Annotated in this window: 46 protein-coding genes, 1 other RNA gene, 1 pseudogene and 2 riboswitches (1 of these 50 running past the window's edge); of the genes and pseudogenes, 17 read left to right on the top strand and 31 right to left on the bottom strand. The window is 66.8% G+C overall.

What is annotated here, in order from left to right; genetic code table 11:
* From J7J50_RS12235 to hrcA, 5 genes are all read right to left on the bottom strand, one after another.
* Positions 1-1031: the 5' portion of a C2 family cysteine protease gene (locus tag J7J50_RS12235; RefSeq protein WP_215057894.1), read on the bottom strand. It extends 52 nt beyond the left edge of the window; only the first 1031 of its 1083 coding nucleotides appear in the window; the start codon lies at positions 1029-1031; its stop codon lies off the left edge, out of view.
* Between the two features lie 365 nt (positions 1032-1396).
* Complete coding sequence (dnaJ, locus tag J7J50_RS12230) at positions 1397-2530, bottom strand: molecular chaperone DnaJ (protein WP_215057893.1); 1134 nt, start codon at positions 2528-2530, stop codon at positions 1397-1399.
* 163 nt (positions 2531-2693) lie between these two features.
* Positions 2694-4610: a molecular chaperone DnaK gene (gene dnaK, locus J7J50_RS12225; RefSeq protein WP_215057892.1), complete on the bottom strand. Its 1917-nt coding sequence runs from the start codon at positions 4608-4610 to the stop codon at positions 2694-2696.
* A 197-nt stretch (positions 4611-4807) separates the two neighbouring features.
* On the bottom strand, positions 4808-5323 hold the full coding sequence (grpE, locus tag J7J50_RS12220; RefSeq protein ID WP_215057891.1) for a nucleotide exchange factor GrpE: 516 nt from the start codon (positions 5321-5323) through the stop codon (positions 4808-4810).
* A gap of 176 nt (positions 5324-5499) precedes the next feature.
* Entirely contained in the window at positions 5500-6552 is a 1053-nt protein-coding gene (gene hrcA, locus J7J50_RS12215; RefSeq protein ID WP_215057890.1) for a heat-inducible transcriptional repressor HrcA, read from the bottom strand.
* A 380-nt stretch (positions 6553-6932) separates the two neighbouring features.
* Here hrcA and recN point away from each other — a divergent pair, with 380 nt between their 5' ends.
* The gene (gene recN, locus J7J50_RS12210) at positions 6933-8615 is read left to right on the top strand and encodes a DNA repair protein RecN (RefSeq protein ID WP_215057889.1); all 1683 of its coding nucleotides are present in this window, start codon (positions 6933-6935) and stop codon (positions 8613-8615) included.
* Positions 8616-9168: 553 nt separating this feature from the next.
* On the opposite strand, the gene fur is transcribed toward recN, so the two are convergent.
* Positions 9169-9570: a ferric iron uptake transcriptional regulator gene (gene fur / locus J7J50_RS12205; protein WP_057942786.1), complete on the bottom strand. Its 402-nt coding sequence runs from the start codon at positions 9568-9570 to the stop codon at positions 9169-9171.
* A gap of 211 nt (positions 9571-9781) precedes the next feature.
* Between fur and bamE the strand changes: the two genes are divergently transcribed.
* Complete coding sequence (bamE, locus tag J7J50_RS12200; RefSeq protein WP_057942785.1) at positions 9782-10189, top strand: outer membrane protein assembly factor BamE; 408 nt, start codon at positions 9782-9784, stop codon at positions 10187-10189.
* Between the two features lie 45 nt (positions 10190-10234).
* Here bamE and J7J50_RS12195 read toward each other — a convergent pair whose 3' ends face one another.
* Both J7J50_RS12195 and J7J50_RS12190 read right to left on the bottom strand, forming a co-directional pair.
* Positions 10235-10501: an RnfH family protein gene (locus J7J50_RS12195; protein WP_215057888.1), complete on the bottom strand. Its 267-nt coding sequence runs from the start codon at positions 10499-10501 to the stop codon at positions 10235-10237.
* Entirely contained in the window at positions 10498-10962 is a 465-nt protein-coding gene (locus J7J50_RS12190; RefSeq protein ID WP_057942783.1) for a type II toxin-antitoxin system RatA family toxin, read from the bottom strand. The genes J7J50_RS12195 and J7J50_RS12190 overlap by 4 nt, the downstream gene beginning before the upstream one ends.
* Before the next feature lie 229 nt (positions 10963-11191).
* Between J7J50_RS12190 and smpB the strand changes: the two genes are divergently transcribed.
* Complete coding sequence (gene smpB, locus J7J50_RS12185; protein ID WP_215057887.1) at positions 11192-11704, top strand: SsrA-binding protein SmpB; 513 nt, start codon at positions 11192-11194, stop codon at positions 11702-11704.
* Between the two features lie 624 nt (positions 11705-12328).
* On the opposite strand, the gene J7J50_RS12180 is transcribed toward smpB, so the two are convergent.
* From J7J50_RS12180 to J7J50_RS12170, 3 genes are all read right to left on the bottom strand, one after another.
* A complete protein-coding gene (locus tag J7J50_RS12180) occupies positions 12329-14512 on the bottom strand; it encodes a CHASE domain-containing protein (RefSeq protein ID WP_215057886.1) in 2184 nt (727 codons plus the stop codon).
* 117 nt (positions 14513-14629) lie between these two features.
* Positions 14630-14989: a hypothetical protein gene (locus tag J7J50_RS12175; RefSeq protein WP_215057885.1), complete on the bottom strand. Its 360-nt coding sequence runs from the start codon at positions 14987-14989 to the stop codon at positions 14630-14632.
* Positions 14989-15399: a hypothetical protein gene (locus J7J50_RS12170; protein WP_215057884.1), complete on the bottom strand. Its 411-nt coding sequence runs from the start codon at positions 15397-15399 to the stop codon at positions 14989-14991. The genes J7J50_RS12175 and J7J50_RS12170 overlap by 1 nt, the downstream gene beginning before the upstream one ends.
* Positions 15400-15590: 191 nt before the next feature.
* Between J7J50_RS12170 and J7J50_RS12165 the strand changes: the two genes are divergently transcribed.
* The 3 genes from J7J50_RS12165 to J7J50_RS12155 all read left to right on the top strand — a co-directional run bounded on the left by J7J50_RS12165 (position 15591) and on the right by J7J50_RS12155 (position 19557).
* Positions 15591-15962: a helix-turn-helix domain-containing protein gene (locus J7J50_RS12165; RefSeq protein WP_031373591.1), complete on the top strand. Its 372-nt coding sequence runs from the start codon at positions 15591-15593 to the stop codon at positions 15960-15962.
* Between the two features lie 285 nt (positions 15963-16247).
* Positions 16248-16601, top strand: a transfer-messenger RNA (tmRNA) gene (gene ssrA, locus J7J50_RS12160).
* Positions 16602-16914: 313 nt separating this feature from the next.
* Positions 16915-16998: riboswitch (cyclic di-GMP riboswitch) on the top strand.
* A gap of 42 nt (positions 16999-17040) precedes the next feature.
* Positions 17041-19557 carry a hypothetical protein gene (locus J7J50_RS12155; RefSeq protein WP_215057883.1) on the top strand — a complete coding sequence of 839 codons (2517 nt, stop codon included), beginning with the start codon at positions 17041-17043 and terminating at the stop codon, positions 19555-19557.
* A 168-nt stretch (positions 19558-19725) separates the two neighbouring features.
* Here the strand turns inward: J7J50_RS12155 and J7J50_RS12150 are convergent, their stop codons facing one another.
* From J7J50_RS12150 to J7J50_RS12115, 8 genes are all read right to left on the bottom strand, one after another.
* The gene (locus J7J50_RS12150; RefSeq protein WP_057942763.1) at positions 19726-19953 is read right to left on the bottom strand and encodes a hypothetical protein; all 228 of its coding nucleotides are present in this window, start codon (positions 19951-19953) and stop codon (positions 19726-19728) included.
* Between the two features lie 31 nt (positions 19954-19984).
* Positions 19985-20644 (bottom strand): epoxyqueuosine reductase QueH, encoded by a 660-nt coding sequence (locus J7J50_RS12145; RefSeq protein ID WP_215057882.1) that lies wholly within the window; start codon positions 20642-20644, stop codon positions 19985-19987.
* Positions 20641-21531 (bottom strand): 3-hydroxyisobutyrate dehydrogenase, encoded by an 891-nt coding sequence (gene mmsB / locus J7J50_RS12140; RefSeq protein WP_215057881.1) that lies wholly within the window; start codon positions 21529-21531, stop codon positions 20641-20643. Before mmsB ends, J7J50_RS12145 begins: the two co-directional genes overlap by 4 nt.
* Positions 21528-22718 carry an enoyl-CoA hydratase/isomerase family protein gene (locus J7J50_RS12135; protein WP_215057880.1) on the bottom strand — a complete coding sequence of 397 codons (1191 nt, stop codon included), beginning with the start codon at positions 22716-22718 and terminating at the stop codon, positions 21528-21530. The genes mmsB and J7J50_RS12135 overlap by 4 nt, the downstream gene beginning before the upstream one ends.
* The gene (locus J7J50_RS12130; protein WP_215057879.1) at positions 22715-23509 is read right to left on the bottom strand and encodes an enoyl-CoA hydratase; all 795 of its coding nucleotides are present in this window, start codon (positions 23507-23509) and stop codon (positions 22715-22717) included. The genes J7J50_RS12135 and J7J50_RS12130 overlap by 4 nt, the downstream gene beginning before the upstream one ends.
* Positions 23506-24684, bottom strand: coding sequence for an acyl-CoA dehydrogenase family protein (locus tag J7J50_RS12125; RefSeq protein ID WP_215057955.1), 1179 nt, complete (start codon positions 24682-24684; stop codon positions 23506-23508). The genes J7J50_RS12130 and J7J50_RS12125 overlap by 4 nt, the downstream gene beginning before the upstream one ends.
* 11 nt (positions 24685-24695) lie before the next feature.
* A complete protein-coding gene (locus J7J50_RS12120; protein ID WP_215057954.1) occupies positions 24696-26210 on the bottom strand; it encodes a CoA-acylating methylmalonate-semialdehyde dehydrogenase in 1515 nt (504 codons plus the stop codon).
* A 139-nt stretch (positions 26211-26349) separates the two neighbouring features.
* Positions 26350-26570, bottom strand: a riboswitch (cobalamin riboswitch).
* 440 nt (positions 26571-27010) lie between these two features.
* Complete coding sequence (locus J7J50_RS12115) at positions 27011-28030, bottom strand: hypothetical protein (protein WP_215057878.1); 1020 nt, start codon at positions 28028-28030, stop codon at positions 27011-27013.
* Between the two features lie 95 nt (positions 28031-28125).
* On the opposite strand from J7J50_RS12115, the gene J7J50_RS12110 reads away from it, so the two are divergent.
* Positions 28126-28446: a hypothetical protein gene (locus J7J50_RS12110; RefSeq protein ID WP_215057877.1), complete on the top strand. Its 321-nt coding sequence runs from the start codon at positions 28126-28128 to the stop codon at positions 28444-28446.
* A 219-nt stretch (positions 28447-28665) separates the two neighbouring features.
* Here J7J50_RS12110 and J7J50_RS12105 read toward each other — a convergent pair whose 3' ends face one another.
* Positions 28666-29100 (bottom strand): hypothetical protein, encoded by a 435-nt coding sequence (locus J7J50_RS12105; RefSeq protein WP_215057876.1) that lies wholly within the window; start codon positions 29098-29100, stop codon positions 28666-28668.
* Between the two features lie 267 nt (positions 29101-29367).
* Here J7J50_RS12105 and J7J50_RS12100 point away from each other — a divergent pair, with 267 nt between their 5' ends.
* Positions 29368-30006 carry an antitoxin Xre/MbcA/ParS toxin-binding domain-containing protein gene (locus J7J50_RS12100; protein ID WP_215057875.1) on the top strand — a complete coding sequence of 213 codons (639 nt, stop codon included), beginning with the start codon at positions 29368-29370 and terminating at the stop codon, positions 30004-30006.
* 76 nt (positions 30007-30082) lie between these two features.
* Positions 30083-30559 carry an RES family NAD+ phosphorylase gene (locus J7J50_RS12095; protein WP_215057874.1) on the top strand — a complete coding sequence of 159 codons (477 nt, stop codon included), beginning with the start codon at positions 30083-30085 and terminating at the stop codon, positions 30557-30559.
* 861 nt (positions 30560-31420) lie between these two features.
* Here the strand turns inward: J7J50_RS12095 and J7J50_RS12090 are convergent.
* The 4 genes from J7J50_RS12090 to J7J50_RS12075 form a co-directional block, all read right to left on the bottom strand.
* The gene (locus tag J7J50_RS12090; protein WP_215057873.1) at positions 31421-32137 is read right to left on the bottom strand and encodes a DUF4166 domain-containing protein; all 717 of its coding nucleotides are present in this window, start codon (positions 32135-32137) and stop codon (positions 31421-31423) included.
* Entirely contained in the window at positions 32115-33629 is a 1515-nt protein-coding gene (locus J7J50_RS12085; RefSeq protein ID WP_215057872.1) for a TIGR01777 family oxidoreductase, read from the bottom strand. Before J7J50_RS12085 ends, J7J50_RS12090 begins: the two co-directional genes overlap by 23 nt.
* Positions 33630-33641: 12 nt before the next feature.
* Positions 33642-34091, bottom strand: coding sequence for a DUF393 domain-containing protein (locus J7J50_RS12080; protein ID WP_215057871.1), 450 nt, complete (start codon positions 34089-34091; stop codon positions 33642-33644).
* A gap of 65 nt (positions 34092-34156) precedes the next feature.
* Positions 34157-34828 (bottom strand): MarR family transcriptional regulator, encoded by a 672-nt coding sequence (locus J7J50_RS12075; protein ID WP_215057870.1) that lies wholly within the window; start codon positions 34826-34828, stop codon positions 34157-34159.
* 252 nt (positions 34829-35080) lie between these two features.
* Between J7J50_RS12075 and lexA the strand changes: the two genes are divergently transcribed.
* The 4 genes and pseudogenes from lexA (at position 35081) to J7J50_RS12055 (ending at position 41385) form a co-directional block, all read left to right on the top strand.
* Complete coding sequence (lexA, locus tag J7J50_RS12070; protein ID WP_215057869.1) at positions 35081-35788, top strand: transcriptional repressor LexA; 708 nt, start codon at positions 35081-35083, stop codon at positions 35786-35788.
* Positions 35789-35796: 8 nt separating this feature from the next.
* Positions 35797-36477, top strand: a pseudogene (locus tag J7J50_RS12065) (hypothetical protein); the annotation flags it as partial.
* A gap of 304 nt (positions 36478-36781) precedes the next feature.
* Complete coding sequence (locus J7J50_RS12060) at positions 36782-38233, top strand: DNA polymerase Y family protein (protein ID WP_215057868.1); 1452 nt, start codon at positions 36782-36784, stop codon at positions 38231-38233.
* Positions 38230-41385 (top strand): error-prone DNA polymerase, encoded by a 3156-nt coding sequence (locus tag J7J50_RS12055; RefSeq protein ID WP_215057867.1) that lies wholly within the window; start codon positions 38230-38232, stop codon positions 41383-41385. The genes J7J50_RS12060 and J7J50_RS12055 overlap by 4 nt, the downstream gene beginning before the upstream one ends.
* 103 nt (positions 41386-41488) lie before the next feature.
* Here the strand turns inward: J7J50_RS12055 and J7J50_RS12050 are convergent, their stop codons facing one another.
* Together J7J50_RS12050 and J7J50_RS12045 are read right to left on the bottom strand one after the other, a co-directional pair.
* Entirely contained in the window at positions 41489-42037 is a 549-nt protein-coding gene (locus J7J50_RS12050) for a response regulator (RefSeq protein ID WP_215057866.1), read from the bottom strand.
* The gene (locus J7J50_RS12045) at positions 42034-43266 is read right to left on the bottom strand and encodes an ATP-binding protein (RefSeq protein ID WP_215057865.1); all 1233 of its coding nucleotides are present in this window, start codon (positions 43264-43266) and stop codon (positions 42034-42036) included. Before J7J50_RS12045 ends, J7J50_RS12050 begins: the two co-directional genes overlap by 4 nt.
* Before the next feature lie 278 nt (positions 43267-43544).
* Between J7J50_RS12045 and J7J50_RS12040 the strand changes: the two genes are divergently transcribed.
* The gene (locus J7J50_RS12040; protein ID WP_215057864.1) at positions 43545-43952 is read left to right on the top strand and encodes a hypothetical protein; all 408 of its coding nucleotides are present in this window, start codon (positions 43545-43547) and stop codon (positions 43950-43952) included.
* Between the two features lie 141 nt (positions 43953-44093).
* Here J7J50_RS12040 and J7J50_RS12035 read toward each other — a convergent pair whose 3' ends face one another.
* Complete coding sequence (locus J7J50_RS12035; RefSeq protein WP_215057863.1) at positions 44094-46856, bottom strand: TonB-dependent receptor; 2763 nt, start codon at positions 46854-46856, stop codon at positions 44094-44096.
* A 490-nt stretch (positions 46857-47346) separates the two neighbouring features.
* Between J7J50_RS12035 and J7J50_RS12030 the strand changes: the two genes are divergently transcribed.
* On the top strand, positions 47347-49116 hold the full coding sequence (locus J7J50_RS12030) for a DUF1800 domain-containing protein (protein WP_215057862.1): 1770 nt from the start codon (positions 47347-47349) through the stop codon (positions 49114-49116).
* Positions 49117-49130: 14 nt separating this feature from the next.
* Positions 49131-50564, top strand: a complete 1434-nt coding sequence (locus tag J7J50_RS12025; RefSeq protein ID WP_215057953.1) for a DUF1501 domain-containing protein — start codon at positions 49131-49133, stop codon at positions 50562-50564.
* Between the two features lie 237 nt (positions 50565-50801).
* Here the strand turns inward: J7J50_RS12025 and J7J50_RS12020 are convergent, their stop codons facing one another.
* The 4 genes from J7J50_RS12020 to J7J50_RS12005 all read right to left on the bottom strand — a co-directional run bounded on the left by J7J50_RS12020 (position 50802) and on the right by J7J50_RS12005 (position 55552).
* Positions 50802-51584, bottom strand: coding sequence for a hypothetical protein (locus J7J50_RS12020; RefSeq protein ID WP_215057861.1), 783 nt, complete (start codon positions 51582-51584; stop codon positions 50802-50804).
* A 363-nt stretch (positions 51585-51947) separates the two neighbouring features.
* Complete coding sequence (locus J7J50_RS12015; RefSeq protein ID WP_215057860.1) at positions 51948-53375, bottom strand: PAN domain-containing protein; 1428 nt, start codon at positions 53373-53375, stop codon at positions 51948-51950.
* 295 nt (positions 53376-53670) lie between these two features.
* Entirely contained in the window at positions 53671-54543 is an 873-nt protein-coding gene (locus J7J50_RS12010) for a LysR substrate-binding domain-containing protein (protein WP_215057859.1), read from the bottom strand.
* A 94-nt stretch (positions 54544-54637) separates the two neighbouring features.
* Entirely contained in the window at positions 54638-55552 is a 915-nt protein-coding gene (locus J7J50_RS12005; protein ID WP_215057858.1) for a LysR family transcriptional regulator, read from the bottom strand.
* Positions 55553-55715: 163 nt separating this feature from the next.
* On the opposite strand from J7J50_RS12005, the gene J7J50_RS12000 reads away from it, so the two are divergent.
* Positions 55716-56468 (top strand): SDR family oxidoreductase, encoded by a 753-nt coding sequence (locus J7J50_RS12000; protein ID WP_215057857.1) that lies wholly within the window; start codon positions 55716-55718, stop codon positions 56466-56468.
* Positions 56469-56733 lie beyond the last annotated feature (265 nt).

Genomic DNA, 56733 nt, shown 5'->3' with positions numbered 1-56733 from the left:
GGCGCTGACGGCGCCTCGCTCTGCGCCTGCGCTTCGTAGTTCGCCCGATTTTCGGCACGAATCGTTTGTCCGCCGGGCGAATCGTACAACGACTGCATGGCCTGCTTGAGTTTCACCGGGTCGCCAAGCGACGACAGCAGTGCATCGACGTGACGGTTGCCAGTCGACGGCAGTCCTTCCGAAGGCCCGGATGCGGGCGGAGCAGCATGACCCGATTCGTGCGAAGGCATCGACTTTTCTCGCGTGAGCTGAGCGGCGGGGCCGATGTTGACGTAAAGCCCGGGCATATCCTCTCGCGTTACCGATTCAAGCGTAATCGTCATGCTCGCGCGATTGGTATCGCGCCCCTCGAGCGCTCGGTTGTGGGCGTATGGATTGCGCAGATCGAGCAGTATGTCGTCGCCCCTGCGCCGAACACCTTCAACCATATACATATGAGGTTCCATAAGGCCGTCCTGAGCGGAACCAGGAGGCTCAGGAAAAGTTCCTACGGTAACCGGCCGCCCCTCAGCCAATGCGTTATTCATCCGCTCGTATGCGCCTTTCGGCCCCAGCGCGGCCATAGCGGCCGGATCGAGATTTTCGCCAGGATCGCCAGTCAGCGCAAACAACGCATCACTGGGATGCCCCATATCGATAGCGGCGTAATTGCTGTCGCGACTGCCTTGCTCTTGCAGTTCCGCATAGGCCGTTTCCATGACCGCCGGCCAAATCGGGCCATCCCGGCCACGCCGATTGTCGACCGTGCTCCCGCCCTTGCGGCTGAGATTGTCGGCAATATCGTCCTGGTCAACGGTGAGAACAACCGGCTCGGGGCCGGAGGCGCCGGATTTGTAAAGCGTGACTTGAAACGTCTGGCTCTCGGAATCGTAACGAATCGCATCCTGAAAACGTTGTGGCTGCGCTCGCGCCAATCCACCCAAGGGTGCCAAGAAATAGCAGTCGTTGATGTCGTCCTGGCGAATGTCGCTCGCTTTAGGGCGGCCACTTCGTCCATAAAGATCTTCCTGAGTGAATCTTGGATCAGACATCGAAAATTCTCCCGAATCCTTTCGCAGAAGCATCGCCTTCAGCCCCAACGTAGTTCCCGATCATGAGCTTTTGCAAATCGCGCGGAATAGAAACTCGATGGTCGTCACCTTCTAACTCACGACAATCTTGAGTAAGACGCTATTTGGATGCCTCACGCGCACAACAACTATTGACGACTCACTTGAAGCATCAAGATCGCACGCAATCGAAAATCGATGCATGCCACGCTGGCACGATACCCGGCCACGTTGCGATCGCCTTTGTATCGTGGACATATTCGCGGGCAAAGAAAAAGGGAGCCGAAGCCCCCTTTTTTCATTCAAGCCGGTCGTTCAGGCCGGCCGGCATAAGAAGCAATCGACGCTCAAGACGTCATCCGGTCCCAAAATCCCTTGACCCCATCGAGGAAGGTCGAGGAACGGGGGGAATGCTTACGCGCACCCTCGCCGACGAAGGTGGCTTCGAACTTCTCCAACAGTTCGCGCTGTTCGGGAGTGAGATTGACCGGGGTCTCGACCACGACGCGGCAGTACAGGTCGCCGGTCTTGCGGCTGCGCACCGACTTGACGCCCTTGTCGCGCAGACGGAACAGCTTGCCGCTCTGGGTTTCGAAGGGAATGCGCAGCTCGACTTCGCCGCCCAGGGTCGGCACGCGGATGATGTCGCCCAACGCGGCCTGCGAGATGCGGATCGGCACATCGCAATGCAGATCGTCGCCGTCGCGCTGGAAGATGTCGTGCTCGCGCACGCGCACTTCCACGTACAGGTCGCCCGGCGGCGAACCGGCCGGGCCGGCCTCGCCTTCGCCGGTCAGGCGGATGCGGTCGCCGTTGTCCACGCCGGCCGGAATCTTCACCGACAAGGTCTTGGTGCGCTCGATCCGGCCCTGGCCGTGACAGTCGCCGCAGGGATTGGCGATGGTCTGGCCGCGGCCGTTGCAATGCGGGCAGGCCTGCTGCATCGAGAAGATGCCGCGCTGGAACCGCACCTGGCCGCGACCGTTGCAGGTAGTGCAGGTCTCGACCTTGCCGTCGGACGAGCCGCTGCCCTTGCAGCTCTCGCACGCGTCCAGGGTCGGGATTTCGATCTGCTTCTCGACGCCGCCGACCGCTTCTTCCAGCGACAGCTCCATCACGTAGCCGATGTCGGCGCCGCGACGCGGGCCGCGCGCTCCGCCGCCGCCTCCGCCGAAAATATTGCCGAAGATGTCGCCGAAGATATCGCCCATGTCGGCGAAACCGGGACCGCCGCCGCCGTTGCCGCCCATGCCGTGTTCGAACGCGGCATGGCCGTGCTGGTCGTAGGCGCGGCGCTTGTTGGCGTCGGCCAGGATCTCGTAGGCCTCCTTGCATTCCTTGAACGCGGCCTCGGCGGCCGAGTCGCCCGGATTGCGGTCCGGATGATGTTTCATCGCGCAGCGGCGATAGGCCTTCTTGAGGTCGTCGTCGCTGGCGTTGCGCGCAACGCCCAGCACTTCGTAGTAGTCGCGTTTGCTCATGGGCGGGAATCGGAAATCGAGAATTGGTAATCGTTGGAGCAAAAGCCGGCGATCGGTCTGGACCGTCGCCGGCTGCGGTTAGAAGAACGGGGAACCGGGTCGGTAGCGGGCCGCATGCTCAAGCCACACCACGATTCCCGATTCCCCATTCCCAATTCCCGGCTTACTTCTTGTCGTCCTTCACTTCGGTGAATTCCGCATCGACCACGTCGTCGGCCTTGGCCGAGGCGCCGTTGTCGGCGGGGGCTTCTTCGCCCGGCTGGCCGACGTTGACCGCGGCGAGCAGGGTCTGCGCCGCTTCTTCCAGCGCCTTCGACTTGGCTTCGATCTGGCCCTTGTCGTCGCCCTTCATCGCCGTTTCCAGCTCGGAAATCGCGGCTTCGGCGCGGCCGATCTGGTCGCCCGGCAGCTTCTCGCCGTGTTCCTTGATGGTGCTGCGAGTCATGTGGATCAGACCGTCGGCGTGATTGCGCGCCTGCACCAGCTCATGGAACTTCTGGTCTTCCTCGCGGTTGGCTTCCGCGTCGGCGACCATCTTGGCGATCTCTTCCTCGGACAGACCCGAACCGGCCTTGATCTCGACCTTCTGCTCCTTGTTGGTCTTCTTGTCCTTGGCCGACACGTGCAGGATGCCGTTGGCGTCGATGTCGAAGGACACCTCGACCTGCGGCATGCCGCGCGGCGAGGGCTCGATGCCGGACAGGTCGAAACGCGCCAGCGACTTGTTGAAGCGGGCCTGCTCGCGCTCGCCCTGCAACACGTGCACGGTCACGGCCGACTGGTTGTCCTCGGCGGTGGAGAAGGTCTGCGAGGCCTTGGTCGGAACGGTGGTGTTCTTCTCGATGATCTTCGTGAACACGCCGCCCAGGGTTTCGATGCCCAGGCTCAGCGGGGTCACGTCGAGCAGCAGCACGTCCTTGACCTCGCCGGCCAGCACGCCGCCCTGGATCGCGGCGCCGACGGCGACGGCTTCGTCCGGGTTGACGTCCTTGCGCGGTTCCTTGCCGAAGAACTCGGCCACGGCCTGGCTGACTTTGGGCATGCGGGTCTGGCCGCCGACCAGGATCACCTCGGCCACGTCGCTGGCGCGCAGGCCGGCGTCGTTGAGCGCGATGCGGCACGGCTCGATCGTCTTCTTGACCAGATCCTCGACCAGCGACTCCAGCTTGGCGCGGGTCAGCTTGATGTTGAGGTGCTTCGGGCCGGAAGCGTCGGCGGTGACGTAGGGCAGATTGACTTCGGTCTGCTGCGAGGACGACAGCTCGATCTTGGCGCGCTCGGCCGCGTCCTTCAGGCGCTGCAGGGCCAGCGGGTCCTTGCGCAGGTCGATGCCCTGGTCCTTCTGGAACTCTTCGACCAAGTAGTCGATGACGCGCTTGTCGAAGTCTTCGCCGCCCAGGAAGGTGTCGCCGTTGGTGGACAGCACCTCGACCTGCATTTCGCCGTCGACGGAAGCGATCTCGATGATCGACACGTCGAAGGTGCCGCCGCCCAGATCGTAGACCGCGATCTTGCGATCGCCGCCCTTCTTGTCCATGCCGTAGGCCAGCGCGGCCGCGGTGGGTTCGTTGATGATGCGCTTGACGTCGAGGCCGGCGATCTTGCCCGCGTCCTTGGTCGCCTGGCGCTGGCTGTCGTTGAAGTAGGCCGGCACGGTGATGACCGCCTCGGTGACCGTCTCGCCCAGGTAGGCTTCGGCGGTCTTCTTCATCTTGGTCAGCACTTCGGCCGAAATCTGCTGCGGCGCCATCTTGTTGCCGTCGATGGTCTGCACCCAGGCGTCGCCGTTGTCGTGCGCGGCGATGCCGTAGGGCACCAGGCCGATGTCCTTCTGCACTTCGGCGTCGGTGAACTTGCGGCCGATCAGGCGCTTCACCGCGTAGAAGGTGTTCTTCGGATTGGTCACCGCCTGGCGCTTGGCCGACGCGCCGACCAGGACTTCGCCGTCCTTGGTGAAGGCGACGATGGACGGCGTGGTGCGGTCGCCCTCGGAGTTTTCGATGACCTTGGCCTTGCCGCCTTCCATGATCGCAACGCAGGAATTGGTGGTGCCCAGGTCGATGCCGATGATCTTGCCCATAGGTGTAGCTCCCTCTCTCAATGCTTGAATGTTGGGGGCGGCGCGTGGTGCTGCAGGCCGCCGATGTTCGCTATTTGGGGCCCGGTGCCGGGCAGTTCAAGCGCCCGTGCCCGTTCGCCTCAACGGGTGTTGCCTTGGGTGAAGCCCGCGATCCACGCCCTCACGGCCCCCGCCGCGGCGCGGATGCGTCTTGCGATTCAGCCGTCCTGGGCGACCACGACCAGGGCCGGGCGCAGCAGGCGGTCGTTGAGCAGCCAGCCCTTCTGGTAGACCTGGACCACGTGATTCGGGGCGACGCCCGGCGCCGGCACCATGCTCATGGCCTGGTGATGCTCCGGATTGAAGGGCTGGCCGGTGGGATCGACCGCGACCAGGCCGTTGTCGTCGGCCACCTTGAGCAGCTGGCGCAGGGTCAGCTCCATGCCTTCGCGCAGCGCGCCGGCCTCGTTGCCGGCCACGGCCAGGCCGGCTTCCAGGCTGTCGATCACCGGCAGCAAGGCGCCGAGCAGGCGCTCGTTGGCGAATTTGCGCGCCATCTCGACGTCGCGGGCCACGCGCTTGCGCTGGTTGTCGAGTTCAGCGCGTTCGCGCAGCGAGTCCTCGCGCAGCTTGTTCAGCTCGGCGCGCAGGGTCTCGACCTCGGACAGCTCGGCGACCGGCGCCGGGTCCTGGGCGTCGAGGTTCAAGTCGGGGTTGGGATCGTTTTGGCTCATGCTGGTTCCTGGCGGTTTTCCGCGACAGGGCCAGCTATGGGGCCGGCACGGGGGCATTCAAGTGCCGGGATCTGCGGCGATCGTACGGGATCGGCGCTCAGTTGCGACCTGCGGGGGCGGTTTCGGGACAATTCGGGCGCGGGCCGGGGCGCGGCCGCGGACGCGAAGACGGTGGCTTACTCGGCTTCGGTGGTGTGAAACGCATCGCCCAGCGCATCGGCGGCGGCCTGCACCACCGGGATCACCCGGTCGTAGGCCATGCGGGTCGGCCCGATCACCCCGAGCACGCCCAGCACCCGTCCGCCGGCGGTGTACGGCGCGGTCACCAGCGATACGCCTTCCAGCGGCGCCAGCCCGGTTTCCTCGCCGATGAAGATGCGCACGCCCGGCGCCTGCACGGTGCGTTCGAGCAATTGCAGGATCTCGCGTTTGCGCGCGAACGCTTCGAACAGCTCGCGCAGCCGGTCCAGGTCGGCCAGCTCCTGCACGCCCATCAGCCGGGTCTGCCCGGCCAGGACCATGTCGTCGCTGTCCGGGGCCAGCACCTGCTCGGCCAGTTCCACCGACTGCGCCAGCAGCGTCTGCATCTCGGACTGGGCGTTGCGCAGTTCCAGCAGCAAGGTGGCGCGGATCTCGGCCACCGGGCGGCCGGCGAAATGGGCGTTGAGGTAGTTGCCGACCCGCTCCAGCTCGCCGGCTTCGTACGGGCGGCGGGTCTGGATGATGCGGTTCTGCACGTCCTGGTCGGCGAAGACCAGGATCGCCAACACTCGCTGCGCGTCGAGCGGCACGAAATCGATGCGCCGGAACGCGAACTGCTCGCGCTTGGGCACGCTGACCACGCCGACGAAATGGGTCATCGCCGACAGCAGCTCGGAGGCGCTGCCGAGCAAGGCCTGGGTGCCGGTGCCCGACGGCAGCTCGCTGCGCAGCCGCGCGACCTCGCCGTCCGGCAGCGGCCGCACCTGCAGCAGCGAATCGACGAACAGCCGGTAGCCCTGCGAAGTCGGGATGCGTCCGGCGGAGGAATGCGGCGCGCTGAGCAGGCCGGCGTCTTCCAGGTCGGACAGGATGTTGCGGATCGTCGCCGCGCTGACGTCGAGCCCGGCGTGCCGGGCCAGCGTCTGCGACCCGACCGGCTCGCCGCTGTGGATATAGCGGCCGATCAGCGTGCGCAGCAATTGCCGCGCGCGCGGGTCGAGGCTGGGATCGGGCGGTCGGCGGCTCATGGGGATGGATATAGGCGCGTGGAGGTGGGGGCGCAAGGGTTAGTTGAGAGTGAGGAATGAGGACCCGGATCGAGGATGAAGCCCCGAGGTCTTTTGTGGGAGGGGCTTTCAGCCCCGACACCCGAAGCAACGGCACTTCCAGAAGCTGCGCGGCAAGTTGAAGCAGTCGGGGCTGAAAGCCCCTCCCACAAAAGACCTCAGGCACCGCGCAGGCCTTCGGGTTTCAATCGGCATCAAGATTCGAGCCTGCCCGGGTAAGAATTAACCCCCACACTGCGCCGGCACCGCGACCCGATCTCACCTTTTGATCCACCCACCCCCTACGCTCGCCCCCGCCGCCATTCCCAGCCACCACCCTGCCCAGGCACAATCGCCGCCGCATGCTCGCCCATCTCTCGCTCAAGCAATTCGCCGTCGTCAGCGCCGCCGAGCTCAGCTTCGGTCCTGGCCTTACCGTGATCTCCGGCGAAACCGGCGCCGGTAAATCCCTGCTGGTCGATGCCCTGGGGCTGCTCAGCGGCCTGCGCGCCGACAGCGGCGTGGTCCGCCACGGCGCCGACCGCGCCGAACTGGTCGCCGACTTCACCCTCGACGACGCCCCGCTCGCCGCCGCCTGGCTGCGCGAAAACGAACTCGACGAAACCGGCGACGGCGACGCGCCGGTCTGCCAGATCCGCCGGGTCATCCGCGCCGACGGCGGCTCGCGCGCCTGGGTCAACGGCCGTCCGGTGACCTTGAACCAACTGGCGGACCTGACCTCCCGGCTGGTCGAAATCCACGGCCAGCACGAACACCAGGCGCTGATGGCCAAGTCCAGCCAGCTCGATCTGCTCGACGCCTACGCCCGCAACGACGGCGTGCGCGAGCCGGTCGCCCGCGCCGCGCGCGAGTGGAGCGCGCTGCTGCGCGAACGCGACACCCTGTTCGCCCAGGGCGACGTCTCCGACCGCATCGGCTGGCTCGAACACCAGCACGCCGAACTCGAACGCGAGACGCTCGACCCCGAGGCGCTGAACAAGCTCACCGCCGACCATCGCCGCCACGCCCACGCCGCCGGCCTGATCGCCGCCTGCGAGACCGCGTTCGCGCGCATCGGCGGCGACGAAGGCCCGTCGCTGACCCGCACCCTGCAACAGGTGCGCGGCGAACTTCAGCGCGTGGCCGAGCACGAATCGCGCCTGCGCGACGTCGATGCCCTGCTCGACAACGCCGCGATCCAGATCGACGAAGCGCTGTCCCTGCTCGACCGCGTCCGCGACGATCTCGACCTGGACCCGGCCGCGTTCGAACAGATCGAAAGCAAGATCGGCCGCCTGCACGAACTGGCGCGCAAGCACCGCGTCGCTCCGGAGCAACTGGCCGCGACCCGCGACGGCATCGCGGAAGAACTCGAACAACTGCGCGGCGCCGGTGTGCGCCTGGAAAAACTCGACGTCGAGATCGACACCGCGCGCCAGATCTGGCGCAAGTCCGCCGACGCCCTGAGCCAGTCGCGCCGCGACGCGGCCAAGTCGCTGTCGGCCCGGACCACCGAGCTGATCGGCGAACTCGGCATGGGCGGCGGCCGCTTCGACGTCGCCATCGAAACCGTCGAAGACGACCGCCCCGACCCGCTGGGCGGCGAGCGCATCGAATTCATGGTCGCGGCCAACCCCGGCCAGCCGGCGCGGCCGCTGCGCAAGGTCGCCTCCGGCGGCGAACTGTCGCGCATCTCGCTGGCGATCGAAGTCGCCGCGTTCGGTTTGGACGCGGTGCCGACGATGGTGTTCGACGAAGTCGATTCCGGCATCGGCGGCGCGGTCGCCGAGATCGTCGGCCAGAAACTGCGCGCCCTGGGCGGCAGCCGCCAGGTGCTGTGCGTGACCCATCTCGCCCAGGTCGCGGCTCAGGGCCACGCCCACTATCGCGTCAGCAAGGCCGCCAGCGAGGGCGTGACCCAGAGCGCGGTGCAGTTGCTGATATCCAAGCAGCGCGAAGAGGAACTGGCGCGGATGCTGGGCGGTATCGAGCTTACGAAGGAAGTGCGCGCGGCGGCCAAGCGGTTGCTGGCGGATGTGGTTTGAGGTTTGGGGCTCGTGAGTTTGGAACTCGTGAGTTCGAGTCCCTGACCTGATTCCTGGGTGGTCTGAGTTTGAAATTCGGAGTCAGGCGGCTTGGGTCTGAGGCTGATCCTGAGACTTGGGTCTGAGGTCTGAGCCTGAGGCCCCAACGCCTGATACCCGAAACAACGCCCCCACCTACCGTCATTCCCGCGAACGCGGGCTCCGCTTTACTTCGGCGGAGCCGAACATCCAGTGCCTTTCGTGCGAGAACGCTTGAAGTCGCTGGATTCCCGCGTTCGCGGGAATGACGGTCTGGAAAGATGGCGCTGAAGTCGCTGGATTCCCGCCTTCGCGGGAATGACGGCCTGGAAAGATGGCGCTGAAGTCTCTGGATGTTCGGCTCCGCCGAAGTAAAGCGGAGCCCGCCTTCGCGGGAATGACGATCTGGAAGGAAATGGGTTCCCAGAGATCGCCACCCAGCCCGCAAAAAGCCGAAGGCCCGCCAATGGCGGGCCTTCCTGCATTCCAATACGACCGAACCAGCCTCGCCTGAGCGAATCCCAAATCCGGGCAATCAGCGCTTCTTACGCACGTACAACACCAGCGAATGCTCCTCGATCACGTACCCGTGCGAGGCCGCGATCTTGCGCTGCAGTTCCTCGATCTCGACGCTTTCGAACTCGATGATCTTGCCGCTGTCGATATCGACCATGTGATCGTGGTGATGGCCGCGATCGAGCTCGTACACCGACTGTCCGGCCTCGAAGTTGTGCTTGAGCACCAGGCCGGCGGATTCGAACTGGGTCAGCACGCGGTAGACCGTGGCCAGGCCGATGTCCTCGCCCTTCTCCAGCAACATGCGATAGATGTCTTCCGCGGTCATGTGGCGCGGCTTGGACTGCTCGAGCAGTTCCAGGATCCGCATGCGCGGATGGGTGACCTTGAGTCCGGCGTTGCGCAGGTCCTGCGATTCCATGGGGATGTCCCTTGAGCTGATTCGGTCCGGCGGCCTGCGCCGTCCCTGGGTAATGACCGGCTGGCCGTCGCCGCGAGGGCGCATCGGGCGGGCGGGCCGGAATGGCGGATGAACGCGAGGGGTGGCCGCGCGCCGGTTTCCGCCCTTGGTGGGGTCGGGCTTCAGTGTATCATCGGCCCCGTTGCCTTCGACTGCCGCAGACCCCTATACGATGCGTAAGCTCCTGCTCGTTCTCTCGATCTCCCTGCTCACCGCCGGCTGCGGCATCATCTACAAGCAGCCGATCTACCAGGGCAATCTGCTCGAGAAGACCGCCGTCGATCAGCTCCAGACCGGCATGAGCAAGCAGCAGGTGCAGGTGCTGATCGGCACGCCGTCGATCGAGGACCCGTTCCACCAGAACCGCTGGGACTACACCTCGACCCAGCGCGTGGACCGCCTCGGCCACACCAGCCGCAAGAACCTCACCCTGTGGTTCGAAAACGACGCTCTGACCAAGTGGGAAGGCGACTACTTCCCCGAGCAGGACGAGCAGATCGCCAAGGCCTCGGTCAAGCAGTTCGGCCGCAACCTGGCCAAGGAAAAAGACAAGGACAAGCGCCGCCGCCGCGGCGGTTGAGCCGGTCCCGACGCCTCAGCGGCCCGCAACGCGGGCGCTTGGTGCTTATTTCTTGATGGGACGATCCGCCGCGCGGCGCCGCCGCGCGTCCTTGGGATCGATCTGCAGCGCGCGCAGCAATTCGACCCGGTCGCCGTCGCGCAGGCGGGTATCGGCCGCGGCCCTGACCCCGAACACGGCATAACCGGCGATCTGCGCATCGTCCTGGAACCCGGCCGCGGCCACCGCCTCGGCGAGCGTGGCGCCCTCGCCCAGTTCCAGCCCTACCGACTCGAACCGGCGCGGCCAGGCGCGGACGACCTCGACCTTCACGCCGTCGCGCCGCCCGCCACGGGCGTGCCCGGTTCGGCGCCGCGATCGGCCACGCGGACGAAGTCATCGACCATGCGATCGGCCAGGCTCTGGAAGCCCAGCGCCATCGCCGGGCCCAGCAGCTTCACCGCCGGCTCGAATTCCAAGGTCAGGGTGACCTTGCACGCCGACTCGTCCAGCGCATGGAATTCCCAGCGCCCGCCAAGTTTGCGGAACGGCCCATCGACCAGCTTCAACTCGATGTGATGCGGCGGAGTGAGCGTGTTGTGGGTGGTGAACCAGGTGCGCAGCGCGCCCAGGCCCAGATCCAGGCGCGCGACCATGTGCTGATCGTCGGCTTCGAGAATCTGCGCGTGCTCGCACCAGTCGAAGCGGCGCGGATACGCGCCGACATCGTTGACCAGCGCGAACATGCGCGCGGCGGAGTGCTCTACCAGGGCGGAACGACGGATCGTGGGCATGTGGCTATCGCAATGAGGATCGCAGCGCGGATTTCAAGCTAACCGAAGCCGCCTGGGCTCGGCCGCCTCGAATCGCCCCGAAGAGGTAAAGAACCGGACCACGCCCCCCATCGCCTCCCGACCCGAATCGACCGCAGCGAAAGGCCGAGCCCCCCACCCCAACCCCGCGGACCTCCAACCAACCCAGCGACGGCTACGCAAACCGCCTTCGGATCGGAGACAATGGCGCATGGCTAACAATACGAACAACAAGGCCGGTAAGGATAAAGGAAAGGGCGGCGCCGGCGGGACCATCGCGCAAAACAAGCGCGCCCGCCACGAATACCACCTGGAGGAACGCTTCGAGGCCGGTCTGGTCCTGGAAGGCTGGGAGCTCAAGTCCATCCGCGCCGGACGCGCCAACATCACCGATGCCTATGCGGTCGTCCTGCATGGCGAGCTGTTCCTGATCGGCGCGCAGATCAACCCGCTGATCCAGGCCTCGACCCATGTCGTGGCCGTGGAGCGGCGCACCCGCAAGCTGCTGCTGCACAAGCACGAGATCGACAACCTCATCGGCCGCATCCAGCGCGACGGCTACACCGTGGTGCCCACCTCGTTGTACTGGAAGGGCAACAAGGTCAAGGCCGAGATCCATCTGGCGAAGGGCAAGCAGACCCACGACAAGCGCGACGCCAGCAAGGAGCGCGATTGGGCGCGCGAGAAGCAGCGGGTGATGCGGCGGCATAATCGCGACGCTTGAGGGGTCGGGAACGGTATTGCGCCGCGGGTTGCTTGCGGCGCGTCTCCTAAGATCGTCATTCCCGCGAATGCGGGCTCCGCTTTACTTCGGCGGAGCCGAACATCCAGAGACTCAGCGCCATTCTTCCAGGCCGTCATTCCCGCGGACGCGGGCTCCGCTTTACTTCGGCGGAGCCGAACATCCAGCGACTTCAAACGTTCTCGCGCGAAAGGCCCTGGATTCCCGCGTTCGCGGGAATGGCGGTAGGTAAGAATGCGCGAGTCTGGTTGTTGCGATAAGGGCTTCAGCGTCTTCCCCCAGACCGTCATTCCCGCGAAGGCGGGAATCCAGAGACTTCAGCGTCATCTCTCAAGTCCGTCATTCCCGCGGACGCGGGAATCCAGCGACTTCAAAGGTTCTCGCACGAAAGGCACTGGATTCCCGCGTTCGCGGGAATGACGGTAGGTAAGAATGTGTGGGTCTGGTTGTTGCGACCGAGACTTCAGCGCCTTCCCTCCAGGTCGTCATTCCCGCGAACGCGGGCTCCGCTTTACTTCGGCGGAGCCAAACATCCAGCGACTTCAAACGTTCTCGCACGAAAGGCCCTGGATTCCCGCGTTCGCGGGAATGACGGCCCTGATGGATTCAACCGCCTGGCCCACCACCGGGCAAGGTGAAATAAAACGTAGCGCCCTCGCCTTCCCGCCCTTCGGCGCGAATGCTCCCGCCGTGCCGCTCGACAATCCGCTTGACCGACGCCAGACCAATGCCGTGGCCCGCGAAATCCTCCACGCTGTGCAGACGCTGGAACGGCCGGAACAGCTTGTCCACATAAGCCTGCGGAAACCCGGTGCCGTTGTCGCGAACGAAGAATTCGCGCCCGCCCGAAGCCTCGACCGTGCCGAACTCGATCACCGCCGGCGACCGATCGCGAGTGAACTTCCATGCGTTGCCAAGCAGATTGCCGAGCAGATTGCGCAGCAACGGCGCATCGCCGATCACCTGCAGGCCCGGCTCGATCCGCACCTCGACCGCGCGCTGGCTGTCGCCCATGCGCAGCTCTTCGATCAACTCATTGGCGAAGCGGCTCAAGTCCACGCTCTCGTGCTTGAGCTCGCTGCGGGTCAGGCGCGACATCTTCAACAGCGCGTCGATCAGATCGCCCATGCGCGCGGCCGCCTTGCGCACCCGCGCCAGATAACCGCTACCGGCCTCGTCGAAACGATCCGCGTACTTCTCGCCGAGAATGCGACTGAAACCGTCGATCGCGCGCAACGGCGCGCGCAGATCGTGCGAAACGCTGTAAGCGAACGCCTCCAGCTCCTGATTGGCCTGACTGAGCTCGCGCGTGCGCAGCGCCACCCGCGCTTCCAGCGTGCGGTTGAGCGCATGCACGCGCGCTTCCGCGCGCAGGCGCTCGGTGACGTCCTCGACCTGGACCAGACCGGTGATGTCCTGGCCGACCTTGCCCGGCACCGGCGAATACGTCAGCTGCACCTGACGCGCGACGCCGTGCAGTCGACGCAGGCGCCGGGTCGCGCGATGCACGCCGGCGCCGTCGCCCTCTTCGCCGCCGCGCGCCGCCGGTTCGCCGTCCTCGTCTTCCAGCAGGCTGTCGAAACGCTGATCGAGCAATTGCGGCAGCGCCAGCCCGACAATCGAAGACAGCGCGGGATTGGCATCGACGATGCGCCCCTCGCTGTCCAGCAGCGCCTTGCCGATCGCCGAATACTGCATCGCGCTGCGGAAACGCGCCTCGCTGCGGCGGAAGTCCTCGGTCATGCGCAGCGCGATCTGGCGCGCACGCGACTCGGTATGCGCCAGCACCAGGGCGATGCCGTACAGCAACAGCGAGCTGAAAATGCCGAGCGCGAACATGTTGCGCAGGTTTTCCATGCGCGGCACCGCCTGCTCGATCGGCGGCGATTCGTATTCGATCCGCCAGGTGCGTCCGTACACCTCGAACGTCACCTTGTGCACGAACGCCGCCGGCTGCTCCGGCTTGGGCCCGGGCGGCGCGAACAACAAGGTGTCGCGACCGCCGCGTTCGTCGAAGATGCGAAAGCGCATGTCGCGGTGGGTGTCGCCGAGCGAGGTCTCGACAAACTGCTCCATCCGGAACGGCACATACACCCAGCCCTGCATCTCGGCGCGGCGCAGGCTGGGACTTTGCGGACGGCCGCCGCCCAGGTACACCGGCAGCACCAGGATCAGGCCGGTGCTCTTGGTGCCGTCGTACTTGTCCTGGATCAGTTCGATCTTGCCCGACAGCCGCGCCTGCCCCGACTCCAGCGCCGCTTCCATCGCCGCGTGCCGGGTGGGTTCGGCGAACATGTCGTAGCCGATGGCTTCGATATTGGCCGCGGTCTTGGGCTCCAGGAACAGGATCGGCCCGTAGATTTCGCGCTGGCCGAACGGCCGCACCGTCAGCAGGCCGTAGCCGGCATCGCGCCATTCGCTCTGCAACTGCGTCAGCAAGCGCTGCGGCACGTAACCGGTGAAGCCCAGGCCCAGCGTCGCCGGAAAGCGCCGCTGCAGGTTCATGCCCTCCACATAGGCTTTCCACTGCGCCGCGGTCGGCCGCTGCACCGAAGCGAACAGCGACACGCCGCCGCGCGCGACCAGTTCGTAATTGACCAGGCGCTGCTGGACCAGCTCGGTGACCTGCACGGTGCGGCCGACGAATTCGGCCTGCGCCGCGCGCTGCTCGCGCTCGCGCGCCACCCGCCAGGCGGTGAACACCAGCACCAGGGCGACGATGAACACGATGAAAGCCAGCAGATAGCCGCGGCGCGGCATCAGCCCGGACACATCGGCGTAATCCGGCAAAGGGCCGGAGTCGTTCGGCGAAGGCGCTGGGGCGGCCGGATCGGTCGTCGTCATCCGGCTTAGCATACTAGTCGTGTCGCGCAGACCGCATTCACGCCGCCCTGCGCCGCGCGCGACTCACTCGCGCGGCACGTTCTCCAGCATCAGGCGGTTGATGCACTCCAGATGCTCCATCGCCAGACGCCGGCACAGCCGCGGCCAATGCCGCTGGGCCTGTATCGACGCCCCGGACAATTGCTGCATCAGCAGGTGTTCCTCGATCTCGTCGGCCAGTTCGAGCAAGGCGCGGCCGTTGCGATCGGCCCGCTGCGCCAGGCGCTCGCGCGTGGGCGTGCGCCAGGCCAGGTACGAGCAGCCGGCGACGGCTCCGGCGATCGTCACGATCAGGAAGCCGAACAACAGCCACGACGACCACGGCACCGCCGCCACGCCCGGCAGCGCCGCGGCCACGGCCGTCGCCGCGTTCACGCCGGCCATCACGAAACTCCCGGCGTCAGCGCCAGCAGCTCGGCCGGCTTGACCTTGAAGCCGCAGGCCTGCGCCATCAACAGGGCGCGCCGGCGGGTGGAGACGAAGCCGTGGCTGCGCATGCGCCGCAGCATCGCGGTCGAGACCCCGGCCGCCCCGGCGGCGGCGCGCGCGGTGGCGAAACAGGCGATGTAGCGTTCGATCGGGTTGCCCGGCTTGACCGGCTTGCGCCCTCCGCCCGGACCGCCGCTAGCACCTCGTCGTCGCGATTCCACGCCACTTTCGACCTGCGATTCGTCCGCGATCGTGATGCGGTTTACGGTTTGCGGATCCTGCCGTGAAGCCGCCAGTCGCGGCTCCCGCATCCGCCGCCGCCCATCCGCCCGGGTACTGCCATCAAATCGATCGAGTCGTTCCATAACCCTGCTCCTTCGGCATCCATGCCCAGCAAAACTACCATCTGAAATTGCTCTTTTCAACGAGTAAAAAGAGTGATCTTTTTACGAGGGGATACGCAACAATGAGTTGCGCTATCCGAGCCCGGCCCACGGCCCAGGGGCAACGAGCGAGCGCCCATGTTTCAGCCCTGCAGGATGCTCCGGCGAGACCTATGACTAACGCGCCCCATCAAGAATTCGCCAACCGATTGCACCAGGCCTTGGACTTCTCCGGATTCGCCAAAGGCCGGGCCCGCACCGGTGCCCTTTCCGCCTACTACGACGTCAGCCGCGAAACCGCGCGCAAATGGCTGGTGGGCCTGGCCCTGCCCGAGCTGGAGCGCATGCTGCAGATCGCGGTGCAGCAGCACGTCAGCTTCGAATGGCTCGCCACCGGCCGCGGCACCATCGAAGGCAAATCGCTGTCGGTGCGCGAAAACGCGGCCAAATACAGCGATCCCGACGAGCTGCGGCTGATGGGCCTGATGCGCAAGCTCTCGCGCAAGAAGCGCCGGGCGTTGATCGAGTTGCTTGACGGCAACTGATTCGCTTGGGGGGTGTCGCACTGCCTGAGTAGCGCGGCGATCGCGCCGGGAAGGTTGTGCGCGGGATTTGTTCGATGCGCTCCGGATGCCGAAGCCCGGGCGCTGGTGCGCCGGCGCTTTCGCCCCTGCGGGCGTAGCGACTGAATTCGCTCGCCGCCGACCCGCGCCTTTGCCGGCGCGTCGCGCACGCATGGATCGAACGCCAGCCATACAGGTTCAGCCGCAAGGCTTGTGAACGCGGCCGCAGACCCTATACTGACCCGGTCAGCGAGTATTGCTGTCCCCGGGGGTGCACTGGCTTCGACGGGGGTCGCGAAATCGCCTGGTGCATGCCGAGGGGGTAGCTTTCCTCGTAAATCCAGCTGCAAACTTTTAGTTGCCAACGACGACAACTACGCTCTCGCCGCTTAAGGCGTAAGCCTCGAAACTGCTTGTGTCCGTGCTCGCAGCGTAGAGTCATTATCACGGAATCGTCGGGAGTGGCTGCCTGTCAGCACCTGATCAACACATAACAGGCTGGTCCTCGGATGCGCTTTGCGCGCCGTGCTGTTCGGGGGCGAGATCTAACGGAGCGCTAAGCATGTAGTGCCGGGGATGGAGTGCCTTCGGACGGCGGTTCGATTCCGCCCACCTCCACCATCACCTGATCCGCAAGGGTCCAAGACAGGCTGGAAACCTTTCGAAGGTCTCCGGCCTTTTTTGTGCGCCCGTGATCCGCCAGGAACCGCTGAAGTCCGCATAGGCGCGCCGCCCGATCGCACCGGCCGATATCCGCATCGGCACTAGCAGAGCCGACCTCAAAGCCGGCCCGAAACGTTTCGCCCTTGAAACATGGCAAAAACCAGCGGCAAGCGTATATTCGCCTCCAACGCAGACCGTGTTCACGAACGTTTGAACCACGACGGCCGCGTTACGACGTGCATCGGGGAAGAGGCACGCGCAATCACACAGGACTCGAAAAAGGCACACCCGGCGAAAGCCGGCGTCGCAAAGCCTCCGGGTACCGGTCCCACGCCGGCACGGCCGAGCTACCGAGCGCATCGACCGGGCGATCACGCCCCGCTCATGGAGTTCTGACATGTCCACCCAACGACGTTGGCGTCCGCTGCTCACCGCGGCGCTGCTGCTGGCATCTTCCGGGGCCTGGGCCTCGTCGGTGCAACCGACCACCTACCCCGGCAATTTCACTTCATGCGACGACCTGCCCGGCGTCGGCACCTGGCAGGGGCTGGGCTACAGCACCGGCAGCGCGCCCATCGACGGCCAAAGCTACAACCTCGGCCTGCCCGGCCAGAACATCACCTTCAACTACACCCCTTCGGGACAGAACCAGTACATCGGCTTCAACGCGACCGTGCCGATGGACTACATCGTGGTCAAGGGCGGTAACGCCTACAACGTGTTCCGCTACGACCCAGCCGTATCCAGCGACATCAATCTGTACTCGCCCGACAACGGCAGCGGCGAACCGGCCGGCGTCAGCCATGTCGCGTTCTGCTTCCTGCCCAAGCCCAGCGGCGAGAAAACCGCCGACGCGAGCTGGAAACGCTATACCGACTGGAGCATCGACAAGCGCGTCACGCCCGAGCAGATCACCATGTTCGACGGCGACAGCCATCAGGTCGAATACACCGTCACCGCCACGCCGCTGACCCGCGGGATTTACCGCGTGTCCGGCACCATCACCGTCAAGGATCCTTTCGGCTTCGGCTGGAAAGCCACCGCGGTGGTCGACACCATGCAGTTCGGCAACGCGCCGAATCAGTTCGCGCTTCAATGGACCGCGCAAGGCGGCGATACCGACACGCTGGACTGCACGAAGCCGGCGCCCAATCCGCAGAAGGTCATCCTTTCGTGCAGCTACGCCTTCGAGCTGAGCAGCCTGAGCCATCCGTTCCTGCTCAACGCGAGCGGCGGCGTCAACGCGGCCGGCATCACCACCCAACGCAACGGCAGTTGCGGTTGCAGCGACGACGGCAGCAGCGGGGGCAGCCCCGGCAGCGCGCAGAACTACACCTTCACCGCCACGGCGGCCTTCACCATTCCGGCTAACCCCGCGGAAAGCTACGGCGACAGCTTCTCCGTCGACGACTCCATGCTGCCCGGCGCGGTGGATCACAGCTTCGCCCTCGGCGACGCCGGCTATGTATGGACCTATGGACGGCCGCAGCCGTTCGCGTGCAACGCCGACGGCGGCTCGCACAACAACACAGCCACCGGCAGTTGGAGCACCGGCGCGAACACCAGTGCGACAGCGAGCGACTCCGCCAGCGTCAACGTGGCCTGCCGCACGGTCTCGATCTCCAAGACCGCGCAAACACGCTACGACCGCGACTACGGCTGGAGCGCGGACAAGCACATCGTGGTTTCGCCGGCGGATGCCAAGGTCACCGGAATGCAGGGATGCCTGGCCGACCCGATCGCCAGCGGCGATTACGCCGGCAATTACCTGTGCGACGATGTCGATGTCACGCTGAATACCGGCGGCAACTACGAGACCGTGTACCGGCTCGCCGCGACCCGCGGCATCGAATCGGAGAGCGGCTTCGCCGTGTCCGGCGACATCCAGGTCAACTGGCCCGCCGATGTCACGCCCGTGTTCAGTCCGAGCGCCCCCAGCGACGTTCTGCATTTCGCCGGCGGCACGACGCAGTCGGTATCGCCGACCTGCGACGCGCAAGGACCGACTTCGCTGCACTGCGCGTACCAAGCCGCGCTGAGCGGCAAGCTGGACGGGTATAACCAAGCCAGCATCCAGCGAGTGCGGCAGTGCTACGACGCCAACGGCGCCACCAGCGACTGCGGGCTGCAAGCCTACGACTCCAATCAGGCGGCCCTGGCGTATGGCGATCCGAATGTCGAAACCGATCGTTGCGTGTTGCTGACCGATCTGTTCAACGGCACCGCCGGATTGAATCTCGGCACCGGTTTCGGCTGGACCGTGCAACCGCTGTTGTGCGGCAGCTTCGTGCGCTATGCGACCGGCGACGTCGATCCCGATCCGGACATGGTGCGCAGCCTGGACGTGTTCGCTTCGTGGCTGCCACCGGGCCAGACCGGCGCGGGCAACAGCTGCGAGTTCATGGTGCCCAACGTCCTCACGCTCGCGACCGACAACGGCGCGAACAAGAGCGACGAGGCGGTGCTGAGCGTGCGCGTGCCGGAACTGTGCGCGAACGCCGGTTGCACCTACACCCTGGGCTATTGGAAGACGCACTCGCAATACGGCCCCGCGCCTTACGACGCGACCTGGGCGGTGATCGGCGAGAACACGCTGTTCTTCAGCTCCGGACAGACGTGGTACGCCGTGTTCTGGACTCCGCCGAAGGGCGGCAACGCTTACTACATCCTGGCGCACCAATACATGGCGGCGCGTCTGAATGTCGAGTCGGGCACGAGCGCTCCGACCCAGGTAAGCAGCGCGATCGCGCAGGCGACCGCGTGGTTCACCGGACGCAGCAGCGCGGCGCCGAAGGGACCGGCACGCGACACCGCGATCAACCTGGCCGGCATTCTCGGCTCCTACAACGAAGGCACCACCGGCCCGGGCCATTGCTCGGTTTCGCCTTCCACGCTTTCCAAGGCAGCGCAATAAGAACCACGCCACGCTGAGTCAGGCCGGGCCCCGGTTATCGCCGGGGTCGGGTCGAGGCAGGAATACACAGAACCGAAAACGCAGGAAAGGCCGGAATCGCTTCCGGCCTTTCTTGTGTTTGCGGGTTTCGCGCGCTTGCATCGCATCGCAAGCCGTCAATCCGCGCGATCAGACTTTGGCGACCATCCCCGCGATCGCATGCCCCGGATACTTGCGCCCGACCAACACCACCGCTTCACGCCGATTGCTGGCCCGCACCGCTTCCACGAAGCTGACTTCCTCCGCGTTCAAGGGCTCGCCCGAATGCTTGGCGCGGCGGCCGAGCACCCAGTAATCGTGGTGGTCCTGCTCGCGTCCGGCGCGCACGACTTCGACGTAGTACGTCGGCTTGCCCATTCCCGCCTCCTTGTCCGTCCCGGGCCCGGGTTCAATCGCCCGCGGGCGGGTCCTCGCCGTAGAACATCACGCCTAACTGGATGCGCTCGCGCCCCTGCGCCTTGCGATGGCGGTTGGTGTCGCGCAGCGAGTACACGCAGCCGCAGTATTCCTGCTGGTAGAAACGTTCGCGCTTGCCGATCTGAATCATGCGCTGGCTGCCGCCGTCCTTGCGCCTGTTGTAGTCCCAGTACGACAGGCCCGGGTACGGCGCGACCGCGCGCTGGCCGCTGTCGTTGATCTGCGCCATGTTCTTCCAGCGCGAAATCCCCAGCGAGGTGGTCATCACCGGGAAGCCGTGCTCGTGCGCGTACAGCGCGGTGCGTTCGAAGCGCATGTCGAAGCACATGGTGCAGCGGATGCCGCGTTCGGGTTCGTTCTCCATGCCCTTGGCTCGGGCGAACCAGCGGTCGGTGTCGTAGTCGGCATCGATGAAGGGCACGCCGTGTTTCTGCGCGAAGCGGATGTTCTCTTCCTTGCGCAGTTCGTATTCCTTGATCGGATGGATGTTCGGGTTGTAGAAGAACACCGAGTAGTCGATGCCGGCGACCACGAAGGCCTCCATCAACTCGCCCGAGCATGGCGCGCAGCACGAGTGCAGCAGCAGCTTGTCGCCGCCGGGCAGTTGCAGCGGTTTGCGCGGCGCGCTCATGCGTCCTTCGCGACCAGCTTGACCACGCTGGAGAAATCCAGGCCGCCGCGGCCGGCCTGGCTGTTCATCGCGTACAGATTGCGCGCCAGCTCGCCGAGCGGAATCGAGGCGCCGATGCCCATCGCCGCTTCCGCCGCCAGGCCCAGGTCTTTCAGCATCAGGTCGTTGCCGAAACCGCCGCTGTAGCCGCGCGAAGCCGGCGCGTTGTCGAGCACGTCCGGCCAGGGATTGCACACTTCGGTGGCCCAGCTGCGGCTTGTGCTGACCGCCATCATCTGCGACAGCACCTTCGGGTCGAGGCCGTGCGCGACGCCCAGCGCCAGCGCTTCGCCGGTCGCGGCCATGATCACGCCCAGCGCCATGTTGTTGCACAGCTTGGCGACCTGCCCCGCGCCGTTGGCGCCGACGTGGAAGATGTTCTTGCCCATCGCCTGCAGCACCTCGCGCGCGCGTTCCAGCGCAGCCGCTTCGCCGCCGACGATGAAGGTCAGCGTGCCGGCCGCGGCGCCGGCGGTGCCGCCGGATACCGGCGCATCGATCATGTCCACGCCGCGCGCGTTCGCCGCCTGCGCGACTTTCTGCGCCGATGCCGGGGCGATGGTGCTGCAGTCGATGATCAACGCGCCGGGCTCGATCAGCGCCAGCAATCCGCTGTCGCCCAGATACAGGCCTTCAACATGGCGACTGGCCGGCAGCATCGAGATCACGATCTGCGCGCCGGCCACCGCGTCGGCCGCGTTCGCCGCGGCGGCGGCGCCGGCCGCGACCGCGCTCGCGACCGCCGCGGAGGACAGATCGAACACGTGCACGGAGTATCCGGCCTTGAGCAGATTGGCCGCCATCGGCCCGCCCATGTTGCCCAGACCGATGAATGCGATGCGGCTCATGCGTAGGCCTCCGTGGAAACGCCGAGATCGGACAGCGGATGTTCGCCGTGCGGCCACGGCGCGATGAAGAACTGCGCGGCCCAATCCGCGCTGGCTTGCTCCAGCGTCGGCGGATTCCAGCGCGGGGCGCGGTCCTTGTCGATCAGCAAGGCGCGGATGCCTTCGGCGAAATCGCCGTGCGCGGCGCATCGCAGCGAGACCAGATATTCCAGGCGGAAGGTATCGGCCAGCGACAGCCCGGCCGCGCGCTGTTGCAGCTCGAAGCCCAGCCGCGCCGACCCGGGTGCGCCCGCGGCCAGCGTTTTGGCGGCACCGGCTAACCACGTATCGTCGCCATCCAGCGCCTGGATGCGCGCGACGATGCTGGCCAGATCCTCGCCCTCGCACAAACGCTCGATCAAGGCCGCGTGCTGTTGCAACGGTCCGGCCGGCGCGGGTTCGCTGTGCGCCTGCAGCAGTGCGGTCAGGCGCTGGCGATCGTGCCCCGCCTCGCCCGACCACACTTCATCGCTCAACTGCGCCAACACCGCCGCGCGCCGCGCTTGGGGTACGTGGTGATCGGCGAGGCCGGCGTAGATCGCGTCGCCGGCATTCAAGGGTGCGCCGGTCAATGCCAGGAACAGCCCGGCGCGCGCCGGCACGCGATTGAGCAACCAGCTGCCGCCGACATCCGGATACAGGCCGACGGTGATCTCCGGAAACGCCAGCCGCGAGCGCTCGCTGACCACGCGATGGCTGGCGCCGGCCATCAAGCCGATGCCGCCGCCCATCACTATCCCGTGCCCCCAGCACAGCAAGGGTTTGGGGTAGCGGTGAATGCGATAGTCGAGCCGGTATTCGGTGCGGAAGAACTCGCTGGCCTGACGGTTGTTGCGAATATCGCCGCCACCGCCGGCCTGGTATTCGCGCATGCCGCGATACAGCCCGTGCAGATCGCCGCCGGCGCAGAAGGCTTTTTCGCCCGCGCCTTGCAGCACGACCAGCGCGATCGCGTCGTCCTCGGCCCAAAGCCGCAGTTGCTCGTCGAGCAACTCGGCCATCTGCAGCGACAGACCGTTCAAGGTCGCCGCGGCGTTGAGGGTGGCGATGCCGATGCGGCGGCCATTGGCGGCCGCGTGTTGTTCGAACAAAACCGGCGACGGCGCGGCGGTTTCGCTGACCGGCGCGGGCTGGATCGAGGCGTTCATGCGTTCTTCCATTGCGCCGCGCGCTTTTCCAGGAACGCCGCGACGCCTTCGACCTGATCGGCGCTGTCGAACAGATCCACGAACGCTTCGCGCTCACTCACCAGCGCGGTCGCATGCGACTGCGAGCGCGTCGCCTGCACCAGCGCCTTGCACGCGGTGACGCTGGTCGGGCTCTGCTTCTCGGCCTGCTTGGCCCAGGCCAGCGCGCGCGTCTTGGCTTCGCCCTTGCCGACCACTTCCTCGACCAGACCGATGCGCAGCGCGGTCGCCGCATCGACGCGCTCGCCGAGCAGCATCATCCGCTTGGCCCAACCTTCGCCGACCAGACGCGGCAGGTTCTGGGTGCCGCCCGCGCAGGGCAACAGGCCGACCGTCGCTTCCGGCAATGCCAGTTGCGCTTGTTCCTCGACGATGCGCAGATCGCAGGCCAGCGCGCATTCGAGCCCGCCGCCCATCGCGTAGCCGTTGATCGCCGCGATCGACACGCCGCGGAATGCGCTCAGCGCTTCGAAGGCCTCGCCGAAGCGGCGCGCCGCGTCGCGCGCCAGGGCCTTGTCGCCGCCGGCGAACTGCTTGAGATCGGCGCCGGCCGAGAAGAATTTCTCGCCTTCGCCGGTGATCACCAGGGCGTAGATAGCGCGCTCGCGGTCCAGGTCGCGGACCAGATCGCGCAAGGCGGCGAGGCTGTCGCGGGTCCAGGTGTTGGCCGGCGGATTGCTCAGGGTGACCACGGCGGTATGGCCGTCGATCTCCAGCTTCAGGCCGGTGTAGACGGTGTCGGCAAGACTCATCGCAATTCCTCGTCGCTGTTGAGCAGATGGCGCGCGATGATCACGCGCATGATTTCGTTGGTGCCTTCCAGAATCTGATGCACGCGGCAGTCGCGCAGCAGACGCTCGATCGGGTATTCGCGGATGTAGCCGTAGCCGCCGTGGATCTGCAGCGCGTCGTTGCACACGGCGAAGCCGGCGTCGGTGGCGAAGCGCTTGGCCATCGCGCACCACACCGTGGCATCGCTGCTGCCGGCGTCGATCTTGCGCGCGGCGGTATGCACCATCTGCCGCGAGGCGATCAACTGCGTGGCCATGTCGGCGAGCTTGAACTGCAGCGCCTGGAATTCGGCGAGTTTCTTGCCGAACTGGCGGCGTTCGCCCATGTAGCGCCGGGCCGCGTCCAGGGCACCCTGGGCCGCGCCGAGCGAGCAGCTGGCGATGTTGATGCGGCCGCCGTCGAGCCCCTTCATCGCGATCTTGAAGCCGTCGCCTTCGCGTCCGAGCAGATTGCGCGCCGGCACGCGCACGTTCTCGAAGCTGATGCCACGCGTGGGCTGGCTGTTCCAGCCCAGCTTTTCTTCCTTGCGACCGTAGGCGATGCCGGCGCTGTCGGCGGCGACCGCGAACGCGCTGATGCCGCGCGCGCCGTCGCCGCCGGTGCGCGCCATCACCACCAGCATGTCGGTGGCGCCGGCGCCGGAAATGAAGGCCTTTGCGCCATTGAGCACGTAGTCGTCGCCGTCGCGCACGGCGCGGGTTTTCAGCGAGGCCGCATCCGATCCCGCGCCCGGTTCGGTCAGGCAATACGAGGCCAGACTGCGTCCGCTGGCCAGGGCCGGGCCCCATGCCTCGCGCATCGCGTCGCTGGCGTGCGCGGTCAGCATCCAGGTCGCCATGTTGTGGATGCTGATGAAGGCCGCGGTGGACGAATCGACCGCGGCCAGTTCCTCGAACACGATCGCCGCGTCCAGCCGGCTCAAGCCCGAGCCGCCGGCGGCTTCGTCCACGTACAGCCCGCAAAAGCCCAATTCGCCGGCCTGGGCGATGGCTTCGCGCGGAAAGATTCCTTGCGCGTCCCAATGCGCCGCATGCGGCGCGAGCCGGGCCAGAGCGAAGTCGCGCGCCGCATCGCGGTACGCGGCCTGTTCTTCGCTCAGGCCGGTCGGCACCAGCGGCGCGGCCTGCCAGTCCATGACCGCGGCCATCACTTGAGACTGATCGTGGTGTTGACGCCGTGCCCCAGGGTTTCGTCGTCGAACCAGCGCGCGGTGACGGTCTTGGTCTGGGTGTAGAAGGTCACCACCTGCTTGCCGTACGGGCCCAGGTCGCCGAGCTTGGAGGCGCGCGAGCCGGTGAACGAGAACAGCGGCACCGGCACCGGGATCGGCACGTTGATGCCGACCTGACCGACGTCGATCTCTTCCTGGAACCTGCGCGCGGCGGCGCCGGACTGGGTGAAGATCGCGGTGCCGTTGCCGTTGGGATTGGCGTTGATCAGCGCGATCGCCTCATCCAGCGTGTCCACGCCGAGGATCACCAGCACCGGCCCGAAAATTTCCTCCTGGTAGATGCGCATGCCCGGCTCGACGCCGGAGAAGATCGTCGGGCCGACGAAATTGCCTTGCTGATAGCCCGGCACTGCGGGATTGCGGCCGTCGAGTTCCAGCACCGCGCCCTGCTCCACGCCCGAGGCGATCAGGCTTTCGACGCGTTCGCGCGCGGCGCAGGAAATCACCGGGCCCACGTCGGTGCCCGGCTCGGTGCCGGCGTTGACCTTGAGCGTGCGCGCCTTGGCGACCAGATCCGGAATCCACTGCCGCGCTTCGCCGACCAGCACCGCGGTGGACGCGGCCATGCAGCGCTGCCCGGCCGCGCCGAAGGCGGCGCCGGCCATGGCGTTGAGGGTTTGTTCCTTGCTCGCGTCGGGCAGCACGATGGCGTGATTCTTCGCGCCCATCATGCATTGCACACGCTTGCCGGCGAGCGAGGCGCGGCGATACACATGGGTGCCGACCTTGGTCGAACCGACGAACGACACCGCGCGGATATCGGCGTGATCGCAGATCGCGTTGACCACGTCCTCGCCGCCGTGGACGACGTTGAGCACGCCCTTGGGCACGCCGGCCTGCAGCGCCAGTTCGACCAGGCGCATGGTCACCAGCGGGTCCTGCTCGGACGGTTTGAGCACGAAGGTGTTGCCGGTGGCGATGGCCATCGGGAACATCCACAGCGGAATCATCGCCGGAAAATTGAACGGAGTGATGCCCGCGCACACGCCCAGCGGTTGCAGCAAGGTGTAGGTGTCGACGCCGCCGGCGACGTTGTTGGCCAGCTCGCCCAGTTGCAGATTGCCGATCGCCGCGGCGTGCTCGACCACTTCCAGGCCGCGGAACACGTCGCCTTCCGCGTCGGGCAAGGTCTTGCCCTGTTCGGAAGTCAGGATCGCGGCGAGCTCGCTCATGTGCTCGCGGATCAGCTGCTGATATTTCAGGAAGATGCGCGCACGCGCGCCGATCGGGGTCTTGCGCCAGGTCTTGAACGCGCGCGCGGCCGAAGCCACCGCCGCGTCCACTTCCCCGGCCGTGGCCATCGGCACGCGCGCCAGCACCGCCTGCGTGGCCGGATTGACGACGTCGCGCCACTGCGTGCTGCGGGATTCGACGAATTCGCCGTCGATCAAAAGCTTGACCGTCGCGACCTCGGTCGCAACGCGATGCATATCGTTCATGGTGGTCTCCGTATCGCACACCCGCGAAAGCGAGGGCCGCGGAGACGCGCGACAAGACGAAACGATGGCGAACGCACGCCGCATCGAATCAGCCCGTCCGGTTGCCCGCCGCAACACTCGAGGAGGACATCTCCCGATGTCCGCCACGGGCCGGTCTCCGGGCTTGCGAGCGACGCCGAAGCATCACCCCGACACCTTCCCGCGCGAGCGCAGTGGTCAACGTCGGGTGTTCTCGCCTACCGTTGCGGGGGCAGCGTCGGAATTGGACGATCGCGTCCGCACCGACTTCCCGTTTCACCCTGCGCGCCGGTATGGACCGGCGTGCAAGGCACCTGTGGCGGGCGAAGTGTAGTGCTTGCGGCCCTGGGCGGACAAGCCGCATCGCGGCGGACGCATCGCTTGCGTTCGTTCAGATCGGACGCAAGCGCTCGATGCGGGCCGGCGTCAAGTCATCGACGCGGCTCGAACGGTGGTGGATTCACCACGCGGATCACAAAGCGATGCGATGGCATGCATCGTGAGCAAAACAGTCACATCGATTGACGATGCGAGCGTTGCCGCATCGAATGCCTGAATCGCGCGTATTCATCGCTTCGTTGCGGCGCCGGCTCAATGCCGCCATCGTTGCGATCACGCAGACGCCGGTGGTTCGGACGATGCGCCCGGCACCGACTGCGCTTGCATCGCACGCGTCGGCGATGCGCGCTTCAACGCCGCAACCCCATCGCAAACTGCAACGCGGCGAACAAACAAATCGCCGATATCGTCGGCGCTCGATCAAGCCGTCCGGATCAGCTCGCGCACGTCGCCAATTGCTGTTTCGCGTACCAGATCGCCCGGCGCGCCTGGTCGTAAGCCATGTCGGCCGAGCGCGGCAGCAGTTGTTCGGCGCGGATCGGATCGACGCCGCTCGCCATCGCGCGCTCGATGCGCTGAAGCTCGTCCACGCGCACGATGGCCGGCGCCAGCAACTCGCGCAGCCGTTTGCGCTCGCAACCGCCGTGGGCGGCTTCGACTTCGCCGATCGCCTGACGGATACGGCGGCTGGCCTCACCCAGCAGGCCCGGCGCGGGCTCGAACGCGATCGGCGCGGCCTTGTAGGCATCGCCGGTAGCTTCGCTGCCCAGGTCCGAGGGCCGCTCGTGCAGCGCCGGATTGAACCGCACCGGCGGCGGCGGCCGCGCGCGCGCCTGCTGGATGTCGCGCTTGAATGGCATCGCGTCGGCGATTTTCTGCAGCCGCTTGGTCGCCTTGCCCAGTAAGGCCTTGCCGAGGGTGCCTTCGGTGGCCCAATCCGATTCGAATCCGGTCGGCGGCACGTCGATCGGATTGCGGCGTTCGAAGATGTTCTTGGCGGCTACGAATTTGGGATCGTCCGGATCGCCCGGCGCGCGGCCGGGCGGCGCGCGCATCGGATCGGATTCCGGCAGGGCGACGCGGCCATCGGCGTTGTACAGACGGCTGGTCGTCGTGGGCGGTGGCGTGTTTGCCGCGGTTTGCTTGCGCGGCGGCGGCGACTGCGGCTGCACGGGCCCGGGCGTGTTCGCGGCGACGCTCGCCGGCGCAGGCGCGTGCGGGCGGTCGCGTGGCGTGGGTACGGGTACGAAGTCCGGCTCGCTCGGCGGATCAACCGGCGTTGCGCTCGCCGATGGCGGCACGCGCTCGATCAGGATTACATCCATGGCCGGTTGCGTCGGCGCCGGTACTGACGCGTCGAGCAACAGCCCGCCGGCGAACATCGTCACCGCGACGGCGATCAGCAAAGCGCTCGCATGCAGCAGGGCATCTTGCGGAGGAGCGGCTTTGTTCATTCATCCTTCGGGGGTGATGGCCTGAAACATGCGCCGGGCCGCAAGCATCGGAACGAGAACGATAGAGCGAGTTCCGCGCGCGCGATGCCCGTCGTGTGCGCTCGCCGGCCTTCGTTCAGGCGCGGCGGCGAACACGGCGGATCGCGGCGACACGCGATTGCGCGCTTCACGGCGCCCTCGCCCGCTTCTGTCGCGAATCGCGACGCCGTGGACGATCGGAAAACAGTCGACATCGCTTATCGATTCGCGCGTCGGCGACGCCGTCGAACGTCCGCGCGCGCCGCGCCGATGCGCTCGATCATCGACGCGACGAATGCACGCGACGATACGAGGACGGCGTCGGCGAGAGAATAAAAATTCCGTTGGCGGCGGCGCGGTCGGCGCCGTCGGTGTGGCTGTCGTTCACGATTCGATGACGGCCGCTCGGGCTGGCGTGCCTGGCTGCGCTGGCGTTTGCGGCCAGGCCATGCAGTCGTCGATGCGCCGGATTCGATCGCGCCATGCGCAAAGGCCGGCGAGCGCCGGCCTGTCTTCTCGCTGCTTGACTGCCCGGCGGCTTACAGATGGATGCTTGCGAACGTCCGCGGCGGCCCCACGGCCGGCAGCCTCAAGCCGGCCGCCGCGCGATCAAGCCCTCAACGCTTGCGGAACGACGGCACCAGCGCGCCTTCGGCCAGCTTGCCGTTCGCCTTCCATACCACCGTGGTCTGCGGGAACTCCTCGCTGCGCGCGTAGGCGGCGGCCTGGGTCGCCATCACCTTGGGCGCGCCCTTCACCGACGGGTTCCAGGCGAACACGTTCTGCACGCCGTACCAGACCACCGGCGTGGTGCTGTCGAGGCGGCGGTCCGGGCACAGGGCGACGTCGAACTCCTCCAGCACCTTCAAGGTGGCGGCCGGGACGGCCATGACTCCGGCGCGGGTGCGCTCGGCGGAATGGTCGGGACACATGTCGGCCGAGCGCGCGAGCGCGTCTTCGTAGACCTGGCGGTCTTTCTGCGCATGGGCAGGCGGGACCGCGGCCAGGATCAGGCCCAGGCACGATCCGAAGATCCGCGAATTGCGATTCATGTTGTCTCCTAACGATGGACGAGGTGCGGTGCCGGCCAGGGCGGTTGGATGCACGGCGCCGGAGACGCGCAGCATAGCAATCGCAAATGGGCTATTTGCTCTCGGCGGATCGGCCGCGCGGGCACGGCGACAGCATCGCCCAACTCCGTCGCAGGGCCCGCGAATGGATGCAGGCCCACTGGCCCGGCCTGGGACACCCAGCACATTTCGTATATTTTTGTGCTACGATCAGTCCAGATCAGGACACAACGGACAGGGCCACCCGCCATGAGCAAAGCCGCCAAGACGCCCCCGCCGGCCAAGGCCGGGACCAAGCCGACCGCGAAATCCGCCGGCCGCGGCAAGCCCGCGCTGCGCGAAAGCCGGCTCGATGCGCAGGAACACGCCTACCCCAAGCCGGCGCGGAACAAGCACGGCGTATCGGTCAAGGAGCCCTCGCCCTTGCAGGCCTACAACGCGCCGGCCACGCTCAACGGCTACGTCGCCTACCTGCGCAGCGCCAGCCCGTTGCAACGCGTGGAGGCCGAGCGCGAAGGCGTGCCCGCGCAGGTGGTCAAGCACATGGCGACCAGCATGGATCTGTCCGCGGTGAGGATGTTCAACATCCTGGGCATCGCCAAGGCCACCGCCGAAAGCAAGGCCGCGCAGCACGCGCGCATCACCGGCGCAAGCGGACAGGCCGCGCTGGGGGTGATGCATCTGCTCGGCATCGCCGAAGCCATGCTCAAGGACAGCACCGCGCCGGACGCGCGCGACTTCGATTGGGCCAAGTGGCTCGGCAGTTGGATCGAGCAGCCGCAAGCCGCCCTGGGCGGACAGAAGCCGGCCGACCTGCTGGACACGCCGACCGGCCTGAGCGTGGTCGCGCGTCTGCTGGGTTCGCTGGAAAGCGGTGCGTATCAGTAGTGCGCCGCCTTGAGCGCAACCGCATGAGCGGTGTTTCGCCGATCCGATCCATTGCCGCAGGGATGAGGCCGCAAACATGAAACTTTGGCGTATCGCCGGCGAAACCCGCGCTTATCGCGCCGACGATCTGAGCGGCGCGGGCGCGGCCAAATTCCCCGGCCGTTGGAACGACGACGGCCAGCGCGTGCTGTACACCGCCACCTCGCTGGCGTTGGCGGCGCTGGAGACCGCGGCGTATGTGGATTCGCACGGCCTGCCGTTGAACCGGCACGTGGTGTCGATCGAAGTGCCGGCGGCGGTGTGGAAGGCGCGCGTCCAGATGACGCCGCAGGACTTGCCGGGCGGTTGGGACGCGGTCCCGGCCGGCGTGGCCAGCGTGCGGATCGGCTCGCAATGGTTGAACAGCGGCGCGTCGGCGATCTTGCTGGTGCCGTCGGTGATCGTGCCGGAGGAGTACAACGCGTTGATCAATCCGGAGCATCGCGATGCGAAGAAGCTGCGGGCGACTACGGGGCGGAAGTTTCAGTACAACGTGGTGTTTCGGGCGCCTTGAGGGGCGGGTGGGATTTTGATTCGGGTTCGGAGGTTCGGGTTGGGATTCGAGTTCTGCATCGAAGCACACGGAACTCAGAAGCCGCACACCCACCTTCCGTCATCCCGCGAACGCGGGCTCCGCTCTACTTCGGCGGAGCCGAACATCCAGTGCCTTTCGTGCGAGAACGTTTTCGAGGCCGGGTTCGGACCGGGACTCGCGGGACTCGCGGGACTCGGAAACCGCGCACCTACCTACCGTCATTCCCGCGAACGCGGGAATCCAGGGCCTTTCGGGCGAGAACGTTTGAAGTCACTGGATTCTCGCGTTCGCGGGAATGACGGACTGGAAAGATAACGCTGAAGTCTCTGGATTCCCGCGTTCGCGGGAATGACGGCCTTGAGGGATGGCGCTGAAGTCACTGGATTCCCGCGTTCGCGGGAATGACGGTCTTGAGAGATGGCGCTTAAGTCACTGGATTCCCGCCTTCGCGGGAATGGCGGACTGGAAAGATAACGCTGAAGTCTCTGGATTCCCGCGTTCGCGGGAATGACGGCCTTGAGGGATGGCGCTGAAGTCACTGGATTCCCGCGTTCGCGGGAATGACGGTCTTGAGAGATGGCGCTTAAGTCTCTGGATTCCCGCCTTCGCGGGAATGACGTTCTGGAGAGATGGCGCTTAAGTCTCTGGATGTTCGGCTCCGCCGAAGTGGAGCGGAGCCCGCCTTCGCGGGAATGAGGTTCTGGGGAAATGACGCCAAAGGCACCTCCGGCCATCCCTGGCCCATCGCCCTCCCTGCACCGCATCCCTGCCCGCCGCGATCCTCCCTGATCCCGCATCCCTGCCCCACCCGCACCACGACGCACTCCATCGCGTCGACACTCAAACCTCCTGCGCCCGCATCCTTTCGAAACTGCCGTCCTGATGAAACAGCGGCCCGAACCACGGATGCACGACGTCGATGCCGACTTCGAAATGTTCCGCGTCCAGATCGCGATGCACCAGCACGAAACGGCCCGGCCATAACGGCTTGGGCAGCGGCAGGCGCAAGCCGCGCCAATGCAGGAAATAGCCGTCGTCCACGAACACCAGCCGGTTCGGCAACACCTCCAGGCGCACGCGCATGCCCAGGCCGCCGCCGAAATGCTCCAGCAGTTCGCCGTTGTCGCCCAGGATCATGCGCGAGCGGAAACTGAAGACTTCATCGACGAAGTGATAGGTCCGGGTCTTGATCCAGCCCAGTCCGCGCGTCATCGGCCGCACGTCGAAACGGAACGGCACTTCGTCGGCGTTGTGGTGCGGCAGGATGCGCGCATGCCGGATCAGCCGCGCGAACACGCCGCCCAGCCAGGTGCAGCGCACTTGATGCATGTTGCCGACGTACTCGGCCTGGGCCTGCCCGGGCAGGAGTTCGAAACGCGCCTGGATATGCGGATGCAGCAGCGACCAGCGCGCGCCGAGCGCCGCGCGCAACAGCGCGGCCAGATCGTGCGCGGCCGGCTCGCCACGCGGTTTGCCGCCGGAACCGGCACGTCCGCCGGCGATGCTGGCGCCTTCGCTGCTGTCGCGAGGCAGGTCAGTGGGATGCAACAGTTCCATGTTGGTCCTTTGGGTGTCCTTCACCCGAATAGAAAGAACGCGGATTGATGGCCAAACCGGCGTGCGCGGCGCTCAAGGCGCTGTCCAGGTCGGGATGGAGAAAGCGAAAGCGCTGATCGAGCAGGCGCTGCGGCGCGACCACGGGGCCGTCGAGCAGCATCGTCGCCATCTCGCCCAGCGCCAGGCGCAGCGGCGCGGCCGGCATGCGCATGAAGGCGGGACGATGCAGCGACCGCGCCAGCGCGCGGGTGAACTCGGCCTGGGTGCAACCGCCGGGCGCGACCAGGTTGTAGGGGCCGCGGATGCCGACGTGTTCGACCGCTTGCTCGACGAAACCCAGCACATCGTCCAGGTGTATCCAGGCGAACCATTGGCGGCCGTCGCCGAGCCGCGCCGCGCCGCCGAGCGATGCGGCCAACGACAGCATCGGCAGCAGACCGCCGCTGCGATGCAGGACCAGCCCCAGGCGCATCGTCGCCACGCGCACGCCAAGCGCGGACACCTTGGTCGCGGCGCGCTCCCACGCCACGCACAGTTCGCTGGGGAAATCGCCGCGCACCGGCGGCGGATCGCGCAGTTCCGGCGCGCTCAGCGCATGCGCGCCGTAGAGGCCGACCGCACTGGCCTGCAGCCACAGTTCCGGCTTGCGTTGCGAGCGCTCGCACCAGGCGCGCAAGCCGTCGGTGGTGTCGATGCGGCTGGTCAGCAGCGCGCGCTTGCGGGCCGGCGACCAGCGCGGACCGACCACCGGCGCGCCGGCGAGATTGATCACCACGTCGATGGCTTCGTCGTCGCGCAACTCGGCGGTGTCGGCGATGCAGCGCGCGCGGCCGCCGAAACGCAGCGCGGCGCGGCGCGGATCGCGGCTGAGCACGGTGACGCGATGCCCGCCGGCCAGCAATCCTTCGACCAGCGCGGTGCCGATGAAACCGGTGCCGCCGCTGAGCAGGAATCCGGTCTGCGGATGCCCGGCCAGCAAGGCGCGCGGCGCCGGCTGCGCGGCGTTGGCGCGCGCGGCCAATCCGTCGCGCAGCGCCGACACGGCGATGCCGATCGCCGCGGCGGTCAGCGCCCACGAAGCCCACCCGTGCGAATTCGCAAGCAAGGCGCTCGGCGCGGACCAGTCGGCGCGGGTCGCCAATGCGTACACGGCGAACATCGCGCCGCCGTTGACGGCCAGGATGGTGTGCAGCACGCGCTCGGTGCTGGGCAACAGACGGGTGGCGTCTTCGACCACGAAGTCCCACAAGGTGATGCCGACTTCGATCAGCACCAGCGCCCACACCGCCGCCAACCACGCGCCTTGCGGCTTGATCCAGGCGAATACCAGGAACAGCAATCCGTACACGAAGCCGCGCGCCGAATGCAGCTTCAACTCCAGCGCGGCGCTGCGCCGGTTGGCGAGCTTTTCCATCAGTTCGTGATGGGCGATGGTGTCGATCGCGCCCAGCGCGACCTGCAGCAGCAGTAAAGCGATGAACAAGCGTTCCATGGCGCGCCTGCCTTAGTAATGCGTGGGGCAATGGCCGTCGTCGCAATGCGGCGCGGCGTCCTGGCCGGCTTCGCGATACCCCAGCCAGCGCGATACGCGATGCCGGTTCGGCGCGATCCAGCGGTACGCGCGCGCCGCCAGGCGGCCGGCGCCGGGCACGCGCAACGGCCAGGTCAGCCAGCCCAGGCCGACCGCGCGATAGGCCTCGGCGATGCCGGGCACGCCGATGCGCCATTCGCCGTCGGCGGCGCGCACGTGCAGCGAATTGCGCAGCGCGTCGAGTTCGAAGCCCCATTGCGCGGCGTCGAAGCGCGGGTCGGCGATATCGACCAGACGCAGCCGGTCGTGGCGGTCGCCGGCCTTGAGCCGGTGCATCTCGGCGCGGCACAGCGGACAGGCGCGGTCGTACAGGGCGATGACTTGTGCGTTCGCGAGCCGGCCCGGGATGGATTCGCTGCTCATGATCTTCTCCTACAGTTATTTCGGTAATTACAGAAACTTGCGGGCAAAAAAATACTGGCGAGCGCTCAGGACGCGCGTTCGCCGGGCTGGGATCGGGTTTCGCGTTGGATTTCGGCCTCGGCCTGGGCGTCGTCGTCTTCGAACAGCACCCCGCCGCTCTCGCCGGGCTGCGGCTGCGGCAGCGGCTTGACCGGGCCGCGCACGAATTGCTGGATGCGCGCGCCCATCTTCAGCAGCTTGATCAGGGTCTTGGGATCGAGGCGGTTCATTTCGTCGATCCAACTGGTGCCGGTCTCCATGAACTCCAGCACTTCGCGCATGCGTTCCAGGGTGCGGCGGTCGCGCGGATCGTTCTGGTCCGGCGCCACCGCGGCGTTGTCGCTGTCGAGCACGGCCGTGCGCAGCATGCTCAGGGTCGGCTCGATCTCGCGCCGGCGCCGCTCCTGGACCACGGCGCGGAAGATGTCCCACACGTCCTTGTAGGTTTCGAAGTGGTCGCGGCGATCGCCCAGCACGTGACTGACCCGCGCCAGGTTCCAGCCCTGCAATTCCTTGAGGCTGGTGCTGACGTTGGAACGCGCCAGATTGAGGGTTTCGCAGATCTCGTCGGCGGTGATCGCACGCTCGCTCAGGAACAGCAGGGCGTGGATCTGGGCGACGGTGCGGTTGACGCCCCAACGGCTGCCCATCTCGCCCCAGTGCAGGATGAAACGTTCTTGGAGCGGGCTGAGCGCCATGGACTTCTCTTATTTCTGTTTAGACAGAAATTAAAGAACGAACCGGGGTGAGTCAATGGGTCGCAGCGACCGTTGGTCGGCTTGTGCGCGCGGCGCGGATCGCGGCGACGCGCGGCCTGGCCGACAAGTCGCTTTATTTCAATAATTTACGCGAACTTTGTGAGCGATTTATGCGCCGTAGGCCGTGTCTCAATCGGCGAGACCGTCCACGCCCAAGCTGCACACCGGCCATTTTATTACTAATATTAGTACATGAGCCTGACCGACCTCCGCCGCGCCCTGCTGATCTACCTGCACGAGCGCATCGCCGCCGAGGGCCTGCCGCCGTCGCAGCAGGAGATCGCCGCGCACCTGGGTTTTCGCCAGAACCGCTCCGCCGGCTATCACCTGCAGGCCTTGCAGGCGCAGGGGCTGATCGAACTGCTGCCGGGGCGCGCGCGCGGGATTCGCCTGCTGCAGGCGGGCCTGCTGCAGATCGGGCTGCCGCAGGGCGAACCGATCGACGCGCCGCCGCGGGCCTCGACCGCCGAGCCGAACCGGCATCCGGCCTTCGCCTCCCCCGCCGCCAACGACGACAGCCGCCTGTCCCTGCCGATCCTCGGCCGGGTCGCCGCGGGTTCCCCGATCGGCGCCGATCCCGACGCCGACACCCATGTGCTGATCGACCGCCTGCTGTTCTCGCCGCGCCCGGACTATCTGCTGCGGGTGAAGGGCGACTCGATGCGCGAGGACGGCATCTTCGACGGCGATCTGGTCGCCGTGCACCGCACCCGCGATGCGCGCAGCGGCCAGGTGGTGGTCGCGCGCATCGGCGATGAAATCACCATCAAGCGCCTGCGCATCGACGCCGACGGCATCGCCCTGCTGCCGCGCAATCCCGATTACGAACCGATCCGCGTCGCGGCCGATGCCGACTTCGCCATCGAAGGCATCTACTGCGGTCTGGTGCGCAGCGCCTGAGCGCGGCCATGAGCAAACTGATCGCACTGGAAACCCTGATCAGCAGCCGCCAGCTGTGGCGCGGCCAGCCGGCGAATCTGGCGCCGTCCTCGCAGCCGACCGGCCACGCCGCGCTCGACGCCGCCCTGCCCACCGGCGGCTGGCCCGAGGCTTCGCTGACCGAACTGCTGCTGCCGACGCACGGCGTGGGCGAGTTGCAACTGATGTGGCCGGCGCTGGCGCGGCTGTCGCAAGGCGGGCCGCCGCAAGCGCAGGCCATGCCGGCGAAGTCCGCGCGCGCGCAGGCCTCGCATGCGTTCGACGGCGGCGGCATGGTCGTGCTGATCGATCCGCCATTCGAGCCGTACGCGCCGGCCTGGCGCGATGCCGGCGTGGCCTTGTCGCGATTGCAGGTGATCCGCGCCCGCGGCCGCGACGCCTTGTGGGCGGCCGAGCAATGCCTGCGTTCGGGCGCATGCGCGGCGGTGCTGTGCTGGCCGCAGCGCGCGGACGATCGCGCCTTGCGGCGGCTGCAGGTCGCGGCCGAAACCGGGCAATGCCTGGGCTTCGCCCTGCGCGACAGCAAGGCCGCGTTGAACCCGTCGCCGGCCGCGCTGCGCATCGCCATCGACGCCTCGCCGCGGCAGTTGCGCGTGCTCAAGTGTCGCGGCGGCAATGTGCCGACAAAGCCGATTCCCTTCGCCACCGCTGCAAATGAGCCGACGCCGCCGCGGCTTGCGCGCGAACGCGGCGCGATCGGCGCAGTCGTCCCGGCCGAGCGCTCGGCCATCGTGTTTCCCGCGAGGAGCTTCAGCCCCGAAGTCTTTCGAGGGAGGGACTTAAGCCCCGAAGTCTTTCGTGGGAGGGGCTTCAGCCCCGACGCCTTCCGCTCAGACGCCACGCCCCCACCCGAAAGCCCCGCCCCCGCGCCACCTATCGCGGAAGCCCCGATCTCGATCCTCCCCATCGCACCGCCCCCGCCCGCTCCGGCGGCCCCGCGCTGAGTCCATCGCCATGCGCTGGGCCTGCCTGCTGCTGCCGCAAATGGCGATGGACGTGGTCCTTCGCAATCACCCGCATCCCGAGCGCCCGCTGGTGCTGGTCGATGGCCCACACGCGCGCCGCCGCCTGCATGCGGTCAACGCCGCCGCGCGCGCGCTCGGCCTCAAGCCGGGGATGTCGCTGATCGCCGCGCACGCCATCGTTGATGGCTTCCAGATGGTCGAACACGACCCGCAGGCGGTCGAACACGCGCGCAACCTGCTCGCGGCCTGGGCCTATCGCTACAGCTCGCAGGTCAGTACCGAGTTCGCCCACGCCATCGTCCTGGAGATCGGCCGCAGCCGGAAGCTGTTCGGCCTGTGGCCGCAGCTGCACAAGCGCCTGGGCGAGGAACTGCGCGAACTCGGTTTCCGCTACCGCATGGCCGCCGCGCCGAACCCGCACGCCGCCCGCGCGCTGACCAACCTCGCCGACGGATTGTTCTTCGACGACGACATGCTGCCGAGCGCGCTGGCGAAGATGCCGATCGAGCGATGCGGCCTCGACGCCGCCGTCGTGCAGGCCCTGCAGCGCATGGGCCTGCGCAAGCTCGGCGCGGTGTTCGCCCTGCCGCGCGCGCCGCTGGCGCGGCGTTTCGGCCAGGACGTGCTGACCCGGCTCGACGCGCTGCGCGGCGAAGCCTCGCCGCCGATGACGTATTTCCAGCCGGCGGACGTGTTCGACGCGCGCATCGAACTGGGCCACGAAGTCGAATCCAGCCTGGCCCTGCTGTTTCCGCTGCGCCGCCTCACCGCCGACCTGTCCGCGTACCTGTCCGGCCGCGACGGCGGCGTGGCGCGTTTCAAGCTGCTTCTCGAACACGAGCACCATGCCCATCGCGAACGCATCGCCGACAGCGAAATCGCGGTCGGCCTGCTCGCGCCCGAGCGCGAGGCGGCGATGCTGTTCGAACTGGCGCGCGGGCGATTGCAGCACGCGCAACTGCCCGCGCCGGTGGTCGGCCTGCGCCTGCTCGCGGAAGAACTGCCGCCGTTCGTGCCGGCGCGCCGCGACCTGTTCGACCCGCGCCCGCAGCAAGCCCTGCCCTGGGCGCAGTTGCGCGAACGCCTGCGCGCGCGGCTCGGCGACGACGACGTGCACGGACTGGCGCTGCATCCCGATCATCGCCCCGAACGCGCCTGGCGCCGCGTGGTCGGCGACGCGCCGCGTTCGAACAAACCCGCCGCGCCGAGCGTTGCGACCGGAGCGACCCGCCCCGGCTGGCTGCTGGCCGCGCCCGAACCGCTGCGCGAACCGGTCGCGCGCATCCTCGCCGGCCCCGAGCGCATCGAATCGGGCTGGTGGGACCAGGACGATGTGCGCCGCGATTACTACCTGGTCGAAACCGTCCGCGGCCAGCGCGCCTGGGCGTATCGCGACGCCGGCGGCGACGGCCCGCTGATGCTGCACGGCTGGTTCGCATGAACCTTCCGCCGCACGCGCGCGCACTCGCCACGGCCGAGCCCTTGCCGGACTACGCCGAACTGCATTGCCTGTCGGCTTTCAGTTTCCAGCGCGGCGCATCGGTCGCGGATGAATTGTTCGACCGGGCCAAGGCGCTCGGCTATCGCGCGCTGGCCATTACCGACGAATGCTCGCTCGCCGGCATCGTCCGCGCCTGGCAGGCCGGGCAACGCACCGGGCTGGCCCTGATCGTCGGCAGCGAAATCCGCGTGCACGAGGGGCCGAAGATCGTCTTGCTGGCGACCGACATGGCCGGCTACACCGATCTGTGCGGCTTGATCACGCAGGCGCGCAGGCGCGCGAAAAAAGGCGAATATCTCAGCTTGCCGGATGATTTCCGCGAACGCAGCGCTCATCTGCTCGCGCTGTGGATACCCGGCAACGACGAACACGACGACGCCCATGCCGCGTGGTTGCAGACGCATTTCGGCGACCGGCTCTGGCTCGCGGTCGAACTGCATCGCGGCCCCGATGACGACGCGCGATTGGCGCGACTCACCGCGCTGGCCGCCCGCCACGGCCTGCCGCCGGTGGCGGCGGGCGACGTGCATATGCACGAACGCGCGCGCCGTCCGCTGCAGGACGTGTTGACCGCGGTGCGCCATCACACCACCGTCGCCGCGGCCGGGGATCTGCTGTTTCCCAACGGCGAACGGCATCTGCGCATCCGCAAGGCGCTGCAGGCGATCTATCCGGCGCGGATGCTGGCCGAAACGATGAAGATCGCCCAACGCTGCGCCGGGTTCGATCTCAAACGCGACCTCAAGTATCAGTACCCGCACGAACTCGTGCCGGCCGGCCACAGCGCGAAATCCCTGCTGCGCGCCATGGTCATCCAAGGCGTCCGGCAACGCTGGCCCGGCGGCGCCAGGCGCAAGCACCTCAAGCAACTCGCGCACGAACTGCGGGTCATCGCCACGCTGGAATACGAATCCTTCTTCCTGACCGTCCACGACATCGTCAACCACGCCCGTTCGCTGGACATCCTGTGCCAGGGCCGCGGTTCGGCCGCCAATTCGCTGGTCTGCTATGTCCTGGGCATCACCGAGACCTCTCCGGACCGGATGGAGATGCTGTTCGAGCGCTTCATGTCGGTGGAACGCAACGAACCGCCGGATATCGACGTCGACTTCGAGCACGAACGCCGCGAGGAAATCCTCCAGTACGTCTTCAATCGCTACGGCCGCCATCGCGCGGCCCTGACCGCGGTGGCCATCAGCTATCGCGGGCGCAGCGCCGTGCGCAGCGTCGCCGCCGCGCTGGGCATGCCGCAGGATCAGATCGCGGAATTGTCGCGGATGCTGGATCGCTGGAGCGAAGATGTCCCGGAGCCCGATCAGTTGCACGAACGCGGTTTCGATACGCAATCGGCGCTGCTGCGCAACGTGCTGTCGCTGAGTTCGCAACTGGTCAAGAACAACTTCCCGCGCCATCTGTCGCAACACCCGGGCGGCTTCGTCATATCCGAGCATCCCTTGCACACCCTGGTCCCGGTCGAGAACGCTGCGATGGACGACAGAACCGTGGTGCAGTGGGACAAGGACGATCTGGATGCGATGCAGATCATCAAGGTCGATTGCCTGGCGCTGGGCATGCTCACGGCCGTTCGCAAGATCCTCAAGTCGCTGGAGGACCAGGGCCACGGCACGATCACCATGGACTCCATTTCGCGGCTCGGCGACGACAAGGACGTCTACGCCATGATCTGCAAGGCCGACACCGTCGGCGTGTTCCAGATCGAATCGCGCGCACAGATGTCGATGCTGCCGCGGCTGCGGCCGCGGAATTTCTACGATCTGGTCATCGAGATCGCGATCGTGCGGCCGGGGCCGATTCAGGGCGATATGGTCAATCCGTATCTGCTCAGGCGCAAACAAGATCCGGAAACGATCGAATATCCTTCCGAAGAGCTGAGGGACGTGCTCAAGCGAACGCTCGGCATACCCCTGTTCCAGGAGCAGGTAATGCAGATCGCGATTGTCGCCGCTGGTTACACACCCGGCGAAGCCGATCAGTTGCGCCGCTCGATGGCCGCCTGGAAACGCCACGGCGGGCTGGAGCCCCATCGCGAGCGGTTGCGCCAAGGGATGCTGAAAGACGGCAAATACACGGAAGACTTCGCCCACCGCATCTTCGAACAGATCAAGGGCTTCGGCAGCTACGGCTTTCCCGAATCGCACGCCGCCAGCTTCGCCCTGATCGCCTACGTCAGCTGTTGGCTGAAGCACTATCACCCGGCCGCGTTCGCCTGCGGCATCATCAATTCGATGCCGATGGGCTTCTACACCCACGGCCAGATCCTGCAGGACGTGCGCCGCAACGGCGTCACGGTGCTGCCGGTGGACGTGCGCTACAGCGATTGGGACTGCACGCTGGAAGCCGCGCCGGGCGGCCGCGGCAAGCATCCGCACGCGATCCGCATGGGCCTGCGCCTGATCAACGGCTTCGACGAAGCCTCGGCCGATCGCATCTCGGATGCGCGCGCGCGGGCGCCGTGGCGCGATGTCGAGGACCTGTGCGCGCGCGCCGCGATCGATGCGCGCGGGCGCGCCCTGCTCGCCGACGCGGGCGCGTTGCGCGCGCTCGCCGGCCATCGCCATCGCGCGCGCTGGGCGGTCGCCGGGGTGGATACGCAACTGCCGCTGTTCGCGGGCGTGGCGCGCGACGAAGCGCCGGTATCGCTGCCGCTGCCGAGCGCGGGCGAGGACGTGCAGGCCGACTACGCTTTGCTCGGCACGACGCTCGGACGGCATCCCTTGTCGCTGTTGCGCAGCGCGCTGCATGCGCGGCGTTGCCGGCGTTCGTCGCAACTGGCCAAGGTCGAACACGGTGCGCGGGTGCGCTTCGCCGGCCTGGTGACGGTGCGCCAGCATCCGGAAACCTCCAGCGGGGTGACCTTCCTGAGCCTGGAAGACGAGGACGGCATGGTCAACGCGGTGGTCTGGCGCGACCTGGCCCAGCGCCAGCGCCGCGTGCTGGTCGAGTCGCGGCTGATGGCGATCGACGGGCGCCTGGAACGCGTGGACGGCGTCCAGCACATCATCGCTTCGCGCATGGAAGACCTGACGCCGCTGCTGGGTTCGCTGACGACGCATTCGCGCGATTTCCATTGACCGCAACCGGCGCGATCCGGATTTTTCAGCGCGCCGCGTATCGACTCATGCGCTTCACGCCGCGCGAGGCGACGGCGAACACCGCGCCGATAACGCGCCGGCCCTACTCCGGCCGCTCGCGCACCGGCCGCTTCGCCAGTTTGCGCTGCAGGGTGCGCCGGTCCACGCCGAGCATGCGCGCCGCCGCGGAAACGTTGCCGCCGCATTCGGCCAGCACGCGCTGCATGTGCTCCCAACCCTGGCGCCGCAGCGACGGCGGCTCGGCCGGCGGTTCCGGCGGCGGCGCCTGCGGCGACGGCGATTCGAACGCCTGCGCCAGCGCGTCGATGTCGAACGGCTTGGGCAGATAGTTCCAGGCGCCGCGGCGCATCGCATCGACCGCGGTGGCGATGCTGGCGTAACCGGTGGCGAGCACGATCCGCGCCCGCGGACAGCGCGCGCGCAGATCGTGAATCAACAGCAGGCCGTTGTCGGCGCCGAGCTTGAGATCCAGGACGATGCCGTCGGCGACGAAATCCTCCAGCGCGGCCAACGCGCTGGCCGCGTCGTGACGCGCCCGCACCTCGACGCCGCGGCGCGCGAGCATGCGCGCGAGCACCTGGCAGAACGCCAGATCGTCGTCGATCAGCAGCATGCGCGCGGGCAGGCTCATGGCGTCGCCTGCGCGGCGGGCGACGACGACGGCGCGGCGAACGGCAGATCGACCTCGGTCACGCAACCGCCGCCTTCGCGTTCCACCTGCCGCACCCGGCCGCGGCTGCGCTCGATGCCGGCCTTGGAAATCATCAGGCCGATGCCGAGCCCCTGCCCTTCGTTGTCCAGGCGCGGACGCGCGGCGATCTGCGCCGGCCCCGCGCCGCGATCGAGGATGGACACGGTCAGCCAGTTCTCGCGCGCCTGGGTCGTCACCTCGACCGGCGCATCGACGCCGCGCGCGGCATTGGCGTCGGCGGCGTTGTTGATCAGGTTGATCAAGGCCTGCGGCAGGCCCGCGTCCACGCGCACCTTGCGCTCGGGCGCGCCGGGACGGAACACCGCGGTCGCGTTCGGCCGCAGCAGGCGCCAGCGATCGACGCAGGCGTGCACGAAGCCGTCCGCGTCTTCCAGCGTGGTTTCGCCGGCGGCGCCGCGGCGCGCCATCTCGGCCAGCGCGCGCACGTGATCGCGGCAATGCGCCAGTTGCGAGCGCAGCAGTTCGATGTCTTCGCGCGGCGGCGATTGTTCGCTGGCCATCCAGTCGTCCACCAGCAGGCCCATCGTCGCCAGCGGCGTGTTCAATTCGTGCGCGGTGCCGGCGGCGAGCGAACCCAGCGCCGACAGCGATTCGTCGCGGATCGCGCGCTCGCGCGCTTCCGACAGGCTGCGGCGCTGATCGCGCACGATGGTCATGAAGCGGCTCAGCACCACCACCATGATGCCGGCCGAGAGCAGGAAGTTCACCCACATCCCGGTCACGTGCAGTTGGAAGTCGCTGCCGTGGATATGCGGCAAGTCCACGTGATGGCGCATCAGCCAGGTGTACAACGCCGCGGTCAGCACGGTCAGGCCGAGCATGGGCGCGATGTCCAGGCCGATCGCCGCCAGCGCCACCGGCACCAGATACAGCGACACGAACGGATTGGCCGGGCCGCCGGAGTAATACAGCAGCGCGGTCAGCGCCAGCTGATCGACCAGCAACTGCAACACCAGCGCGCGCGGGCCGGCGTCGCGATGGGCCAGCCACCACCAGTGGCTGAGCACGTTGAACGCGAGCAGGCCGGTGGAGATCGACAGCAGCGGTTCGGCCGGGATCGGCAGGTTCAGGCGCTGGACCACGAACACCACGGTCAGCATCTGCCCGGCCACCGACAGGTATCGCAGGTAGATCAGCAGTTGCAGCACGGGGCGGTCCGCGGGAGACGAAGGCCGATTATCGCACCGCCCGGGCCGACGGGGCCGCCGCGACCGCGCGACGCATCCGCGCGCCGGCATGCTGCGCTGCGACGCTGGGCGATGCGTCCGGGTCAAGTCGGCGTCGGCGCGCGGGCCTGGCGCGCGCCAGCGCCTGTCAAAACCGACAGGTCGCGCGCGTCGCGACGGCGCGGCGCTATCCTCGACCGGCCAGGATGGTCTGGCGATACACAGGAATGTACGTCATGAAATCAAATGGATGGATTTTGATGAACGCCCTGCTGTGCGGCGCGCTCGCCCTCGCCGGCATGGGCCCGGCCCGCGCCGCGCCCGCGGCCGGCGCGCAGGCATTGCCGCTGGGTCCGGTGCTGTACTGCTTCGTCGGCCCGAACACGCAACCGCCGCCGCCGGGCAACCTGGGCAACTGCTCGACCTTCTACCAGGGCGCCAGCAGCTACAGCGCGGATTTCGACATCCGCAATCTGCCGGCCGGCAACTACAGTTTCGTGTGGACCAACGACAACGGCCTGGTGTTGCCGTGCACGACCAAGAGCTGCCGCACGACCTATCGCGGCGGCCAGCCGATCGTGGACGTGGTCAACGTCACCTATACCGATCTGGCCACCGGCATCGCGCGGACGCTGAGCCGCGATGTGCAGATCAATTCGCCGCTGTAAGGTTTCGCGGTTACCGATCGCAAAAAAGAAAGCGGGCTCAGGCCCGCTTTCTCTTTCGCCGCCGTCACTACGCGATCCGTCTTCATGAAAAAGACCAGGAGCGGACAAGCCGCTCCCGGCTGGATCGAAACCTGTTCGCCGTCAACGGAACTCGTGGTTGTACTCCAACCAGAACTGGCGCCCGTAAGGATCGTAATTGCCGACCGGATAGAACGGCCAGCCGCCGTTGTTGCGGTCCTGCGGCGGGTTGGAGTCGCGCAGGTTGTTCACGACCAGCGACAGCGTGGATTTGTCGTTGAAGTTGTACGACACGCTGCCGTTGTAGCGCGTATACGGGCCGTAGCGGCCGCTGCCGTCGCTGTTGGGCAGGCTGCCGTAACGCAGCGCGGTGAGGTTGGTGCTCCACGGGCCGATCGTCCAGGTCACGCCGGTGTTGACCTTGCTGCGCCAGTCGCCGGCTTCCAGCGGGTCCAGGGTGTTGCGCAGGTCGATCGTCGGATCGTCGGCGAATTGCCGGTAGTCGTGCTTGATCACCAGGGTGTAGGCCACGCGCGCGGCGAAGTCGCCGAAGCGGCCCGCGCTCCAGCGCAGGTTGCTCTTCAGGTCGATGCCGTCGGTGCGCTCGGAGGCGGCGTTGATGGCGTTGACCAGCACGCGACGCACCTGATCGGGCTGCACCGGCGCGTCGGACGGATTGCGGATCACCCGGCTCAAGGCCTCGCGGCAATTGGGCGAATTGATGTCGCGCGGCTCGCCGCCCAGGGTGCGTCCGAGGCGGCAATCGGCTTCTTCGCGCAGGATGCGGCTGCTGCTGAGGTTGGTGACTTCGTCCTCCAGGCGGATGCTGTAGTAATCCAGCGACAGATCGAAGTGCTGCGACGGCGACCACACCACGCCCAGGCCGTAGGACGTGCCGTTTTCCGGCTTCAGCCCGGGGTTGCCCGAGCTGGTGTAGTCGATGGCCAGATCGGTGAAATCGCAATTGTCGTAAGGCTGGCCGGCGCTGCGGCAGCGCCAGTAATCGGTCATGCCCGGATTATAGCCGCGGGTTTCGGCGGCGAAGATGTAGTTCATGTCCGGCGCGCGGAAGCTGGTGGCGGCGGTGGCGCGAACCAACAAGGTATCGGTCGGGCGGAATTCCAGTCCCGCGTTCCAGGTCGCCTTGCCCGATTTGCGTCCGGCGAAGCGGAATTCGTCGTAACGCGCGGCCGCCGAAGCGGTCAGCGTGCTGAAGATCGGTACGTTGATCTCCGCGCCGATGGCGTAGCGATCGCGATCGCCGCTGGCGCGCGAGCCGGCGCTGGTGTTCCAGAACGTGCCGTCGCCCAGGCGCGGGTCGGGCCGGTTGCTGTAACCCTGGGTGCCGGCTTCGAGCACGCCGGCGAAGCCGACCGTGCCGGCCGGCAGATCGAACAGGTTGCCGTTGACGCTGAAGCTCAGGTTCTGGATCCAGGCGGCGTTGACGCCTTCGTGGAAGCCGGTCAGGCGCTGGTAGTCGGCCGGGCTCAGTGGCTGGTACAGGCGCGCCGGATCGGGGTTGTAGATGCCGATCCCGGCCGCGGTGGTGCCCAGGCGCGGGCCGAGATAGAACTCGTTGATGCCGGCCAGGAGTTGGCGGCGCTTGGTGCGATTTTCGTTGCGGCCGTGGTTGTAGGCCAGCTCGTAATTCCAGTCGCTGTCGCCGAGCGCACCGCGCGCACCGAGCGAGAACGCCCACGAACGCTCCAGGAAACGGTTGTTGTTGGCGTGGGCCGAACCGATTTCTTCCGGCGCGATGCGGCGATACCAGATCTCGTTGAGGCCGCTGGCCTGATTGAGGAAGTAGTTGTTGTCCGAAGTCCAGCTCGGCGCGCGGGTGTTGTTCTCGATGCTGGCCAGACCCAGTTGCACGTCGGCGAACAACTCGGTGCGATCGCTCAGATGCCAGGTCAGCAGGCCGTAGGCGTCGGCGTTCTTCTTCTGCGTCTGCAGCGTCCAGAACGCCGGCGAGGCTTGATTGCTGCCGCAGTACCAGCCCTGGCGCGAGTTGTTGGCGCGGAAAGTGGAGCCGTGATAAAGCCCGGACAAGCCGCCGCAGGCCGCGCCCGGATCGATATACCCGTTAGTGCGCGCGTTGCGGCGGTAGCCGACCTGGGTCGCCAGCACCGCGTCGCCGCTCGGGTTGTCCAGCAGCGAATCCATGAAGTCGCGCTGGTCGCCCCAGATCGCCTGACGGTGCGAAAGCTCGACGCCGTAAACCGCGTCGAAGCGATCGCTGGAATAACCGCTGACCGCCTGCAGTCGCTGATTCTGCCCGCCGCCGTGTTCGGTGCCGCCCACGCGCAGGTTGAGCTGGGTGCCTTCGAATTTCTTCTTGAGAATGAAATTGACCACGCCGGCGACCGCGTCGGAGCCGTACACCGCCGAGGCGCCGCCGCCGAGCACTTCGATGCGTTCGATCAGGGCGCTGGGAATATTGGCCAGATTGACGACGTTGACCGAGCCTTCGTAGGCCAGCGGGTAATCGGCCTGGCGCCGGCCGTTGATCAACACCAGGGTGTGATTGGGGCCCAAGCCGCGCAGGTTGATGACGTTGGCCGCCGGCGTGAAGGTATTGCCGTAGTCCTCGCCCTGCACCACGCCGGTGTTCTGGCTCAACGCGGCGAGCGCGTCGAACGCGCTGCGAAATCCCTGCTTGTCGATCTCTTCGCCGCTGATCACGGTGACCGGCGACGGCCCTTCCAGGCTGGCGCGCGGGATGCGCGAGCCGGTGACCACCACTTGATCGAGCAAGGTCGCGGGTTTGTCGCCCGGCGCGGGCTCGGCGTCGGCGGCCGCGGCCTGCGCGGACGCGGTCAGCGCCGACAGGCTCAGCGCGAGAACGACGGACAACGGACGGCGTCGCAGCCGTATGACAGCTTGCATGGAAGATCCTTGACGGTGGGGGCGCCGTGCGCGCTGCGCGCATTCCCCGGCAGGCGCGGCACGGCTTTCATGCCATCTTTGTTGTTGCGGCGCACAACCAGAAATGAAGGCGGCGCATCTGCTTATGGCGACCGGGAATTTGCGCCGCGTCGCAAGAGTCTACGGCCTGCGCCGCAGTGGGCTTGTGCGCATCTGCACGCATTGGCGGCGGCGACACAGGGGCGGCGGCGACGCGCGAACGGACAAAATCGGTAAAGCGCACGCAAGCGATGACACCGTGCTCGCGTTATGCGCGTGACCGCTTCCACGCATAGCCCGATACCTGTGACGCGCATTGTGCAGGCCGCGCGAAGACGCACGCGCGAACAGTGACGCGGTTCATCCGCGGCCGCGAGGATCTGTGACGCAACCTGGGCTTTAGCGCTTGTCCGGGCGCATAAGCTCGCGCTCCTCCTGCCCGCCTACCCGCCAGCTCACCAAGGAGTGCGCCATGACCCGCTCCCTCTCCGCTTCCGAACAGGCCGCCTTGCGCCAGCATCTGCTGCAGCGCTACGGCGCGCTCGGTCGCGGCACGCCGTCCAAGGCCGCGCGCGCCAAGCTCGACGGCGCCAGCGGCACCGCCCCGCTCGCCTCCCCCGACCTGCATGCCGCGCCGGTGACGGTCTTGCCGAAAGACCTGCCGCGCCCGCCGTTCTGGATCCGCGTGCTCGGCAATCTGAGCTATGGCGCGACGACGCAGTCGATCGCGGAATTCAACGCGCTCGGCACCACCGACGCGCAGCGCCTGGCCAATTACGTCGATTGGCAGCTCGACTGGGCCAACATCGACGACAGCGCGGTGGAAACGCGCCTGACCAACGCCGGTTACACCACCCTGGGCAAATCCTTGACCCAGTTGTGGGCCGATCACGTCAAGCCCGATCCCGCGTATGAAATCCGCATGCGCCCGGCCGTGGAAGCGCAGCGCGCGGCACTGGTGCGCGCGGTCCACTCCAAGCGCCAGTTGCACGAGGTGATGGTCAATTTCTGGCACGACCACTTCAATGTCATGGCCAGCGACTACGACGCCGGCCCGGTGTTCGTGCATTACCAGCGCGACGTGCTGCGGCCGCAGGCGTTCGGCAATTTCCGCGCGATGCTCGAACAGGTCGCCAAGAGCACCTCGATGCTCTACTTCCTCGACAACGCCGACAACACCCGCGCCGGCCCGAACGAAAACTTCGCCCGCGAACTGCTGGAACTGCACACCCTGGGCGCCGAGCATTACCTGGGTTTCATGGACCCGTTCCAGGTCCCGCCGGATGCCGAGGATCCGAATTATCCCGCCGGCTACACCGACATCGACGTATACGAGACCGCGTCAGCCTTCACCGGCTGGTCGGTGAAGAACGGCCACTGGGAATATCCGACCGAGAACGACGGCAGCTTCGTCTATCGCCAGGCCTGGCACGACGCGGGTCCGAAGTTCCTGCTCGGCCGCATGCTGTATCCGGAACAGCCGGCGCTCAAGGACGGTCGCGATGTACTCGACCGCTTGGCCAGCCATCCGGGCGTGGCGCGTTTCATCTGCAAGAAGATTATCCGCCGCTTCGTCAGCGACACGCCCGACCCTGCGCTGGTGACCAGCGCCGCGCGGATATTCCGGCAGAACTGGCAGGCGCCGGATCAGATCGCCAAGGTCCTGCGCCACGTCCTCAACTCCAGCGTTTTCATGCAGACCTGGGGCGCGAAAGCGCGGCGTCCGTTTGAAGCGGTGGCCGCGGCGATGCGCACGGTCGGCAGCGACTGGACCATCGCCGTCGCCAATCAGAAGAGCGACGAATTCAACTGGCTGATGGGCTTCACCGGTCACTCGCCCTACGACTGGCCGGCGCCGAACGGTTATCCGGACGTGCGCGAGGCGTGGTCGGGTTCCAGCAGTTACGCGATGACCTGGCGGCTGCTCAACTGGGTCACCGAAACCAGCGAGAGCGGCGTGCCGCTGATGCCGATCCTGGCGACCACGCGAAACAAAGTGCCGTCGTGGACCGCGACCAAGCTGGTCGATTTCTGGTGTCTACGCATCCTGGGTTATCTGCCGACCGCGGCGCGCCGGCAGACGCTGATCGCGTTCATGGCCCAGAACGGCGATCCGGCCACTTATGTCATCACCGACACCAACGGCTGGGCCGGCAGCGATCTCAAACGGCATTACAACCAGGAGCGGCTGCGCAGCATGGTGTCGCTGATCCTGATGTCGCCCGAATTCCTCAGCCGCTAAGCCAGGACGCCGACATGACCACCCGACGCGATTTCCTCAAAGGCACCTGCGCCACCGCCGCCATCGGCGCGGTGGGCGGCCCGTCCCTGCTGTTCTCCAACGCCGCCTTCGCCGCGGCCAATGGCCACGACACCGTCGTGCATCTGTTCCTGCGCGGCGGCCTGGACGGCTTGAATCTGGTGGTGCCGATCGACGGCGCCGACCGCGGTTTCTACGAACAGGCCCGGCCGAGTCTGGCCATCGCCGCGACCGGCACCTACGGCGCACTGCCGCTGACGCTGGCCAGCGGCGCCGGCACCGGTTTCGGCCTGCATCCGTCGGCGAGCGGACTGCGCGATCTGTGGAACGCCGGCCACCTGGGCATCGTGCATGCCTGCGGCCTGCTGACCAGCGTGACCCGCAGCCACTTCGACGCGCAGCTCTACATCGACCTGGGCACGCCGGGCCAGCAAGGCATCGGCAGCGGCTGGCTGGCGCGGGCGATGAACGCGCAACCCAATCTCAACGGCACGGAAAAAATTCCCGCGCTCGGCGTCGCTTCGCGTCAACCGGCCGGATTGCTGGGATCGGTGCAGGCGCTGACCATGGGCAGCCCGTCCGACTTCGCCCTCAACGCCGGTGCCTGGTCGTGGCAGAAGATTCGTCCGGATTCGCCGGCCGGGTTCAAGGGCCTCAACGAAACCCTGGCGAGTCTGTGGGGCGGCAGCACGCCGCTGGAACTGGGCGGCCAGCGCGCCGACAGCGCGCTCAAGGTGGTCGCGCAACAAACCTACGCCGCGTTGCCGGCCGGCTGGCCGACCAGCGGTTTCGCCCAGCAGTTGTGGACGATCGCGCAATCGATCCAGTTCAATCTCGGCCTGCACTACGCCACCCTCGACCTGGGCGGTTGGGACACCCACGACGGCCAGGGCACCGCCGGCAGCGGCTATCACTACTACCAGAACAAGATCGCCGAACTCTCGCAGGCCTTGTCGGCGTTCTACGCCGCGCTCGACGCCAGCGGCCACGCCTCGCGCGTGACCGTGGTGGTGCAGTCCGAATTCGGCCGGCGCGTGCGCGCCAACGCCAACGGCGGCACCGACCACGGCTACGGCAATCCGGTGCTGGTGCTGGGCGGGCCGGTCAACGGCCGGCGCTTCTACGGTTCGTGGTCGGGCCTGGACCCGGAAATTCTCTCGCCGCATTTCGGCGACGTGCCGGTGACCACCGATCACCGCCGGGTGCTGTCGGAGATTCTGTTCAAACGCATGGGCCACACCAACCTCGCGCCGGTGTTCCCCGGCTACAGCGGCTACGCGCCGTTGGGCCTGGTGCGCGATTTCGGCACCTTGGCGAAACCGGCGCCGGCGCTGCAGCAGCGCTTGCGCACGGCGGCGCGGCCCTCGCCGGCCGATGAGCCGGACCTGATCGATCGCCTGGTGCAGTATGCGAAGGACTTGATCGACTGAGCGCGACGACGCATTCGATGCGACGAAAGCCGACGCCCTCTCCCGCTGGCGGGAGAGGGCTGGGGTGAGGGCGCCGCAAGCGCGACCGCTCCTGCATGATGCGACTACCCGCGCTTTCTCCCGCCAGCAGGAAAAGAACGCGTGCGATTCTGTCCGGCGCCGTGGCGTTCCGCTTCCGGGGCACGGGTTTCGCCCGGATGCGACCGGCGGTCGCCGCCGGTCAGAACAGCGCCTGCCTTATTGTCCGATCTGCCGGTGATCGACCATCAACGTACCCTGGGTCCGGGTGCTTCGAAGCACGAGTCCGGTCATCCCTCCGAACGACACATAGTCCTCGGGCCGGGCATCGTACCGCCACTTCCCCGACATCTGGTCGCTGGTCAGGAAATACTCGACGCCGGTTTTGCTGTTACTCACCACCCAGGCCTTCGCCTGCGCAAGGGTGTCGCCCGGCTCAGGCTTGCGGACGATCTCACCGATCCATATTTCCGACGGGCCTGCAGTTCCCGAGCCGGGCGAGCCGATCGCGGCGACACCCGTCATCTCGCTGATCGCTCCGCGCGACGCCGGGCAGAGGTCTTGCGTCTTGAGGTCGTCGGGATAATCCCAACCTTGCGAGAGCCTTTGCAGCACCACGTTGTTGCAATCCAGCGCGTTGTTGGCGATTACCCAATGGGTTTCTTTCGACTCGCCCGATGCGAGCCGCTCCAGACGCTGGGTATAAAGCCCTTCGTAGTTCGAGGTCAGATCGGTCTCGGCACGGTTCACGATGGGATCGTCGTGGGCGCAGGCCGACGACAACGGGGCCAGCGCGAGCGTCGACAGCATGGCCAGGGGGAGGAAGCGTTTTGCGTTCATGAGAATCCTTTTTCGGTTGTCTTGGTGACACGCCGGCATCGATGCCGGCGCGCCGCCTTCGCCGGCCGGCGAAGACAAGCCATTGGACCGAGAACGCACCGGTGCGAACACAGATTTGTCCGCAAGGCCAAGCGGATTCCCGCGATCGAAAACACGCTTCATGGATTTTCAGACTCGTCCTACCGGCAACGACCAGCGACATCGGCGATGGGGAACACGATGCAGTCCGGTCGATCGGCATCTCATGCTTCGTCGGATCGTGTCGATCCGCTTCGCTTCCCGCCAAGGCCGCTGGGGCGGCGACTCGCGAACCCCGGATTCGCGCGCAATTGAATGCTCGCGGTGATGGCACGCGCCGCGTGTCCGAACGCGATGAGTTATCGGTGGAGTTCCGCGCGAAAGTGCTCGCGCCCTGCTCCTCTCCCGCGAGCGGGAGAGGATGCCGTTGCAGCGATCGACGTCGCGCCTTGCGAAATCGCGGCCGCCATGCGCGCTGGGCCGCGCGGCGTCGCTCGCCGGCCCTGCTCAGTGGCTTCCGCACACCGGCGACTTGACCCCGGCGGTGGGATTGGGAAGACCCAGGAAGTCGAGAATATGCGGCGTCGCCCCGTCGATCTGCGGCATCGGCGTTGAGGTCAGGTCGCCCGAGCAATACGGCGTCCGGCTCGGATTCCCATAGCGGTTGTTGAGCACCAGCAGCGCGTCGTGCTCCTGCGCGCTCTGCCCGCCGTGCCCAGTGTTCAGGCCGCCGTGATCGGAGGCGACCACGATCAGCCATTCTTCGTTGAGATAGTTCGGCCGCCGCGTCAGCGCGTCGAGCACCTGCTTGATCTGCGCGTCCTCGGCCAGCAGCTTCTGCTGATAGGTCGCGTTGGCCGGATCGTAGCAACAGGTGTGGATGTCCACGTTGTGCAGGTAGTAGAAGATCGCGGTCGGCGCGTGGGTCTGATCCAGCCACTGGATCACCGCGTCGGTGGCCTGCTGCGAATTCTTGGACGCGTTGACGTACACCTGGTCCACGCTCGCCGGCCGCAGGTTGGCGGTGAGATTGGCCCAGTCGGCGACCACCGCGGTGGTCGCGGTCGGATAGGCCTGCTTGATCAGGTCGAACACGTGCGGCTTCTTCAGCGGCAAGGTGATGTCGTTCGAGGTCACTCCATGCTGGCTCGCCCAGAAACCGGTGAACACGCTGCCCCAACCCGGGCCGCTCAGGGTCGACTGCGAGCCGCCGGCCAGCACGTTGCTGTGGTACGCGCCGCCGTTCATCAGCGCCGACAGCGTCGGCGGCTTGGCGCAACCGTCGCACAGCACGGCGTCGCCGCGCAGGCCGTCGATGCCGATCAACAGCACATGCCGGTCGCCGGGAATCGGGTTGGGCGTGCCGTTGACCACGCGGCGGTTGTAGTAGTCGTAGGGATTGCCCGGATAGTCGGTCTTCAATCCGCCGACGTCGCTCGCGCGCTTGTCGCTGAGGTCGCAGCTCGACGCGGTCTTGTTGTAATCGAACGAACGGCACCAGGACGCGCGCGACGACAACGAGCACGCTTCGGCGCAGGCCTGCGGCGTCACCGCGGTGAGCTGCTCGCGGTTGTAGCCCGAGATCGCCGCGTTCGCGGTCGGTTCGAACGAAGCCAGCGCATCGACCTTGAGGCTGTAGTGATCGTAAGGATGGTTGGGATAGTCGGTCTTCAAAGCCACCTGCGAGGCGCGCTTGTCGCTCAGGTCGCACTGATTCTGGGTCTTGTCGTAATCGAACGACACGCACCACGAAGCGTGCGCGGTATCCAGGCACGTGTTCGCGCACTGCTCGGTGCTGACGTTGGTCAGGCGCTGCACGTTGTAGCCGGGAATGGCCGCGTTGGCGGTAACGGCGAAACGCTCCAGCGATTGCGCGCAGGCCGCGCCGGAAACGAACAGCGCTAGCAACGCGAACGCGGATGACTGCATCTTCATGAGAAGCCTCGTGACTTGAAGGACGACGTGCGGCGACCAAACATCGATCGGATCGATCTCGCCCAACAAACCAAGATCGATTCGGCCGCAAGAGTACTTCAAGGAAGATCGATGACAATCGACCGCCGATCAGATTAGACCTGTTCTAAGCATGCATTGAACGCGTCGAATCAAACGCGTTTCGCGATGCGATCTCGACGATCGCGAAGGAAACCAAATGCGCCATCGGCGTCGGCATCGATCGCAAATGCGAGAACGGCAACGTCCGCGCTCGCGCGACCGGCTCGTCCGCCCGCTAGCGCCGCCGGATCAGTTCGATCAGGGCTTTCACCTGCGGCGAACCCAGGTGCTTGTTGAGCACCACCAAGCTGCTGTCCGCGCGCAGATTGGCATCGATAATCTTCCTGGCGACGATGCGCTCGTGCGGTGTGTGCTCGTCCTCGGCGACCATCGACACGCCCAGCCCTTGCGCCACCGCTTCGCGCACCGATTCGCGGCTGCCCAGCTCATAGGCGATGCGCGGCTCGATTCCCGCGCTCTCCAGCGCCGCCAGAAACATCTTGCGGGTCAGCGAACCGGGTTCGCGGATCACCAGTTCCTCGCCGGCGAAATCCTGGATCGACCAGGTCGGCTTATGCGCCAACCGGTGCTCCGCCGGCACTATCGCCATCAATTCGTAGCTGTAGAAATGAAACGCCTGCTGGCCCGGCCGGCCTTCGGATTGCACGAAAAATCCCACATCCACCGCTTCGCGGTCGATCAGGCCCTGCGCCTTGTCGGAGGCGACGAAGCTGACGTTGACGCGGATGTTCGGAAACAGCCTGCGGAACTCGCGGATCAGGTTGGAGGTGCGCACCGGATTGACCGCGACCACGTTGAGCTCGCCGGTCTGCGCCGTGATGTGCGAGAGCAGGATGAATTCGGCCTCGCGCAGCTGATCCAGCGCCGCGCGCAACGGCGCGAGCAAGGCGACGCCGATGTCGGTCAGGCGATTGTTCTCGCGCTGGCGCTGGAACAACTTGGTCTGATACGCGTCTTCGATGCTGGCGATCTGGCTGACGATGGTCGGCTGCGACACGCCGAGCGACTCGGCCGCGGCCTTGAAGCTGCGATGCTGGGCCAGGGCGCAGAAGGCGCGGATCTGCGGCAGGGACAGCTGCGATTTCACCTTCGGCGTCTCCCGGAGTGAGCGGTGTTCGACATCGATGCGACGCGCCGGCGCAAGGCGGCCGGCCTTGCGATTGTAGCGAGCCCGGTTGCGCTCAGGCCGGCGCGTCGGCGCCGAACTTGTCCGCGAACACGCCCGCCACCCAATCCACGAACACCCGCACTCGCGGCGACAACTGCCGGTGCTGCGGATACAGCACCGACACCGGCACGCCCGGGCTGGCGTAGTCGTGCAGCACCTCGACCAGCCGGCCTTCGCGGATGTGCTGCTCGACGCCGTGCAGCGGCAGTTGAATCAGGCCGCAGCCGCGCAGGGCCGCGGCGACATAGCAGGCGGCGTCGTTGACCGATATCCACGAGTTGAGCTGGTATTCGCGCAATCGCCCGTCGACCGTGAGTTCAAACGGATACCGCAGATCGCGATTGCTGGCGAAGAAGCCGACCGCCTGATGCGCCGACAACTCGTCGGGATGACGCGGCGTGCCGAAGTACTGCAGATACTCGGGGCTGGCGCAGACCACTTCCGGCATCGTCGCCAAGCGTTTGGCCACCAGCGAGGAATCGCGTGGCACGCCCGAGCGCACCACGCAGTCGATGCCTTCGCGCACCAGATCGACCAGACGGTCGCCGCTGCTGATTTCCAGGTCGATCTGCGGATAGCGTCCGCGGAATTCGTTGATGCGCGGCAGGATGATGCCGGTGGCGTGGGTGCCGTGCAGATCCAGTCGCAAGGTGCCGCGCGGATTGCTGGCGACCGCGCTCAAGGCCGATTCGGCGTCGTCGAGTTCGGCCAGCACGTGCACGCAGCGGTCGTAATAGGCCTGCCCGTCCAGGGTCGGCCGCACTTGCCGGGTGGTTCGGTCGAGCAGGCGCACGCCCAGGCGCGCTTCCAGTTCCTTGATCGCGTGGGTGGCGGTGGCCTTGGGCACATCCAGCACGGCGGCGGCGCGGGTGAAGCTGCCCAGCTCGACGATGCGGGTGAACAGGCGCAGGGCCTCGAAACGGTCCATGGCGGGCTCCGGGGGCTCGATTGTTGGCGATTATTGAATTGTATTGCCAATTCACGCTGGTTTATCCAGCGCCGACCAACACGCAGACTGGCCCCACAGCGAAACCGGAGGCCACCCGCCTCCCTCGCCCGCCCTCAACCGCCCACCCGCCAAGGAGTCCGCCATGACCGCCCATACCGCCCCCACTGCCAAGACCGCCCTCGTCACCGGCGCCTCGCGCGGCATCGGCCGCGCCATCGCCCTGCGCCTGATCGCCGACGGCTACGCCGTGGTCGTCAACTACGCCGGCAACACCGCCGCGGCCGATGCGCTGGTCGCCGAAATCCACAACGCCGGCGGCCGCGCCGCCGCGATCCAGGGCGATGTCGCCGACGCCGACGCCATGCAGCGCGTGTTCGCCTTCGCGAAAGAAACCTTCGGCCGCCTCGACGTGGTCGTCAACAGCGCCGGCGTGATGCCGTACGTGCCGATCCAGGGCGGCGATCTGGCCGAGTTCGACCGCGTGATCGCCACCAACCTGCGCGGCAGTTTCATCGTCCTGGGCCAGGCCGCGCAGCACCTGGGCGAAGGCGGCCGGATCATCGCGGTATCGACCAGCGTGATCGGCAAGGCCTTCCCGAACTACGGCCCGTACATCGCCTCCAAGGCCGGCGTCGAAGGCCTGGTGCACGTACTCGCCAACGAACTGCGCGGCCGCGGCATCACCGTCAACGCGGTCGCTCCGGGCCCGGTCGCGACCGAGTTGTTTCTCAACGGCAAGACCGAGGAGCAGATCGCGCATTTCAGCTCATTGGCGCCGCTGGAGCGTTTGGGCACGCCGGATGAAATCGCCTCGGCCGTTTCTTTCCTGGCCGGTCCCGATGGCAGTTGGGTGAACTCGCAGGTGCTGCGCGTGAATGGCGGCTACGTGTTCTAAAGCTCGCCGTTTTTGTAGGAGGGCCTTCAGGCCCGATGCTTTCTTCTCCGATCGCGGCGAACTGAGCCAAAGGCATCGGGCCTGAAGGCCCTCCCACAGTTGCATCGCTGTTCACTGTTGTAGCGCCGCTCCCGAGGTTTCTTCTTCCTGCCCAAGTCAACAGCGACTATGTGTTCTCAAGCACGCCGCTGTTGTGGGAGGGCCTTCAGGCCCGATGCTTTCTTCTCCGATCGCGGCGAACTGAGCCAAAGGCGTCGGGCCTGAA

Source organism: Lysobacter sp. ISL-50 (genome assembly GCF_018612875.1).
In the GTDB taxonomy this organism is placed as follows: Bacteria; Pseudomonadota; Gammaproteobacteria; order Xanthomonadales; family Xanthomonadaceae; genus Lysobacter.
Note: the sequence above shows the minus strand (reverse complement) of the source record. Positions and strands in the feature narration are given on the sequence as shown.

Bases quoted from the DNA above. Each gene is read 5' to 3' on its own strand.
- recN (WP_215057889.1), top strand. From the start codon at position 6,933: ATGCTCGCCCATCTCTCGCTCAAGCAATTCGCCGTCGTCAGCGCCGCC.
- J7J50_RS12005 (WP_215057858.1), bottom strand. From the start codon at position 55,552: ATGGACCGTTTCGAGGCCCTGCGCCTGTTCACCCGCATCGTCGAGCTG.
- J7J50_RS12075 (WP_215057870.1), bottom strand. From the start codon at position 34,828: ATGGCGCTCAGCCCGCTCCAAGAACGTTTCATCCTGCACTGGGGCGAG.
- J7J50_RS12135 (WP_215057880.1), bottom strand. From the start codon at position 22,718: ATGAACGCCTCGATCCAGCCCGCGCCGGTCAGCGAAACCGCCGCGCCG.
- fur (WP_057942786.1), bottom strand. From the start codon at position 9,570: ATGGAATCGCAGGACCTGCGCAACGCCGGACTCAAGGTCACCCATCCG.
- mmsB (WP_215057881.1), bottom strand. From the start codon at position 21,531: ATGAGCCGCATCGCATTCATCGGTCTGGGCAACATGGGCGGGCCGATG.
- J7J50_RS12155 (WP_215057883.1), top strand. From the start codon at position 17,041: ATGTCCACCCAACGACGTTGGCGTCCGCTGCTCACCGCGGCGCTGCTG.
- J7J50_RS12020 (WP_215057861.1), bottom strand. From the start codon at position 51,584: ATGAAGCGTGTTTTCGATCGCGGGAATCCGCTTGGCCTTGCGGACAAA.
- J7J50_RS12060 (WP_215057868.1), top strand. From the start codon at position 36,782: ATGCGCTGGGCCTGCCTGCTGCTGCCGCAAATGGCGATGGACGTGGTC.
- J7J50_RS12055 (WP_215057867.1), top strand. From the start codon at position 38,230: ATGAACCTTCCGCCGCACGCGCGCGCACTCGCCACGGCCGAGCCCTTG.
- J7J50_RS12025 (WP_215057953.1), top strand. From the start codon at position 49,131: ATGACCACCCGACGCGATTTCCTCAAAGGCACCTGCGCCACCGCCGCC.
- J7J50_RS12130 (WP_215057879.1), bottom strand. From the start codon at position 23,509: ATGAGTCTTGCCGACACCGTCTACACCGGCCTGAAGCTGGAGATCGAC.
- J7J50_RS12100 (WP_215057875.1), top strand. From the start codon at position 29,368: ATGAGCAAAGCCGCCAAGACGCCCCCGCCGGCCAAGGCCGGGACCAAG.
- J7J50_RS12080 (WP_215057871.1), bottom strand. From the start codon at position 34,091: ATGAGCAGCGAATCCATCCCGGGCCGGCTCGCGAACGCACAAGTCATC.
- J7J50_RS12120 (WP_215057954.1), bottom strand. From the start codon at position 26,210: ATGCATCGCGTTGCGACCGAGGTCGCGACGGTCAAGCTTTTGATCGAC.
- J7J50_RS12170 (WP_215057884.1), bottom strand. From the start codon at position 15,399: ATGGAACGACTCGATCGATTTGATGGCAGTACCCGGGCGGATGGGCGG.
- J7J50_RS12000 (WP_215057857.1), top strand. From the start codon at position 55,716: ATGACCGCCCATACCGCCCCCACTGCCAAGACCGCCCTCGTCACCGGC.
- J7J50_RS12035 (WP_215057863.1), bottom strand. From the start codon at position 46,856: ATGCAAGCTGTCATACGGCTGCGACGCCGTCCGTTGTCCGTCGTTCTC.
- J7J50_RS12015 (WP_215057860.1), bottom strand. From the start codon at position 53,375: ATGAAGATGCAGTCATCCGCGTTCGCGTTGCTAGCGCTGTTCGTTTCC.
- dnaJ (WP_215057893.1), bottom strand. From the start codon at position 2,530: ATGAGCAAACGCGACTACTACGAAGTGCTGGGCGTTGCGCGCAACGCC.
- J7J50_RS12115 (WP_215057878.1), bottom strand. From the start codon at position 28,030: ATGAACAAAGCCGCTCCTCCGCAAGATGCCCTGCTGCATGCGAGCGCT.
- lexA (WP_215057869.1), top strand. From the start codon at position 35,081: ATGAGCCTGACCGACCTCCGCCGCGCCCTGCTGATCTACCTGCACGAG.
- dnaK (WP_215057892.1), bottom strand. From the start codon at position 4,610: ATGGGCAAGATCATCGGCATCGACCTGGGCACCACCAATTCCTGCGTT.
- J7J50_RS12165 (WP_031373591.1), top strand. From the start codon at position 15,591: ATGACTAACGCGCCCCATCAAGAATTCGCCAACCGATTGCACCAGGCC.
- J7J50_RS12125 (WP_215057955.1), bottom strand. From the start codon at position 24,684: ATGGACTGGCAGGCCGCGCCGCTGGTGCCGACCGGCCTGAGCGAAGAA.
- smpB (WP_215057887.1), top strand. From the start codon at position 11,192: ATGGCTAACAATACGAACAACAAGGCCGGTAAGGATAAAGGAAAGGGC.
- J7J50_RS12105 (WP_215057876.1), bottom strand. From the start codon at position 29,100: ATGAATCGCAATTCGCGGATCTTCGGATCGTGCCTGGGCCTGATCCTG.
- J7J50_RS12050 (WP_215057866.1), bottom strand. From the start codon at position 42,037: ATGAGCCTGCCCGCGCGCATGCTGCTGATCGACGACGATCTGGCGTTC.
- J7J50_RS12175 (WP_215057885.1), bottom strand. From the start codon at position 14,989: ATGGCCGGCGTGAACGCGGCGACGGCCGTGGCCGCGGCGCTGCCGGGC.
- J7J50_RS12145 (WP_215057882.1), bottom strand. From the start codon at position 20,644: ATGAGCGCGCCGCGCAAACCGCTGCAACTGCCCGGCGGCGACAAGCTG.
- J7J50_RS12090 (WP_215057873.1), bottom strand. From the start codon at position 32,137: ATGGAACTGTTGCATCCCACTGACCTGCCTCGCGACAGCAGCGAAGGC.
- J7J50_RS12040 (WP_215057864.1), top strand. From the start codon at position 43,545: ATGAACGCCCTGCTGTGCGGCGCGCTCGCCCTCGCCGGCATGGGCCCG.
- J7J50_RS12095 (WP_215057874.1), top strand. From the start codon at position 30,083: ATGAAACTTTGGCGTATCGCCGGCGAAACCCGCGCTTATCGCGCCGAC.
- J7J50_RS12030 (WP_215057862.1), top strand. From the start codon at position 47,347: ATGACCCGCTCCCTCTCCGCTTCCGAACAGGCCGCCTTGCGCCAGCAT.
- J7J50_RS12150 (WP_057942763.1), bottom strand. From the start codon at position 19,953: ATGGGCAAGCCGACGTACTACGTCGAAGTCGTGCGCGCCGGACGCGAG.
- bamE (WP_057942785.1), top strand. From the start codon at position 9,782: ATGCGTAAGCTCCTGCTCGTTCTCTCGATCTCCCTGCTCACCGCCGGC.
- J7J50_RS12085 (WP_215057872.1), bottom strand. From the start codon at position 33,629: ATGGAACGCTTGTTCATCGCTTTACTGCTGCTGCAGGTCGCGCTGGGC.
- grpE (WP_215057891.1), bottom strand. From the start codon at position 5,323: ATGAGCCAAAACGATCCCAACCCCGACTTGAACCTCGACGCCCAGGAC.
- hrcA (WP_215057890.1), bottom strand. From the start codon at position 6,552: ATGAGCCGCCGACCGCCCGATCCCAGCCTCGACCCGCGCGCGCGGCAA.
- J7J50_RS12190 (WP_057942783.1), bottom strand. From the start codon at position 10,962: ATGCCCACGATCCGTCGTTCCGCCCTGGTAGAGCACTCCGCCGCGCGC.